General features: G+C 63.1%; 45 protein-coding genes. 17 read left to right on the forward strand and 28 right to left on the reverse strand.

Annotated features, from left to right (window positions below):
- Positions 1 to 86 precede the first annotated feature (86 nt).
- The 6 genes from kdpF to AC07XM_RS23370 all read left to right on the forward strand — a co-directional run bounded on the left by kdpF (position 87) and on the right by AC07XM_RS23370 (position 7,947).
- Positions 87 to 176, forward strand: a complete 90-nt coding sequence (gene kdpF, locus AC07XM_RS23345; protein ID WP_003251485.1) for a K(+)-transporting ATPase subunit F — start codon at positions 87 to 89, stop codon at positions 174 to 176.
- Between the two features lie 9 nt (positions 177 to 185).
- On the forward strand, positions 186 to 1,880 hold the full coding sequence (kdpA, locus tag AC07XM_RS23350) for a potassium-transporting ATPase subunit KdpA (protein WP_016488256.1): 1,695 nt from the start codon (positions 186 to 188) through the stop codon (positions 1,878 to 1,880).
- A gap of 9 nt (positions 1,881 to 1,889) precedes the next feature.
- The gene (gene kdpB, locus AC07XM_RS23355; RefSeq protein ID WP_016488255.1) at positions 1,890 to 3,944 is read left to right on the forward strand and encodes a potassium-transporting ATPase subunit KdpB; all 2,055 of its coding nucleotides are present in this window, start codon (positions 1,890 to 1,892) and stop codon (positions 3,942 to 3,944) included.
- A 10-nt stretch (positions 3,945 to 3,954) separates the two neighbouring features.
- Positions 3,955 to 4,512, forward strand: a complete 558-nt coding sequence (kdpC, locus tag AC07XM_RS23360; protein ID WP_102689790.1) for a potassium-transporting ATPase subunit KdpC — start codon at positions 3,955 to 3,957, stop codon at positions 4,510 to 4,512.
- A gap of 88 nt (positions 4,513 to 4,600) precedes the next feature.
- Positions 4,601 to 7,255, forward strand: a complete 2,655-nt coding sequence (locus AC07XM_RS23365; protein WP_016488253.1) for a DUF4118 domain-containing protein — start codon at positions 4,601 to 4,603, stop codon at positions 7,253 to 7,255.
- On the forward strand, positions 7,252 to 7,947 hold the full coding sequence (locus tag AC07XM_RS23370; RefSeq protein WP_016488252.1) for a response regulator: 696 nt from the start codon (positions 7,252 to 7,254) through the stop codon (positions 7,945 to 7,947). Before AC07XM_RS23365 ends, AC07XM_RS23370 begins: the two co-directional genes overlap by 4 nt.
- A gap of 64 nt (positions 7,948 to 8,011) precedes the next feature.
- On the opposite strand, the gene AC07XM_RS23375 is transcribed toward AC07XM_RS23370, so the two are convergent.
- Positions 8,012 to 8,917 (reverse strand): LysR family transcriptional regulator, encoded by a 906-nt coding sequence (locus AC07XM_RS23375; protein WP_016488251.1) that lies wholly within the window; start codon positions 8,915 to 8,917, stop codon positions 8,012 to 8,014.
- Positions 8,918 to 8,994: 77 nt separating this feature from the next.
- Between AC07XM_RS23375 and AC07XM_RS23380 the strand changes: the two genes are divergently transcribed.
- Positions 8,995 to 10,230 (forward strand): flavin monoamine oxidase family protein, encoded by a 1,236-nt coding sequence (locus AC07XM_RS23380; RefSeq protein ID WP_102689789.1) that lies wholly within the window; start codon positions 8,995 to 8,997, stop codon positions 10,228 to 10,230.
- 3 nt (positions 10,231 to 10,233) lie between these two features.
- Here AC07XM_RS23380 and AC07XM_RS23385 read toward each other — a convergent pair whose 3' ends face one another.
- On the reverse strand, positions 10,234 to 13,164 hold the full coding sequence (locus AC07XM_RS23385) for an aminotransferase (RefSeq protein WP_102689788.1): 2,931 nt from the start codon (positions 13,162 to 13,164) through the stop codon (positions 10,234 to 10,236).
- Between the two features lie 191 nt (positions 13,165 to 13,355).
- Here AC07XM_RS23385 and AC07XM_RS23390 point away from each other — a divergent pair, with 191 nt between their 5' ends.
- Positions 13,356 to 15,545, forward strand: coding sequence for a TonB-dependent receptor (locus AC07XM_RS23390; RefSeq protein ID WP_031311971.1), 2,190 nt, complete (start codon positions 13,356 to 13,358; stop codon positions 15,543 to 15,545).
- A 99-nt stretch (positions 15,546 to 15,644) separates the two neighbouring features.
- Here AC07XM_RS23390 and AC07XM_RS23395 read toward each other — a convergent pair whose 3' ends face one another.
- The 8 genes from AC07XM_RS23395 to gloB all read right to left on the reverse strand — a co-directional run bounded on the left by AC07XM_RS23395 (position 15,645) and on the right by gloB (position 26,036).
- Positions 15,645 to 17,252 carry an ABC transporter ATP-binding protein gene (locus AC07XM_RS23395; RefSeq protein ID WP_102689787.1) on the reverse strand — a complete coding sequence of 536 codons (1,608 nt, stop codon included), beginning with the start codon at positions 17,250 to 17,252 and terminating at the stop codon, positions 15,645 to 15,647.
- Between the two features lies 1 nt (position 17,253).
- Positions 17,254 to 18,273 carry an ABC transporter permease gene (locus AC07XM_RS23400; protein ID WP_016488246.1) on the reverse strand — a complete coding sequence of 340 codons (1,020 nt, stop codon included), beginning with the start codon at positions 18,271 to 18,273 and terminating at the stop codon, positions 17,254 to 17,256.
- Between the two features lies 1 nt (position 18,274).
- Positions 18,275 to 19,348 (reverse strand): microcin C ABC transporter permease YejB, encoded by a 1,074-nt coding sequence (locus AC07XM_RS23405; protein ID WP_016488245.1) that lies wholly within the window; start codon positions 19,346 to 19,348, stop codon positions 18,275 to 18,277.
- Position 19,349: 1 nt separating this feature from the next.
- Positions 19,350 to 21,185, reverse strand: a complete 1,836-nt coding sequence (locus AC07XM_RS23410; protein ID WP_102689786.1) for an extracellular solute-binding protein — start codon at positions 21,183 to 21,185, stop codon at positions 19,350 to 19,352.
- A complete protein-coding gene (locus AC07XM_RS23415) occupies positions 21,182 to 23,011 on the reverse strand; it encodes an extracellular solute-binding protein (protein ID WP_207268618.1) in 1,830 nt (609 codons plus the stop codon). Before AC07XM_RS23415 ends, AC07XM_RS23410 begins: the two co-directional genes overlap by 4 nt.
- Before the next feature lie 98 nt (positions 23,012 to 23,109).
- On the reverse strand, positions 23,110 to 23,619 hold the full coding sequence (locus AC07XM_RS23420; protein WP_016488242.1) for a hypothetical protein: 510 nt from the start codon (positions 23,617 to 23,619) through the stop codon (positions 23,110 to 23,112).
- 106 nt (positions 23,620 to 23,725) lie between these two features.
- Positions 23,726 to 25,156 carry a lytic transglycosylase domain-containing protein gene (locus AC07XM_RS23425; RefSeq protein ID WP_016488241.1) on the reverse strand — a complete coding sequence of 477 codons (1,431 nt, stop codon included), beginning with the start codon at positions 25,154 to 25,156 and terminating at the stop codon, positions 23,726 to 23,728.
- Positions 25,157 to 25,256: 100 nt separating this feature from the next.
- The gene (gene gloB, locus AC07XM_RS23430; protein ID WP_023047866.1) at positions 25,257 to 26,036 is read right to left on the reverse strand and encodes a hydroxyacylglutathione hydrolase; all 780 of its coding nucleotides are present in this window, start codon (positions 26,034 to 26,036) and stop codon (positions 25,257 to 25,259) included.
- Between the two features lie 85 nt (positions 26,037 to 26,121).
- On the opposite strand from gloB, the gene AC07XM_RS23435 reads away from it, so the two are divergent.
- From AC07XM_RS23435 to AC07XM_RS23450, 4 genes are all read left to right on the forward strand, one after another.
- Entirely contained in the window at positions 26,122 to 26,895 is a 774-nt protein-coding gene (locus AC07XM_RS23435) for a class I SAM-dependent methyltransferase (protein WP_016488239.1), read from the forward strand.
- A gap of 15 nt (positions 26,896 to 26,910) precedes the next feature.
- The gene (rnhA, locus tag AC07XM_RS23440) at positions 26,911 to 27,357 is read left to right on the forward strand and encodes a ribonuclease HI (protein WP_016488238.1); all 447 of its coding nucleotides are present in this window, start codon (positions 26,911 to 26,913) and stop codon (positions 27,355 to 27,357) included.
- Positions 27,358 to 27,408: 51 nt separating this feature from the next.
- On the forward strand, positions 27,409 to 28,167 hold the full coding sequence (dnaQ, locus tag AC07XM_RS23445; protein WP_016488237.1) for a DNA polymerase III subunit epsilon: 759 nt from the start codon (positions 27,409 to 27,411) through the stop codon (positions 28,165 to 28,167).
- A 146-nt stretch (positions 28,168 to 28,313) separates the two neighbouring features.
- Positions 28,314 to 30,563 (forward strand): Orn/Lys/Arg family decarboxylase, encoded by a 2,250-nt coding sequence (locus tag AC07XM_RS23450; RefSeq protein WP_023047507.1) that lies wholly within the window; start codon positions 28,314 to 28,316, stop codon positions 30,561 to 30,563.
- On the opposite strand, the gene AC07XM_RS23455 is transcribed toward AC07XM_RS23450, so the two are convergent.
- The gene (locus AC07XM_RS23455) at positions 30,547 to 30,765 is read right to left on the reverse strand and encodes a hypothetical protein (protein ID WP_016488235.1); all 219 of its coding nucleotides are present in this window, start codon (positions 30,763 to 30,765) and stop codon (positions 30,547 to 30,549) included. The genes AC07XM_RS23450 and AC07XM_RS23455 overlap by 17 nt on opposite strands.
- A gap of 157 nt (positions 30,766 to 30,922) precedes the next feature.
- Between AC07XM_RS23455 and chrR the strand changes: the two genes are divergently transcribed.
- Positions 30,923 to 31,483 carry a class I chromate reductase ChrR gene (chrR, locus tag AC07XM_RS23460; RefSeq protein WP_023047506.1) on the forward strand — a complete coding sequence of 187 codons (561 nt, stop codon included), beginning with the start codon at positions 30,923 to 30,925 and terminating at the stop codon, positions 31,481 to 31,483.
- A 77-nt stretch (positions 31,484 to 31,560) separates the two neighbouring features.
- Here the strand turns inward: chrR and AC07XM_RS23465 are convergent, their stop codons facing one another.
- On the reverse strand, positions 31,561 to 33,633 hold the full coding sequence (locus tag AC07XM_RS23465) for a TonB-dependent receptor family protein (RefSeq protein WP_016488233.1): 2,073 nt from the start codon (positions 33,631 to 33,633) through the stop codon (positions 31,561 to 31,563).
- A gap of 220 nt (positions 33,634 to 33,853) precedes the next feature.
- Between AC07XM_RS23465 and AC07XM_RS23470 the strand changes: the two genes are divergently transcribed.
- The 3 genes from AC07XM_RS23470 to AC07XM_RS23480 are packed head-to-tail and all read left to right on the forward strand — an operon-like array spanning position 33,854 to position 34,816.
- On the forward strand, positions 33,854 to 34,102 hold the full coding sequence (locus AC07XM_RS23470) for a helix-turn-helix domain-containing protein (RefSeq protein WP_024717878.1): 249 nt from the start codon (positions 33,854 to 33,856) through the stop codon (positions 34,100 to 34,102).
- 11 nt (positions 34,103 to 34,113) lie between these two features.
- A complete protein-coding gene (locus tag AC07XM_RS23475; protein WP_016488231.1) occupies positions 34,114 to 34,461 on the forward strand; it encodes a head completion/stabilization protein in 348 nt (115 codons plus the stop codon).
- On the forward strand, positions 34,454 to 34,816 hold the full coding sequence (locus AC07XM_RS23480; RefSeq protein ID WP_102689785.1) for a hypothetical protein: 363 nt from the start codon (positions 34,454 to 34,456) through the stop codon (positions 34,814 to 34,816). Before AC07XM_RS23475 ends, AC07XM_RS23480 begins: the two co-directional genes overlap by 8 nt.
- Here AC07XM_RS23480 and AC07XM_RS23485 read toward each other — a convergent pair.
- The gene (locus AC07XM_RS23485) at positions 34,813 to 35,181 is read right to left on the reverse strand and encodes a helix-turn-helix domain-containing protein (protein WP_102689784.1); all 369 of its coding nucleotides are present in this window, start codon (positions 35,179 to 35,181) and stop codon (positions 34,813 to 34,815) included. The genes AC07XM_RS23480 and AC07XM_RS23485 overlap by 4 nt on opposite strands.
- 179 nt (positions 35,182 to 35,360) lie before the next feature.
- On the opposite strand from AC07XM_RS23485, the gene AC07XM_RS23490 reads away from it, so the two are divergent.
- Positions 35,361 to 35,624 (forward strand): Ogr/Delta-like zinc finger protein, encoded by a 264-nt coding sequence (locus AC07XM_RS23490; RefSeq protein ID WP_016488228.1) that lies wholly within the window; start codon positions 35,361 to 35,363, stop codon positions 35,622 to 35,624.
- An 80-nt stretch (positions 35,625 to 35,704) separates the two neighbouring features.
- Here the strand turns inward: AC07XM_RS23490 and nuoN are convergent, their stop codons facing one another.
- The 15 genes from nuoN to AC07XM_RS23565 all read right to left on the reverse strand — a co-directional run.
- Positions 35,705 to 37,174, reverse strand: coding sequence for an NADH-quinone oxidoreductase subunit NuoN (nuoN, locus tag AC07XM_RS23495; protein ID WP_016488227.1), 1,470 nt, complete (start codon positions 37,172 to 37,174; stop codon positions 35,705 to 35,707).
- A gap of 7 nt (positions 37,175 to 37,181) precedes the next feature.
- Entirely contained in the window at positions 37,182 to 38,714 is a 1,533-nt protein-coding gene (gene nuoM, locus AC07XM_RS23500; RefSeq protein WP_016488226.1) for an NADH-quinone oxidoreductase subunit M, read from the reverse strand.
- Positions 38,715 to 38,754: 40 nt separating this feature from the next.
- Complete coding sequence (gene nuoL, locus AC07XM_RS23505) at positions 38,755 to 40,608, reverse strand: NADH-quinone oxidoreductase subunit L (protein ID WP_016488225.1); 1,854 nt, start codon at positions 40,606 to 40,608, stop codon at positions 38,755 to 38,757.
- On the reverse strand, positions 40,605 to 40,913 hold the full coding sequence (nuoK, locus tag AC07XM_RS23510; protein ID WP_003251446.1) for an NADH-quinone oxidoreductase subunit NuoK: 309 nt from the start codon (positions 40,911 to 40,913) through the stop codon (positions 40,605 to 40,607). The genes nuoL and nuoK overlap by 4 nt, the downstream gene beginning before the upstream one ends.
- A 3-nt stretch (positions 40,914 to 40,916) precedes the next feature.
- Entirely contained in the window at positions 40,917 to 41,417 is a 501-nt protein-coding gene (gene nuoJ / locus AC07XM_RS23515) for an NADH-quinone oxidoreductase subunit J (protein WP_016488224.1), read from the reverse strand.
- A 10-nt stretch (positions 41,418 to 41,427) separates the two neighbouring features.
- Positions 41,428 to 41,976 (reverse strand): NADH-quinone oxidoreductase subunit NuoI, encoded by a 549-nt coding sequence (nuoI, locus tag AC07XM_RS23520; protein WP_016488223.1) that lies wholly within the window; start codon positions 41,974 to 41,976, stop codon positions 41,428 to 41,430.
- A gap of 11 nt (positions 41,977 to 41,987) precedes the next feature.
- A complete protein-coding gene (nuoH, locus tag AC07XM_RS23525; RefSeq protein WP_016488222.1) occupies positions 41,988 to 42,995 on the reverse strand; it encodes an NADH-quinone oxidoreductase subunit NuoH in 1,008 nt (335 codons plus the stop codon).
- Positions 42,992 to 45,706, reverse strand: a complete 2,715-nt coding sequence (nuoG, locus tag AC07XM_RS23530) for an NADH-quinone oxidoreductase subunit NuoG (RefSeq protein WP_060516973.1) — start codon at positions 45,704 to 45,706, stop codon at positions 42,992 to 42,994. Before nuoG ends, nuoH begins: the two co-directional genes overlap by 4 nt.
- A gap of 132 nt (positions 45,707 to 45,838) precedes the next feature.
- A complete protein-coding gene (nuoF, locus tag AC07XM_RS23535) occupies positions 45,839 to 47,200 on the reverse strand; it encodes an NADH-quinone oxidoreductase subunit NuoF (protein ID WP_016488220.1) in 1,362 nt (453 codons plus the stop codon).
- Complete coding sequence (gene nuoE, locus AC07XM_RS23540; protein WP_016488219.1) at positions 47,197 to 47,694, reverse strand: NADH-quinone oxidoreductase subunit NuoE; 498 nt, start codon at positions 47,692 to 47,694, stop codon at positions 47,197 to 47,199. Before nuoE ends, nuoF begins: the two co-directional genes overlap by 4 nt.
- A gap of 2 nt (positions 47,695 to 47,696) precedes the next feature.
- Positions 47,697 to 49,478: an NADH-quinone oxidoreductase subunit C/D gene (gene nuoC, locus AC07XM_RS23545; protein WP_016488218.1), complete on the reverse strand. Its 1,782-nt coding sequence runs from the start codon at positions 49,476 to 49,478 to the stop codon at positions 47,697 to 47,699.
- Positions 49,479 to 49,557: 79 nt separating this feature from the next.
- Positions 49,558 to 50,235 carry a NuoB/complex I 20 kDa subunit family protein gene (locus tag AC07XM_RS23550; RefSeq protein WP_012313769.1) on the reverse strand — a complete coding sequence of 226 codons (678 nt, stop codon included), beginning with the start codon at positions 50,233 to 50,235 and terminating at the stop codon, positions 49,558 to 49,560.
- A 10-nt stretch (positions 50,236 to 50,245) separates the two neighbouring features.
- On the reverse strand, positions 50,246 to 50,659 hold the full coding sequence (locus tag AC07XM_RS23555) for an NADH-quinone oxidoreductase subunit A (protein WP_003251427.1): 414 nt from the start codon (positions 50,657 to 50,659) through the stop codon (positions 50,246 to 50,248).
- Positions 50,660 to 51,040: 381 nt separating this feature from the next.
- Positions 51,041 to 51,703, reverse strand: a complete 663-nt coding sequence (locus AC07XM_RS23560) for a lysoplasmalogenase (RefSeq protein WP_172455947.1) — start codon at positions 51,701 to 51,703, stop codon at positions 51,041 to 51,043.
- Between the two features lie 222 nt (positions 51,704 to 51,925).
- The coding region (locus AC07XM_RS23565) for a hypothetical protein (RefSeq protein WP_218277027.1) at positions 51,926 to 52,147 on the reverse strand (222 nt) is incomplete at its 5' end.

Consider the following 52,147-nt stretch of genomic DNA (forward strand, 5'->3'; position numbering starts at 1 on the left):
CCCATCCCCCGATCTCGCCCCTTTACGCCCCTCCCTCGGACAATTTCCCCAAAGCGGCCCAAGCCGTACCACGGGGAGATCCACACATGAACATGCTCGACGGGCTGTCACTGCTGCTGGCAGTGGCCTTGGCGTTTTATCTGCTGGTGGCGCTGCTGCGCGCCGATCGCAGCTAGGGAGCGGCCATGCACAGTTACGATTTCGCCTTGCTCCTGGCGTTCTTTGCCATCGTGCTGCTACCCGCACCCTGGCTTGGGCGGTTCTACTTCAAGGTCATGGAAGGCCAGCGCACCTGGCTGTCGCCGCTACTCGGCCCGGTCGAGCAAGCCTGCTACCGGCTGGCGGGCGTGAACGCCATCCAGGAGCAGAACTGGCGGCAGTACACCCTGGCCCTGCTGGCCTTCAACCTGGTCGGGTTCCTGCTGCTGTTCGCCGTGCTGCTGTTGCAGGGGTACCTGCCGCTCAACCCGCAGCACCTGCCAGGCCAGGAATGGTCGCTGGCGTTCAACACCGCCGTCAGTTTCGTGACCAACACCAACTGGCAGGCCTACAGCGGTGAAGCGTCGGTCAGCTACCTGAGCCAGATGCTCGGGCTGACCGTGCAGAACTTTGTCAGTGCTGCCACCGGCCTGGCCGTGCTGGTGGCGCTGTGCCGTGGCATTGCCCGGCGCAGCGCGTCGACGCTGGGCAACTTCTGGGTCGACATGACCCGTGCCACCCTCTACGGCTTGCTGCCGCTGTGCGTGCTGCTGGCGCTGTTGCTGGTCTGGCAGGGCGTACCGCAGACCTTTGCCGACTATGCCCATGCGCTGACTTTGCAAGGTACTGACCAGACCATTCCACTGGGCCCGGCCGCCAGTCAGATCGCTATCAAGCAATTGGGTACCAATGGCGGCGGCTTCTTCGGCGTCAACTCGGCGCATCCGTTCGAAAACCCTACGGCCTGGAGCAACCTGTTCGAGGTGGCTTCGATCATTCTCATTCCGGTGGCCCTGGTGTTCACCTTCGGCCACTACGTGAAGGACTTGCGCCAGAGCCGCGCTATCCTGGCTTGCATGCTTGCCCTGTTCCTGATCGGTGGCAGCACGGCGTTGTGGTCCGAGCATCAACCCAACCCGGCGTTGCAGAGCCCACAGGTGCAACAGACTGCCCCCCTGGAGGGCAAGGAAAGCCGCTTCGGCACCACCGGTTCGGTGCTGTGGACGGTCACTACCACCGCGGCCTCCAACGGTTCGGTCAATGCCATGCACGACAGCCTGAACCCGCTGACCGGCATGGTGGCGATGGTCAACATGATGGTCGGCGAGGTGATATTCGGCGGCGTCGGCGCGGGTCTCTACGGGATGCTGCTGTTCGTCCTGATCGCTGTATTCCTGGCCGGGCTGATGATTGGCCGCACCCCGGAGTACCTGGGTAAAAAGCTGCAGGCCCGTGAGGTGCAGTTGCTGGTGGCGACCCTGCTGGTGATGCCGGTCGGCGTCCTGATACTCGGCGCCATTGCCGCCAGCCTGCCAGGCCCGGCGGGGGCGGTCAGCAACCCGGGGGCGCACGGTTTCAGCCAACTGCTGTACGCCTACACCTCGGGCACTGCCAACAATGGCTCGGCCTTCGCCGGTTTCGGTGCCAACACGGTGTACCACAACCTGATGATCGGCCTGGCCATGCTCATTGGCCGCTTCGGCTACATCCTGCCAATCCTGGCCCTGGCCGGCAGCCTGGCGGCCAAGAAGAGTGCGCCACAGGGGCAAAACAGCTTCCCCACCCACGGCCCGCTGTTCACCGGCCTGCTGCTGGTGACCATCTTGCTGGTCGGCGGCCTGACCTTCCTGCCGACCCTGGCCCTTGGGCCAATCGCCGAACACCTGAGCCTGGGTTTTTGAGGACCGATCATGAACATGCCCATTCCTGAAGTGAATACCCGGCACACTGCCAAGGACCAGACGCGCTTTGCCGCGCTGTGGCGCCCGGCGCTGGTGCAGGCGTTTGTCAAACTCGACCCGCGCCAGCTCAAGCGCTCGCCGGTGATGCTGGTGGTGGCCCTGACCGCAGTGCTCACCACCGTACTGTGCTTCGCCCCTGGCAATGGCGTGAGCACGGGTGTTGCCGTGCAGATCGCACTGTGGCTGTGGTTTACCGTGCTGTTCGCCAACTTCGCCGAGGCCCTGGCCGAAGGCCGTGGCAAGGCCCGCGCCGACAGCCTCAAGGCCGGTAGCCAAGGCCTGACTGCCCAGCGTCGCCAGCGGGATGGCAGTTACGAGACGGTTGCTGCCAGCGCGCTGCGCAAGGACGACGTTGTGCGCGTGGTCGCCGGCGAGATGATCCCCGGTGACGGCGAGGTGCTTGAAGGCATCGCGGCCGTCAACGAGGCCGCCATTACCGGCGAGTCCGCCCCCGTGATCCGCGAGTCCGGCGGCGACCGCTCGGCGGTGACCGGCAATACGCGGCTGGTCTCCGACTGGCTGCTGATCCGCATTACCAGCAACCCGGGCGAGTCGACCCTGGACCGCATGATTGCCCTGGTCGAAGGTGCCAAGCGGCAAAAGACCCCCAACGAGATCGCCCTCGACATCCTGCTGATCGGCCTGACGCTGATCTTCCTGATCGTGGTGGTGACTTTGCAGCCGTTCGCCCACTTTGCGGGTGGCAGCCTGCCGTTGATCTTCCTGGCCGCGCTGCTGGTGACGCTGATTCCCACCACCATCGGCGGCCTGCTGTCGGCCATCGGCATTGCCGGTATGGACCGGCTGGTGCGGCTGAACGTCATCGCCCGCTCGGGTCGCGCGGTCGAGGCCGCCGGTGACGTGCATACACTGATGCTCGACAAGACCGGCACCATCACCTTCGGCAACCGCCGCTGCAGCGCGCTGCATGCTGCGCCAGGTATCACCGCTCGCGAATTGGGTGAGGGCGCCTTGCTGGCCTCTCTGGCCGACGACACCGCCGAAGGCAAGTCGATTGTCGAATACCTGCGCCAGCTCCATGAGTTTGTCGAACCGGCGGCCGGGCAGTTCGACGCTGTGGCCTTCAGTGCCGAGACACGCCTGTCAGGCATCGACTACCAGCAGCACCGCTACCGCAAGGGTGCCGTCGATGCCGTGCTGGCATTTGTCGGCATGCAACGCCTGGAAATGCCCCCGGCGTTGGCCCGCGAAGTGGAGCGGATTGCCCAGAGCGGTGGTACGCCGCTGCTGGTGTGTATCGACAAGCGCCTGCTTGGCGTGATCCACCTCAAGGATGTGGTAAAGCCCGGCATCCGCGAGCGCTTCGCCGAGCTGCGCAAGCTGGGCATCCGCACGGTGATGGTGACCGGCGACAACCCGTTGACTGCCGCCGCCATCGCCGCAGAAGCGGGCGTGGATGACGTATTGGCAGAGGCCACCCCCGAGAAGAAGCTGGCGCGTATCCGCCAGGAGCAGAACGACGGCCGCCTGGTGGCCATGTGCGGCGACGGCGCCAACGACGCCCCGGCACTGGCCCAGGCCGATGTGGGTATGGCCATGAACGACGGCACCCAGGCCGCGCGCGAGGCGGCCAACATGGTCGACCTGGACAGCGACCCGACCAAACTGCTGGATGTGGTGCAGGTGGGCAAGGAATTGCTGGTGACCCGTGGTGCGCTGACCACGTTCTCCATTGCCAACGACGTGGCCAAGTACTTCGCCATCCTGCCAGCGCTGTTCGCCGCCATCTACCCACAGTTGGGCGTGCTCAACCTGATGCAGCTGGCCAGTCCGCAGAGCGCGATCCTGTCGGCCATCGTGTTCAATGCACTGATCATCATCGTGCTGATCCCGCTGGCGTTGCGTGGCGTACGCGTGCAGGCGGCCAGTGCCGCGCACCTGTTGCGGCGCAACCTGCTGATCTACGGGCTGGGCGGCATTGTGGTGCCGTTTGCCGGGATCAAGCTGATCGACCTGCTGCTCAATGCCCTGAACCTGGTCTGAGGAGGCCGCCATGAATGCTTATGTACGCCCGGCTTTAAGCCTGGTCCTGTTGATGACGCTGGTGACCGGCGCACTGTATCCGCTGGCAGTAACCGGCATCGCCCAGGTTGTTTTTCCGGAACAGGCCAATGGCAGCCTGGTGCGGGATGACCAGGGCCAGGTGCGCGGTTCGGCGTTGATCGCGCAGGATTTCAAGGGGGATGGCTGGTTCCATGCGCGGCCTTCGGCAGGCGCTTTTGCCACGGTGGCCAGCAGTGCCAGCAACCTTTCGCCTAGCAACCCGGCGCTGGCCGAGCGGGTCAAAGGGGAGGCGGCTAGCCTGTACCAGGCGCAGCAGGGGCCGGTGCCGCAGGCGTTGTTGACCACCTCGGGCAGCGGCCTCGACCCGCACCTGCCACCGGAGGCCGTGGCCTATCAGATCCCACGGGTGGCGGCGGCGCGTCAACTGCCGGTGGAACGCTTGCAAGCCTTGCAGGAAGAGGCCACCCTCCACCCATTGATCGGCCCACCGGTGGTCAATGTGCTGGCGTTGAACCAGGCCTTGGAAAAGCTCGCAATTACCAAATGAATTGAAGCGGTAGCAGGGACCCTGTGGGAGCGGGTGAACCCGCTCCCACAGGTACGGTGCTTGCCCCTGAAATAGCAAAGGATGAAACATGAGTGATTCCGCCCGCGCAGATGCGCTGTTGGCTAACCTCCCGCGCACCGGCCGGGGCCGGCTGAAGGTGTTTCTTGGCGCCGCGCCCGGCGTGGGCAAGACCTTCGCCATGCTCCAGGCCGCCCACGCCCAGCAACGCCAGGGCGTGCAGGTACTGGCAGGCGTTGTCGAAACCCACGGCCGCGCGGAAACCGAAGCGCTGCTTGCAGGTCTCCAGCAGCAACCTCTGCTGCGCAGCCAGTACCGCGACGTCACCCTTGAAGAAATGGACCTCGACGGCCTGCTCAAGGCCGCGCCAAAACTGGCCCTGGTGGACGAACTGGCCCACACCAATGCCCCCGGCAGCCGCCACGCCAAGCGCTGGCAGGACGTACAGGAACTGCTGGCCGCTGGCATCGACGTGTACACCACGGTCAACGTCCAGCATCTGGAAAGCCTCAACGACAAGGTGCGTGACATCACTGGCGTACAGGTGCGTGAAACCCTGCCGGACTGGGTGCTGCAGGAAGCCTTCGAACTGGTGCTGATCGACCTGCCACCCCGCGAACTGCTCGAACGCCTGCGTGAAGGCAAGGTTTACGTGCCCGAGCAAGCGCGGGCGGCCATCGATGCGTACTTCTCGCAAACCAACCTCACCGCCTTGCGCGAACTGGCCATGCAAACTGCCGCCGCACAGGTCGATGCCGACCTCGCCGACGGCTATCGCCAGCGTGGCCAAGAGGCCCCGGCCTTGCGCGGGCGGCTTCTGGTAGGCGTGGACGGCGACGACCAGGCCGAACGCCTGGTGCGCCATGCCAGCCGCGTGGCGCAACGCCGTCACCTGCCCTGGAGCCTGGTGCATGTGGACAACGGCCGCTTGCGCGACGAAACCGCGCGTCACCGCTTGCAGGCCGCGCAGCAGCTTGCCGAGCGCCTGGGCGGCGAGGTGGTGCTGCTAAGGGCTGGCGAAGTGGCGCGCACGTTGATCCAGCATGCCGCCGAACGGCGGGCCAGCCTGGTGCTGGTGGGGCAGTCCCGTGACCGCCTGCGTCGTCGCCTGTTCGGTGCCGGTGTGGCTGCGCGGCTGCTGCGCGAAAGCCATGGGCTGGAAATCAACGTGCTGGACCGCGACGTGCAGCCGCAAGCACCGCGGTCGGCGGTGCGGCGGGTGTGGGTGTGGCGCCACTACCTGCTGGCGCTGCTGGCCACGGTCATGGCGGCGGGGCTGGCCTGGGCGGTGTCGAGTGTGTTGGCGCTGCCCAACATCTCGCTGGTGTTTCTGGCTGCGGTGTTGCTGGTGGCGGTGCGCAGCAGCCTGGGGCCTGCGCTGGCGTGCGCCGCGCTATCGTTCCTGACATACGATTTTTTGTTCATTCCACCCAATTTCTCGTTCAGCATCCAGCGCGAAGAAGACGTGCTGACCCTGGTGTTCTTCCTGCTGATGGCCGCGCTTACCGGCAATCTGGCTGCACGCCAGCGCCGCCAGTTGCAGGCGCTACGCGAAACCCAGGCGCAGACCAGCCAGCTGCTCGACTTGTCGCGCCGACTGACCGTGGCCACCGACCGCCAGGCCGTGTTCAGCGCTGCGGGCCAGCACCTGGACGGCTGGCAGGACATGCAGGTGTGCCTGCTGGAGCGCAACCCCGAAGGCCAGCTGCAGGTGGCCAGCGGCGAAGCCCACGCCTTCAGCGACACCGAACGGGCTGCCGCCGATTGGGCCTGGCAGCACGGCCAGGCCGCTGGCCATGGCAGCGACACCTTGCCCAATGGCCGCTGGTGGTGGTGGCCGCTGGCGGTGGACGAACAGCCTTTGGCACTGCTGGGGGTGCGCCCGCGCAACGGGCAGCCGCTCAACGACCCACGCCGGCGCCTGCTGACGGCCCTTGGCCAGCCACTGGCTCAGGCCCTGGCCCGCGCCCGCCTGGCCGAGCAGTTGGAGGCTGCGCGCCTGCATGGCGAAACCGAGCAGCTGCGCAGCGCCTTGCTGGCGTCTGTCTCCCACGACCTGCGCACGCCGTTGACCGCCATGCGCGGCAGTATCGACAGCCTGCTGGCCTTGGGCGAAGCGATCCCGCCTGAAGACCGCCGCGAGCTGTTGGAGGGCACACGCAACGAGGCCGAACGCCTCGACCGCTATATCCAGAACCTGCTGGACATGACCCGCCTGGGCCATGGTGGCCTCAAGCTTGCACGCGACTGGGTAGCCCCGGCCGACATCGTTGGCAGTGCGCTCAACCGCTTGCGCGTTGTGCTGGCGCCGCTGCGGGTGCACACCGACGTGCCGGCCGAGCTGCCCTTGCTGTTCGTGCATGCGGCGCTGATCGAACAGGCGCTGGTCAACGTGCTGGAAAACGCCGCACGCTTCTCCCCGGGCAATGGTCGGCTTGAGCTGCAAGTGGCCGTGCATGAAGACCAGTTGCGCTTTACCGTCAGCGACCAGGGCCCTGGCATTCCGGTCGCCGACCGCGAGAAGATCTTCGACATGTTCTATACCGCTGCCCGTGGTGACCGCGGCGGGCAGGGCACAGGCCTGGGCCTGGCAATCTGCCAGGGCATGATCGGCGCCCATGGCGGGCAGATTCTGGTGGGCGAAGGCATCGATGGCCAGGGCACCGGCATCACTTTATGCTTGCCGCTACCCCCTCAACCTGAAGCCGAAAGCGAAACCCCATGAGCCAGTCCGCCACGCTGTTGGTCATCGACGATGAACCGCAGATCCGCAAGTTCCTGCGCATCAGCCTGGCCTCGCAGGGCTACAAGGTGCTCGAAGCTGCTACCGGCCAGGAAGGGCTGGCCCAGGCTGCTCTGGGCAAGCCGGACCTGGTGGTGCTCGACCTGGGCCTGCCGGACATGGACGGCCAGCAGGTGCTGCGAGAGCTGCGCGAATGGAGCGCGGTGCCGGTGATGGTGCTGTCGGTGCGCGCCAGTGAGGTGCAGAAGGTGGATGCGCTGGACGGCGGGGCCAACGATTACGTGACCAAGCCGTTTGGCATCCAGGAATTTTTGGCGCGGGTGCGGGCCTTGCTACGCCAGGTGCCACAGGCCGGGGGCTCGGAAGTGGCAGCCAGCTTTGGGCCGTTGACCGTGGATTTTGCCTTTCGCCGGGTAACCCTCGACGGTGTGGAGGTGGCGTTGACGCGCAAGGAGTATGCCTTGCTGGCGCTATTGGCCGGGCACCCAGGGCGGGTGATTACCCAGCAGCAACTGCTCAAGGATGTCTGGGGGCCTACCCATGTGGAGAATACCCACTACCTTCGGATCGTGGTCGGGCATCTGCGGCAGAAGCTGGGCGATGACCCCACGGCGCCACGGTTTATCATCACCGAGGCAGGGGTGGGGTACAGGTTGGTGGCGCCGCCCATCTAACTCCCCCTTGCGGCAGCATACTGGCTGTGCCGTTGATCGCGGGCAGTTACGTCCGCAAGGGGCGTCAGGCTCTGGGTGGCTCCTTCTCGAAGAGCTGGCGCGTGACCTCCAGGTAACGCCTGGCACCGAGGCCCAGCGGCCGTGACTTGATCCAGATGATGTCCACCCATAAGCGCAGGCGGCTGGCCATGTTGTCGAACCTCACTTCTGCCAGTGCACCCGAAGCAATCAGCGGTTCAACCAACGGCTGCGGCAGGTAGGCCCAGCCCAGCCCGGACTGCACCAGGTCCAGCGTGGCCAGGTAGCTGTCGGTCAGCCAGATGCGCCGCGACAGCACCATGCGTGGGTCCGAGCCGGTGGCCTTGCCTGAGGCTACGATGATCTGCCGTTGTTCGGCAAAGGCCTCCTCAGGCAATGGCGTGCCGCTGTTCTGCCCGGCTGGATGGCGTGGTGAAGCGACGGCCACCAGCAGTTGGCTTCCGGCTTCGAGGAACGACTCACGTTCGTCGATGCCGGGCCGCTCGAACACCAGTGCCAGTTGCACACTGCCGTCATGCAAAAGGCGAATGGCTTCGGTCTGGGTGGCCGAACGTACCTCGATTTCCAGGCTGGGAAACGCTTGGGCGAGGGTCTCCAGTGGCTGGCTCCAGCGGCCGGTCTGCAGCTCGGGCGCCATGGCGATGGTCAGGCGCTTTTCCAGGCCTTGGTGCAATTGCAGGGCTTGGGCATCCAGCAGGTTGAGCTGGCAGATCACCTGCCTGGCCTGGGGCTCCAGCGCCAGGGCGGCGCTGGTGGGCAAGGCTTTGCGTGTGGCCCGGTCGAACAGCGGCAGGTCCAGCTCGGCTTCCAGTTGGGCGATTGCCATGCTCACGGCCGAAGGCACACGGCCCAGCTTGCGCGCTGCGGCGGAGAACGAGCCGGCATCCAGCACCGCGAGGAAAGTTGCCAGGGAGTCGCTGGTAAAGGCCATTGTCAGTAAACCTGATGATGATCAGCTTTTGTTGCAGAAAATTATGAACATTAATGCGCGTACAGGACAGCCCCTCAATGGAGATGAGCATGCAGAGACCAACCGCGTGGCATGTCACTCACTGGCGTACAGACCCGTTCAGCCTCGGTGCCTACAGCGCGCTGCTGGCAGGAGGGACGCCGCAGCATCGAAGTGCCCTGGGCCACGTACTGCAAGAGCGCCTGGTCATTGCCGGAGAAGCCTGTAACACCCGCGCGCCAGCCATGGCGCATGGTGCCTGGAATGATGGCCTGCGTGCCGCCGAGGCAGCCTTGAGTGCTGGCGCGCGCAAGGTGATCGTGATCGGGGCGGGATGTGCAGGCCTGGCTGCCGCACAACGCCTGCGGGCGCAGGCCATCGATTGCACTGTGCTGGAGGCACGGGGGCGAACAGGTGGGCGTACGCATTCTGTCGATCTGGGTGGTGTGAAGGCGGATGAAGGTGCTGCATGGCTTCAGCATTTCGCTGAAAACCCGTTGGCCGCTTTTGCGCAGCAACATGGGTTGGCTTGTGTCGAGACCGACTTCAGCCGCCCGCTTGCAGCCGCACGAGGCGGGCTACTGCCCGATGTCGACGCTGCCTGGATTGCCTTGACCCAAAGTATTGATCGGCGGCGGCCCTTGTCTGAAGCGATCACCGGCTACATGGCCACACTCGACCCTGCGCGCACGCGCGCCACGCAGTTCGCCATCGACGCCAACCTTGTACTGGAGGCGTGTTTGCCAGTGGAGCAGCTGTCGGTCAGTGCGCTGGACGAAGAGGGGGTCGGGCATGGCGATCGCATGCTGCCAGGTGGTTACAGCGAGCTTGTCGACTTGCTGGCAAAAAATCTGGATATCCGCCTGAACACGCCGGTAACCCACATCGACTGGTCGAGCGCGCGCGTCAAAGTGAATGGAGAGGTGTGCGACTTCTGCATTTGCACAGTCCCTGTGGGGGTGTTGAAAGCATTGCACTTCACCCCTGCATTACCTGAAACACAGCAGCAAGCCCTGGTACATCTGGGCATGGGCAAGCTGGAGAAGGTGATTCTGCAGTTCGATGAGCGTTGGTGGCCTTGTTCACCCTCTGGCTACCTGCGCTGGTATGACGTACCTGCCAGTTGGGGGGAGTGGCTGGACCTGACCGATGCCGTAGGCAAGCCCACCATTGCCGGGCTGATCGCCGCCGACGCGATCGAGCGGCAGTTCAGCGGGCGCACGGACGAACAGATCGCCATGGCAGCCACTGAGGCATTGCAGGCGTGGGCCGCAGCCATCGGGCCCACGCCGTGATAGTTACAGGCCTTCGCCCAGCACCCGGTCAATGCTGTCGACAAAGTAGTCCACGCTCGCCCGGGTGGTGCACATTGGTGGCTTGATCTTGAGGATGTTCAGGTAGTCGCCGGTCGGCTGCATGAAGATGCCCAGGTCACGCAGGCGATTGCACAGCGTCATGGTTTCTGCGGTGGCCGGCTCCAGGGTTGTGCGATCGCGCACCAGCTCCAGCCCCAGGTAGAAGCCCGAGCCATGTGCCGCGCCAGCCAGCGGGTGCTTGTCGACCAGCGCCTGCAGGCGGGCCTTGAAGTAGCGGCCGGTGTCGCGGGCGTTGTCCCACAGGCCTTCTTCCTGCATCACATCCAGCACCGCCATGCCAATGCGGCAGCTGACGGGGCTGCCACCGGCCGAGGAGAAGAAGTAGCCCTCGGCTTCCAGCGCCTCGGCGATTTCACGGCGGGTGATGACCACGCCCAGTGGCTGGCCGTTGCCCATGCCCTTGGCCATGGTGATGATGTCGGGCACCACACCCTGTTCCTCGAAACCCCAGAAGTATTCGCCCAGGCGACCATAACCCACCTGTACTTCGTCGGCGATGCATACCCCGCCACGGGCGCGGACCTTGGCGTAGGCATCGCGCAAGTAGCCGGCCGGTAACGAGATGCCCCCGGCATTGCCGTACACCGGCTCGCAGATGATACCCGCCAGCTGGCGGTTACGGGCATCGAGGTCAGCCAGTTTGGCGTCGACGTCCTGCAGGTAGTCGGCGGCGCTGTCGGGCCCGCGGAAGCGGCCGCGGAAGGTGTTCGGCGCTTCGACCGGGTGTACCCAGTCCGGGCGGGTTTCCAGGGCTTGCGGGTTGTCGGCGATCGACGTGGAGATGGCATCGGTGGCCACCGACCAGCCGTGGTAGGCCTCCAGCACACTGAGCAGGTCACGCCCGCCGCTGTAGGCCCAGGCCAGGCGGATTGCCAGGTCGTTGGCTTCGGTACCGCTGTTGACCATGAACACCCGGTCGAAACCTTCGGGGGCCAAGTCCAGCAGCCGTTCGGAGAACTCGGTGATGGCTGCGTAGTGAAACCGCGAGTTGGTGTTCAGCAGTGACCACTGTCGTGCCGACTCGGCGACCATGCGGGGGTGGCCATGGCCCAGTACCGCGACGTTGTTCAGCATGTCGAGGTAAGAGCGGCCCTGCATGTCGATGAGGTAGTTGCGCCAGCCGCGTTCGATGTGGGGTGGCTGCGCGTAGTAGTGCTTCTGCGAACGGGCGAAGCTGGCATCGCGGCGTGCCAGCAGGGCCTGCGGATCAGGCAGCGGATCGGCATCGCAATCGAAGCCCAGCAGTGCGGCTGGTGACGGGCACAGCGCCAGCCAGGCGGCAGCCTGGGACGGGGTGGCGAAGAATGGCGGCTGAATGCTGTTGTCCAGGCACAGCTGCACGCTGAGGAAACCGCAGCTGATGCCCAGCGACTGGCCTTGTTCAACGGCCAGGCCATTTGCCGGGGCATTTTCCAGACCCTGCAGCCACAAGGCCCAGTGCGCGGTGCGCAGGCAGCCACGGCCATCCCCATGGCGATGCCAGGTGCCCGCTGCCGGCGCTTGCACCGCGCTGCCGTTGGGTACATGCAGCTCTACGCCAAGGGCGCAGGTGGCTGGCTCCTCGGGGCGGTCGATATGGGTTTGCGACAGGCGATACTGCCCGTGCAGGCTGCAGGCCGGGGCAGGGTGCAGGGTTAGCAGGCGTTGGTCGAAGCCGGGTTGCTCCCAGTTGCCCGCTTCACAATGCTTGCTGAGCACACCGAGGTCAATGCGCGTCACAGGGTGCCCCGCCAGTTCGGGCAGCAGGGGCGTGCAGCCGTTCAGGTCTGGCGTGGCGGGTTGCACGCCGGCAGCCTGCAGGATGGCCGCTTGCATGAGTGCGAAAGGCACGGCGGTAGCGGTGTCGAAAATTTCCCACTCATGGGCCACGTTGTCGCGGGTGTACTGGTTACCCGGGTCCACGGCCAGTTGCTGCGCGCTACTCAGCACCAACACTGCCGCGCGGTTTAGTACCAGAGGCCACAGGGCACGCAGCTCGGCGTCGGTCAGCGGGTTGAGCGCCTGGTAGGCGCTGACCGCCGGCAGGACCCGCAGCGGGTCGCCTTCGGCGTGGTGCAGCAGTGCTGCACAGGTCACTGACAGGTCGGCGATGCGCCAGGTGCGCAGCAGGTCGCCGAAGTCGATCACCCCTTGCAACTGCCACTGGCGCTCGCCGTCAAGGGCCCACACGGTGTTGTCGTCGGTGATGTCCAGATGCACGGCCTGGCTTGGCAGTTGCTCGGCAAGCGGGGCGAGGTGTTGGGCGGCGACGCCGGTGGCGTGTTCGATGCGGGCGCGTTGCTCGCTGTTGTCCAGTACGGGCAGCAGGTGCTGGATCAACGCCTGGGCGTGTTGCGGGTCCCATTGCAGGGTGCGCGCAAGGCCGGGGTGGTCGAAGTCGGCCAGGGTGCTGTCGAGCCGCGCACACAGCCTGCCCATTTCGGCCATCAGCTGCGCCGGCATGTGCTTGAGGCGCGTCAACGGTTGACCTTCGATGTAGTCGAGCAGGCGCACGCGCAGTGGTTGGCCATCAATCTCCACGGCCAGCAAGTTTTCGCCGCTGTGCGCCGCACGTACGGCAGGCACCGACAGGCCGTGCTCACGCAAATAGGCGAGGGCGGCATGCTGCGCCTCCAGCTCCAGCTTTGCGTAGCTGCCATGGCAGGCCTTGAGTACGAACTGCCCTTGGGCCGTATCGACCCGGAAGTTCAGGTCCTGCTGGCTGCCCAGTGCCGACAACCCACCGGCAACGCCGTAGTGCATCTGCAACAAGGCATGTGCCTGGGTTTCGCTGAGCGTGGGGCCGGGCAGGCTGGCGCGCTGGATCATCTGCTCAAGGGCAGGGGAGACGTTCTTTTGTGGATGACTGGGCATGGGCTCTACCGTTGAAGCAGGAGTGACAGCAGCGACTGTATGCCCGATCTGACTGATGATGAAAGACGATCGTGATCAGAAATCCTGATAAGTGGCGGCCCTTTGCCACAACCGCAGGTTGATGTTTGTGTTTGGTAAGCATTACCATTTGCGTTCTGTTTCACATCCTCCGCGCTGTCAGGAATTATCCCATGCCTTCCCGTGTCCCCTCGCGTCCCGCATTACTGGCGATCTGCTGTTCCGTAACCCTGATGGCGCAGGCTGCCGAACCGATCCAGCTGGAGGCGACCGATGTCAGCGCCGATGCCCTGAAGGCGCGCCCCGACGCATTGCCCGACGAGTTTGCCGGCGGCCAGGTGGCCCGTGGCGGGCGAATGGGCGTGCTGGGTAACCAGGACTACATGGATGTGCCCTTTACCATGACCAGCTATACCGCCAAGGTGATCGAAGACCAGCAGGCGGAAGACATCGGTGACGTCCTGGCCAACGACCCCTCGGTGCGTGAATCATTCGGCTTCGGTAACCAGTCCAAGGTCTTCGTGATCCGGGGGTTGCCGCTGGCCGGCGATGATATTTCCTTCAATGGCCTGTACGGCATCTTGCCGCGGCAGATCATGTCCACCGACGGCGTCGAGCGGGTCGAAGTGTTCAAGGGGCCCAATGCCTTCCTCAATGGCGTGAGCCCGACCGGCACGGGCCTGGGCGGCAACGTCAACCTGCAGCCCAAGCGCGCCGGTGATGAGCCGACCCGCCGCTACACCCAGGACATCAGCGCCGATGGCCGTATTGGCGAGCACCTGGATATCGGCCAACGCTTCGGTGAGGACAACCGTTTCGGCGCGCGCCTGAACCTCAGCCAACGCGAAGGTGAAACTGCCGTGGATGACCAGGACCAGCGCACCAAGCTGTTCACCGCTGGCCTGGACTACCGTGGCGACAACTTCCGCGTGGCGACTGACATCGGCTACCAGAAACAGCGCATCAACCATTTGCGCAATTCCGTGCGCCTGGGCAGTACCACGACCAAGGCCCCGACCGCGCCGGACGCCAGCCACAACTATGGCCAGAGCTGGAGCTACAGCGAGTCGGAAGATACCTTCGGCATGGTCCGTGGCGAATGGGACCTGAGCGACAACTGGACCGCCTACCTCGCCGGCGGCGCCCGGCACACGCGCGAGCAGGGCACCTACGGTACCCCGGTACTGGTCGGCAACAGCGGTGCAGCGACGATGACCCCTTCGGACATCGTGCACGGTGAAGACAACACCAGCTTCAGTACTGGCCTGAATGGGCGCCTGCAGACCGGGCCGATCAGCCACCAGATCGCCTTGGGGGCCAATACCATGTGGACCCAGGCGGAAAACGCCTACACCTTCTATTCGCCGGTCAGCACCAACATCTACGACGGCGTGCAAAAGGCCAAGCCGGGCACTGTCACCAGCACGGGTGGCGAAATGGGTGACCCCGGTGTTACCGGCAAGACCCGCGCGCGGAGCATCGCCATTTCCGACACCATTGGCGTCTTCGATGATCGCCTGTTGCTGACTTACGGCTTGCGACGGCAGCAGCTGCGGGTGGAAAGCTATACTTACGATGGCACGACCTCTCAAGGGCAGGCCAACCTGGCGAATGACGGCAGCCGCAAAGGCGACCCGTATGAGGAGTCGATCACCACACCGGTGTATGGCATCGTGTTCAAGGCCACCGACAGCATTTCCTTGTATGCCAACCGCATCGAAGGCCTGGCTCAGGGGCCAACGGCGCCAGCGAATGTGTCGAATGCCAACGAGATGTTCCCGCCAGGCCGCACCAAGCAGCTTGAGGCTGGTATCAAGTTCGACCGACAGACCTTTGGTGCGAACCTGGGCGTATTCCGTATCGAGAAGCCTTCAGACGGCTATACGTTGAACAATGTCTTCATTCGCGACGGTGAACAGGTCAACAAAGGCCTGGAGTTGAGCCTGTTCGGCGAGCCGGTCCAGGGTCTGCGCCTGATGGCTGGCGGCACGCGCATGACCTCGGAGCAGAAAAAAACTGCCAACGGCAGCAACGATGGCAACCATGCCATTGGCGTGCCGACGTTCCAACTCAATGCCAGCGTCGACTGGGACGTGCCTGGTGTACCTGGGCTGGCGCTGAATGCGAGGATGCTGCGCACCGGTGGCCAGTTCGTCGATGCGGCGAACAACGTCAGTTTGCCGACCTGGAACCGTTTCGATGCCGGTGCCCGTTACAAGTTGAAGGTAGCGGAGAAAGACCTGACCCTGCGGGTGAATGTGGAAAACCTGACAGACAAGAACTACTGGGCCTCGGCTAACGGTGGTTACCTGACCCAGGGCGATCCGCGACTGCTGAAGTTCTCCGGCACCATTGACTTCTGATAATCCGGGCGGTGGTGGTGCGGTGTCGCGTAAATCGAGCGCCGCCCGCGCGGCGCTGGATCTGCAACGTGCAACAAGGAGCGAGGCAAACACGCACCCCTACGAAACTTCAACCTCTAAAAACGCCGCCTCCAACAACTGTCGCGTGTACGGGTGCTGCGGCGCATGGAAGATCGCCTGCGCATCCCCTTGTTCAACCACCTGCCCATGCTTGATCACCATCAACTGGTGGCTCAGCGCCTTGACCACCGCCAGGTCATGGCTGATGAACAGGTAGGTCAGGTTGTACTTCTGCTGCAGACTGCGCAGCAACTCGACCACCTGCCGCTGCACGGTACGGTCCAGCGCTGACGTGGGTTCATCCAGCAGAATCAGTGCTGGTTTCAACACCAGCGCCCGGGCAATGGCGATGCGCTGGCGCTGGCCGCCGGAAAACTCATGGGGGTAGCGGTGGCGTGTGCGGGGGTCCAGGCCTACCTCCTCCAGGGCCGCGATAATCGCTGCTTCCTGTTCCTGCGCGGTGCCAATGCCGTGAATGCGCAGCCCTTCGCCCACAATGTCCGCCACGCACATACGCGGGCTCAGGCTGCCAAACGGATCCTGGAACACCACCTGCATTTCCCGCCGCAGCGGCCGCACGGCCTTCTGGTTCAGCCCTTGCAAGTCCTGCCCATGGAAACGGATGCCTCCCTGGCTGGAAATCAGCCGCAGGATCGCCAGACCGAGCGTTGACTTGCCCGACCCGGACTCCCCGACAATCCCCAGCGTTTGCCCTTGGGGCAAGCTGAAGTTGACCCCGTCCACGGCCTTTACATGGTCAACCGTGCGCCGCAGCAGCCCCTTCTTGATCGGGAACCACACCTTGAGATCATCCACCTCCAGCAGTGGCGCGCCGACCGGGTTGTGGGCCGGCAGCCCGCTGGGCTCAGCATTGATCAGCATCTGTGTGTAGTGGTGCTGTGGCGCGCTGAACAGCGTGGCACATTCGGCTTGCTCGACAATTTTCCCGCGCTGCATCACGCACACGCGGTGGGCGATGCGACGCACCAGGTTCAGGTCATGGCTGATCAGCAGCAGCGCCATGCCCAGGCGCGCCTGCAGTTCCTTGAGCAGGTCGAGAATTTTCAACTGCACGGTCACGTCGAGCGCCGTGGTCGGCTCATCTGCAATCAGCAGTTCAGGCTCGTTGGCCAGTGCCATGGCGATCATCACCCGTTGGCGTTGCCCGCCCGACAGCTCATGGGGCAGGGCCTTCAAGCGCTTGTGCGGCTCGGGAATGCCGACCAGATCCAGTAGCTCCAGGGTGCGAGCGGTCGCTTCCTTGCCGCTCAGGCCCTTGTGCAGCAAAAGGATTTCGTTGATCTGCTTCTCGATGCAGTGCAGCGGGTTGAGCGAGGTCATCGGCTCCTGGAAGATCATCGCGATGCGGTTGCCTCGGATTCGCTGCAAGGTCTTCTCGTTCTGCTGCAGCAGGTCCTTGTCCTGGTAACGGATGCTGCCGCTGGGGTGGCGGGCCAAGGGGTAGGGCAGCAGGCGCAGGATCGAGTGCGCGGTGACCGATTTGCCCGAGCCGCTTTCGCCCACCAGCGCCAGTGTCTCGCCTTTGCGGATATCGAAGCTGATGCCGTCTACCACCCGGTTGATCTGGTCCCCGGTCACGAACTCCACTGCCAGGTCCCGCACTTCGATCAGGTTCTGTTCACTCATGTCACTTCCTCGGGTCGAAGGCATCGCGGGCGGATTCGCCGATGAACACCAGCAGGCTCAGCATCAGCGCCAGCACCGCAAAGGCGCTGATGCCCAGCCATGGCGCTTGCAGGTTGGACTTGCCCTGGGCTACCAGTTCGCCCAGCGATGGCGAACCGGCGGGCAGGCCGAAGCCGAGGAAGTCCAGGGCAGTGAGGGTGCCGATAGCGCCGGTGAGAATGAACGGCATGAAGGTCATGGTCGAGATCATGGCGTTGGGCAGGATATGGCGGTACATGATTGCGCCGTTGCGCATGCCCAGGGCACGGGCGGCGCGCACATATTCCAGGTTGCGCCCGCGCAGGAACTCGGCGCGGACCACATCCACCAGGCTCATCCACGAGAACAGCAGCATGATACCCAGCAGCCACCAGAAGTTAGGCTGCACGAAGCTGGCCAGGATGATCAGCAGGTACAGCACCGGCAGGCCCGACCAGATTTCCAGGAAGCGCTGCCCGGCCAGGTCGACCCAGCCGCCATAGAAGCCCTGCAAGGCGCCGGCGATGACGCCGACGATGGAGCTGGCCACCGTCAAGGTGAGGGCGAACAGTACCGAAATGCGAAAGCCGTAGATTACCCGCGCCAGCACGTCTCGGCCCTGGTCGTCGGTACCCAGCCAGTTATCGGTCGAGGGCGGAGCGGGGGCGGGCACGCGCAGGTCGTAGTTGATGCTTTGATAGCTGAACGGGATTGGCGCCCACAGCACGAAGCTGTCTTTCTTCGCCAGCAGTTCGCGGATGTACGGGCTTTTGTAGTTGGCCTCCAGCGGGAATTCGCCGCCGAAGGTGGTTTCCGGGTAGCGCTTGAACGCCGGGAAGTACCATTCACCGTCGTAACGCACGGCAACGGGCTTGTCATTGGCGATCAGCTCAGCGCCCAGGCTCAGGCCGAACAGGATCAGGAACAGCCACAGCGACCACCAGCCACGGCGGTTTGCCTTGAAACGCTCGAAGCGCCGGCGGTTGAGGGGGGACAAGGCCATGTCAGTGCTCCCGGCTGGCGAAGTCGATGCGTGGATCGACCAGGGTGTAGGTCAGGTCGCCGATCAGTTTCACCACCAGCCCTAACAGGGTGAAGATGAACAGGGTGCCGAAGACCACCGGGTAGTCGCGGTTGATGGCCGCTTCGAAACTCATCAGGCCCAGGCCGTCGAGGCTGAAGATGACCTCGATCAGCAACGACCCGGTGAAGAAGATGCCGATGAACGCCGACGGGAACCCGGCAATCACCAGCAGCATGGCGTTACGGAATACGTGGCCGTACAGCACCCTTGGCCGGCTGAGGCCCTTGGCCTTGGCGGTGACCACATATTGCTTGTTGATCTCGTCGAGGAAGCTGTTTTTGGTCAGCAGGGTCATGGTGGCGAAGTTGCCGATGACCAGTGCGGTGATCGGCAGCACCAGGTGCCAGAAGTAGTCCAGCACCTTGCCGGTGGTGCTCAGTTCGTCGAAGTTGTTGGAGGTGAGGCCACGCAGCGGGAACCAGTCGAAGTAGCTGCCACCGGCGAACAGCACGATCAGCAGGATGGCGAACAGGAACGCCGGGATGGCATAGCCGACGATGATCGCCGAGCTGGTCCACACGTCGAAGTGGCTGCCGTGGCGCACGGCTTTGGCGATGCCCAGCGGGATTGACACCAGGTACATGATCAGCGTGCTCCACAGCCCCAGCGAGATCGACACCGGCATCTTCTCCACGATCAGGTCGATTACCTTGGCATCGCGGAAGAAACTGTCGCCGAAGTCCAGCCGGGCGTAGTTCTTGATCATGATCCACAGGCGCTCGGGCGGCGACTTGTCGAAGCCGTACATGCGCTCGATTTCGGCGATCAGCGCCGGGTCCAGGCCCTGGGCGCCACGGTAGTTGGAGCCGGCCACGGAAACCTCGGCGCCACCACCGGCAATGCGGCTGGTGGCGCCTTCGAAGCCTTCGAGCTTGGCGATCATCTGCTCGACCGGGCCACCGGGGGCGGCCTGGACGATGATGAAGTTGATGATGAGGATACCGAACAGGGTCGGGATGATCAGCAGCAGGCGGCGCAGGATGTAGGCCAGCATCTTAGTTGGCCTCGTCCGCAGGGGCTTCGCTGACCGCCGGGGTTACCCCGGGCTTGATCCACCAGGTGTCGATGCCGATGTCGTATTTGGGCGACACTTTCGGGTGGCCGATGTGGTTCCAGTAGGCCACGCGCCAGGTCTTGATGTGCCAGTTGGGGATCACGTAGTAGCCCCATAGCAACACGCGGTCGAGGGCACGGCAGTGGTCGATCAGGCTCTGGCGGGAGTCGGCGTTGATCAGTTGTTCCACCAACTGGTCGATGGCCGGATCGCGCAGGCCGATGAAGTTGCGGCTGCCGGGGTTGTCGGCGGCGGCACTGGACCAGAACTCGCGCTGTTCGTTACCCGGCGAGTTGGACTGCGGGTAGCCGCCGACGATCATGTCGTAGTCACGTGAACGCAGGCGGGTGATGTACTGGGAAACGTCGACCCGGCGGATGCTCAGGTCAATGCCGAGGTCGGCGAGGTTCCGCTTGAACGGCAGCAGAATGCGTTCGAACTCGGTCTGCGCCAGCAAGAACTCGATGGTTACCGGCTTGCCTTGGGCGTCGACCATCTTGTCATCGACGATTTTCCAGCCGGCGTCCTGCAGCAGCTTGTAGGCCTGGCGCTGCTGCTCGCGGATCATGCCGCTGCCGTCGCTGACCGGGTTCTTGTAAGCCTCGGTGAATACCTGATCGGGGATTTTGCCCCGCAGCGGCTCGAGGATGTTCAGCTCGTTGGGGCCAGGCAAGCCATGGGCGGCCATTTCCGAATTCTCGAAGTAGCTGCCGGTGCGGGTGTAGGCGCCGTTGAACAGCTGCTTGTTGGTCCACTCGTAGTCCAGCAGAAGGCTCAGTGCCTTTCGCACGCGAATGTCCTGGAACACCGGGCGGCGGATGTTGAAGACGAAACCTTGCATGCCGGTGGGGTTGCCATTGGGCAGCTCTTCCTTGATCAGGCGGCCTTCGCGCACGGCGGGCACGTTGTAGGCGGTGGCCCAGTTCTTCGCGCTGACTTCCAGTGCATAGTCGAACGCCCCGGCCTTGAGCGCTTCCAGGGCGACGGTGGTGTCGCGGTAGGAATCGAAGGTCATGATGTCGAAGTTGTAGAAGCCACGGTTGATCGGCAGGTCCTTCGCCCAGTAGTCCTTGACCCGCTCGTAGCGCACCGAGCGGCCGGCCTTGACCTCGGCGACCTTGTACGGGCCGCTGCCCAGGGGGATTTCCAGGTTGCCACGGTTGAAGTCGCGGTTTTCATACCAGTGCTTGGGCAGCACGGGCAGTTGGCCGAGAATCAGCGGCAGCTCGCGGTTGCCCTTGTGCTTGAACCTGAACAGCACCTTCAGCGGGTCTTCGGCGACCACCTCAGCGACGTCGGCGTAGTACTGGCGGTACAGCGGTGCACCGTCCTTGATCAGGGCGTTGAAAGTGAACACCACGTCCTCGGCGCGCATCGGGTGGCCGTCGTGGAAGCGGGCTTCGGGGCGCAGGTAGAAGCGCACCCAGCTGTTGTCCGGGGCTTTCTCGATTTTGCCGGCCACCAAGCCGTATTCGGTGAACGGCTCGTCCTGGCTCTGGCGCATCAGCGTGTCGTAGATGCTGGCGATGTTCTCGGCCGATACGCCTTTGTTGATGAAAGGGTTGAGGCTGTCGAAGCCGCCGAAGCTGGACTGGCGGAAGGTGCCGCCCTTGGGCGCGTCGGGGTTGACGTAGTCGAAGTGCTTGAAGTCGGCAGGGTACTTGGGTGGCTCGTCGTACAGGGTGAGCGCGTGCTGCGGTGCGGCCAGGGTGGGAAGGCTCAGGCAGGCGAGCAACAGGCTGCATGCCAGCCGGCGCAGGCGGTGCGTTGGCGTCATTGGGCTTTCTCCGAAGTCTTGATCCACCAGCTGTTCAGCCCGAGGGTATAGGGCGGCGTGGTGACGAAGGCGAACCGGTTGCGGTAGGCCAGGCGATGGTTGTCGAGGTACCAGTTGGGGATCATGTAGTACTGCCATGAGAGCACGCGGTCCAGGGCGCGGGCGGCGGCGACCTGATCGTCGCGGGTGCGTGCGGCCAGCAGGGTGTCGAGCAGGTGATCGACCACCGGGTCCTTGACCCCAGCATAGTTCTTGCTGCCCTTGGTCGCGGCCTGGCTGGAATGGAAGTACAGCCACTGCTCCAGGCCGGGGCTCAGGGTCTGGTTCAAGGTCATCAGAATCATGTCGAAATCGAACTGGTCCAGACGTTGTTTGTACTGGGCACGGTCCACGGTGCGCAAGCGTGCATCGATGCCGATGCTGGCCAGGTTTTCGACATAAGGTTGCAGGATGCGTTCAAGGTTGGGGTTAACCAGCAGCAGTTCCATGCGCAGTTGCTGGCCCTTGCTGTCGAGCAGGCGCTGGCCGTTCAGCTTCCAGCCAGCCTCGGCAAGCAGGCCCAAGGCCTGGCGCAGGGTCTGGCGGTTGATGCCGCGGCCATCGGTCTGGCTGACCTTGTAGGGTTCGCTGAACAGCTTGGCCGGCAACTGGTCGCGGAACGGCGCCAGCAACAGCCATTCCTTACCGGTAGGCACGCCGCTGGCGGCGAACTCGCTGTTGGGGTAGTAACTGGTCGAGCGGCGGTAGGCGCTGCTGAACAGGGCGCGGTTGGTCCACTCGAAGTCCAGCATCAGGCCCAGCGCCTGGCGTACCCGTGGGTCGCTGAAGGTGGCCCGACGGCTGTTCATGAACAGGCCCTGGGTTTGCGTGGGGATGCGGTGCGGGATCTGCGCCTTGATCACCTCGCCGCGGCGCACGGCCGGGAAGTTGTAGCCGTTGGCCCAGTTCTTCGCCTGGTGCTCGATGTAGATGTCGAATTCGCCAGCCTTGAACGCTTCGAACGCGACCGTGGCGTCGCGGTAGAACTCGTATTCCACGCGCTTGAAGTTGTACTTGCCACGGTTGACCGCGAGGTCCTTGCCCCAATAGTTCTTCACCCGTTCGAACACCAGCCGGCGCCCGGGTTGTACCTGGGTGATGCGGTAGGGGCCGCTGCCCAAGGGTGGCTCGAAGGTAGTGGCTTTGAAGTCGCGCTTTTGCCAGTAGTGCTTGGGCAGCACCGGCATTTCGCCCAGGCGCAGGATCAGCAGCGGGTTGCCGGCGCGCTTGAACACGAAACGGATGCGCAGCGGGCCGAGGATGTCTACCCGCTGCACTTCCTGCAGGTTGGTGCGGTAGATCGGGTGGCCGTCCTTGAGCAACGTGCGGTAGGAAAAGGCCACGTCTGCCGAAGTGATCGGCTGGCCGTCATGCCAGCGGGCTTCCGGGCGCAGGTTGAACACCACCCAGCTGCGGTCCTCGCTGTATTCGACCGAACGGGCGATCAGGCCGTAGCTGGAGGTCGGCTCGTCACCCGACGGGTCGTACTGGCCGGTGCCGACCATCAGCGGCTCGTTCAGCTCGCTGATGCCGTACTGCTGGAAATTGGGCGTGGTGATCGGGCTCGACCCCTTGAAGGTGTAGGGGTTGAGGGTATCGAAGGTGCCAAAAGCCATGGCGCGCAAGGTACCGCCCTTGGGCGCTTGCGGGTTGACCCAGTCGAAATGGGTGAATGTGGCTGGGTACTTGAGCGTGCCGAACTGCGCGTATCCGTGGCTTTCGCTCACCATCGCGGCTACGGGAAAGCTCAAGGCCAGGCTGAGTGACAGCAGGAGGGGACGTATCAAGTCGGCATCCGATCCAGAGGCGTTGGGCTTTGATCGGGTACAGTAACAGCTTGGTGAGATTGGAAAAAGAGCGTCCGAATGGACGCTCCATCTTGATCTCAACCTGGATAACGGGCGATGCCGATCAAGTTGGCGTTATCTTCTGAAGTGAATTGGATTTTGTATTCGGTGCCGTGCTGGTCGGTCAGAACCCAGTACGTGTTCGCAACCCAATTGTCCGGCACATCCCGCTCTTGGCGAAAGCGCAGCGCGTTCATCTGCCCAGGTACCTGATTGACGGTTATGTCGGTGTTGAGCACTTTGTGCGTCAGCTGCTTTCCAGCAGGATATACAAAATGAAGATACGAAATGTGAGAGGAGAAAGTACCCCTCATGAAATGGTCTGAATAGGCTACCAGGATAGGCGCCACGGCCGGCTTCAAGCGCCTATGGTCGCCCCTGTCATGTTGCGCAGATTTGGTGATCTGGTACTGGGGATCGATAAAACGCAAGGTATAGAGGTCGAAGTCGCCATCATCGTTGATCAGGTACTCCGCCCGGGTAAAGCTGAAGACATCATGAATGTTGGCTTCGAAGCGTTGGAGCTGGCTGTTTTGAGACGGTGCCATGGGTGCAGCCTCTTTGATGGAGTGGAGGCTGCAGCTTCAGCTGTTGGAGGTTGCGCGAGGTATTAGCCGATTACCACACCATGGCAGGTGTACCCGGAGCTTCAGATCAATGCGACAAGTAAACGGTCAGTGTCTGCCCGGGCTTCAATGCATGCCCGCTGCGCGGGTTCCAGCGCTTGAGGTGCTGCATCTCAACGTTGAAACGCTTGGCCACCAGGTACAGCGAGTCGCCCTTGCGTACTTTGTACTGGGTAGAGCGCTTGCCGGAAGCAGCAACCCGATTGCCGGCGGCGCTCGGCCCATTGCCACCGCGCAGGGCCAGCACCTGGCCGGCACGCAGGCTGTTGCCGGACAGGCGGTTCCAGCGCTTGATGTCACTGACCGAAACGCGGTTGGCCTTGGCGATGGCGCCCAGGTTGTCGCCACGCTTGACCCGGTAGCTGCGTGCCGCTACCGGCGCCTTGGCTTCGGCCACAGCGCGGGCGAACACGGCCTTGTTTGGTTGCAGGCTGACCAGTTGCTCGGGCTTGAGGTTGGACAGGCTGTCGCTCAGCAACTGCGCTTTGGCGGTTGGTACCAACAGCTGCTGCGGGCCGTCCACGGTCATGCGCTTCTTGAAGGCCGGATTGAGCTGGATCAGCTCGTCTTCGTCGATATTGGCAAAGGCCGCCACCCGCGACAGGTCCAGGCGATCATTGATGGCTACCGCTTCGAAGTAGGGCTCGTTGGCGATCGGGTTCAGGTTGACGCCATAGGCTTCAGGCGTGAGTACCACCTGCGACAAGGCCAGCAGCTTGGGCACATAGTCGCGGGTTTCCTGCGGCAGCGGCAGGTTCCAGTAGTCGGTTGGCAGGCCGAGCCTTTCGTTGCGTTCCATGGCGCGGCTGACCGTGCCTTCGCCGGCGTTGTAAGCGGCCAGGGCCAGCAGCCAGTCGCCGTTGAACATGTCGTGCAGGCGGGTCAGGTAATCCAGTGCTGCGTTGGTCGACGCGGTGATATCGCGGCGGCCATCGTAGAAGTTGGTCTGGCGCAGGTTGAAGTGGCGACCTGTCGCTGGCATGAACTGCCACATGCCGGCAGCGCTGGCACGTGAATAGGCCATCGGGTTGTAGGCGCTCTCGATGGCGGGCAGCAGCGCCAGCTCCAGCGGCATGTCGCGCTCTTCAAGACGCTCGACAATGTAGTGCAGGTAGAGGCTGCCGCGCTCACCGGCGCTTTCGATGAAGGTGGGGTTGCTGGCGAACCACAGGCGCTGCTGCTCGATGCGCGGGTTGACGTCGATGCTGTCCTGCAGGGCGAAGCCCTGGCGCATGCGCTCCCAAACGTCCTGCGGCGTTTTCTCAACCGGCTTGACCAGCAGCGGTGCAGGCTTGTGCTTGATCCGCGCCTGGTAATTGTGCGCGCGAACGCTTTCGGAGTCGTCAAGCTGACGGGTGCTCTGGCAGCCCACCAGGGTGGCGGCCAGCGCCAGCGCACTGATTTGGGCCAGGCGCGTCAAGGCGACTGAATGAGCGGTTCTGCGGCTACGGGAAGACATCGGCTGGGACAGGTATCCGGGCAAAAAATTTCGGCGATTCTAGAAACCGCTCCCGGCCGGGTCAACCGTTGTCAGCGCTTTGCGATATATCTTGAGGTTATCAGAAGGTGTCCTTCCAAGACCTCAAGGCAGCAAAAACAGTGACCTGCGAGTCGTTTGAATGTCCCTTCCATTCGTCTGCTTTTTGTTTAACTAATGTTTCAGAGGTGCGCAGGAAGGGGTTGGTGAGGCGTTCCAGGCCAATCGTTGATGGCAAGGTGATGCGATTGTCGGCGCGCAAACGGGTAACGTCCTCGAACCGCTCAAGAACGTGCAGGTTGGTGGGTTCCACCGCCTTGGCAAAGCGCAGGTTGCTGAGGGTGTATTCGTGGGCGCAGTACACTTCAGTTTGTGGCGGCAGCGCCGCCAGGCGGGCGAGGGCCGGTTGCATCTGTTCGGGTGTACCCTCGAACATTCGCCCGCACCCGGCGGCGAACAGGGTGTCGCCACTGAACAATACTGGCGTCGGCGGCTGATCGCTGAAGAACGCGATATGCCCCAAGGTGTGGCCAGGCACCGCCAGGACCTGAAACGTCACGCCAAGCACCGTCACTGGGTCGCCGTCGTCCAGCGCCAGGTCGCGGCAGGGAATGTGCTCGTTGGCCGGGCCGCAGACCCGTGCGTCGGTCAGTTGCTTGAGCCGTTGCACGCCGCCGACATGGTCGTTGTGGTGGTGGGTAATCAGGATGTCGCTGAGCACCCAGTCTGGGTTGGCCGACAGCCAGCGTTCCACTGGGCCGGCATCTCCGGGGTCGACCACCGCGCAGCGGCGTTTGGCAGTATCCTGTAACAACCAGATGTAGTTGTCGGAGAAAGCGGGGAGAGCATCGATCTGTATCATGGTGCGGATCCGATTCGCCAAGCGTGGCACATGAAGGCATCTTAGCCGCGATGGCGCGGTGGGAGAACCTTCGAGGGAGAGCGCAATGACCGACCAAGCCTTTGCCCAGGCCGACCCGGACTGGGTCAAGCTGATCAGCCTGGCCCGTGAGTGGTTCAATGGCCCGCTCGGCCAGCTGATGCTCAAGGAAGAGGAAAAACTGCTGGAAGAAGAGCTCGGGCGCTTCTTCGGGGGTTACCTCGTGCACTACGGCCCCTGCGCGGAGCCGCCGCCCAGCGCCCCCCAGGTGCAGCGCAACGTGCGCCTTGGGGCGCCGCTACCAGGGGTGGAGATTGCCTGTGAAGAACAGGCCTGGCCATTGAGCGAGCACGCCGCCGATGTGGTGGTGCTGCAACATGGCCTGGATTTCAGCCTGTCGCCTCACGGTTTGCTGCGCGAGGCCGCCAGCGCCGTACGCCCGGGCGGGCACCTGCTGATCGTCGGGATCAACCCGTGGAGCAGTTGGGGCATGCGCCACTTCTTCAGCCATGATGCCCTGCGCAAGGCCCGCTGTATCTCGCCGTCGCGGGTAGGCGACTGGCTCAACCTGCTGGGCTTCGCGCTGGAGAAACGCCGCTTCGGGTGCTATCGTCCGCCGCTTGCCTCACCGGCCTGGCAGCAGCGCCTGGCGGGCTGGGAACGGGTGGCTGGCGGCTGGCAGACCTCTGGTGGCGGGGTGTACCTGCTGGTGGCGCGCAAGATGGTGGTGGGCCTGCGGCCGTTGCGCCCGGAGCGCCGCGAGCCGATGGGCAAGTTGCTGCCGCTGCCGCTGGCCAAGGTGAACCGCACGGCGGCCAACCCTGAAACTGACAAGCACTGAATTCAAGAGTGGTACATGAGCGATAGCGTCGAAATGTTTACCGATGGTGCCTGCAAAGGCAATCCTGGCCCGGGTGGCTGGGGCGTCCTGATGATCTACAAGGGCGTCGAGAAGGAACTGTGGGGCGGCGAACGTGAAACCACCAACAACCGCATGGAACTGATGGCGGCCATCCAGGGGCTGATGTCGCTCAAGCGTGAGTGCGACGTGGTGCTGACCACTGACTCGCAGTACGTGATGAAAGGCATCAACGAGTGGATGGTCAACTGGAAGAAGCGCGGCTGGAAAACCGCAGCCAAAGAGCCGGTGAAAAATGCCGACCTGTGGCAGCAGCTCGATGAACAGGTCAACCGCCACAAGGTGAGCTGGAAGTGGGTGCGCGGCCACATTGGTCACCCCGGGAACGAGCGCGCTGACCAACTGGCCAACCGTGGGGTCGATGAGGTGCGCGCCCAGCGTTGAGCTGGGGTACAATTGCGGCCTTTGTAACTGATGCAAGTTGGAGCGCCCCGCGTGGAGCAGCAGCAAGATAAACGCTTCGTCATTCTCGATACCGAAACCACGGGTATGCCGGTCAGCGAAGGCCACCGCATCATCGAGATTGGCTGTGTCGAGGTCATCGGCCGGCGCCTCACCGGGCGGCACTTCCACGTCTACCTGCAGCCGGACCGCGAGAGTGACGAGGGCGCTATCAACGTCCACGGCATCACCGATACTTTCCTGGTCGGCAAGCCACGCTTTGGCGATGTAGCCGAGGAATTCTTCGAATTCATCCAGGGCGCCACGCTGGTCATCCATAACGCGGCGTTTGACGTTGGCTTCATCAACAACGAATTCGCCTTGCTGGGCCAGCAGCATCGCGCTGACATTTCGCAACATTGCACCATCCTCGACACCCTGTTGCTGGCGCGCTCGCGCCACCCGGGGCAGCGCAACAGCCTCGATGCGCTCTGTAAACGCTACGACATCGACAACTCGGGCCGTGAGTTGCACGGCGCATTGCTCGACTCGGAACTGCTGGCTGACGTCTACCTGGCGATGACCGGTGGCCAGACCAGCCTGTCGCTGGCTGGCCATGGGGCGGATGCCGAAGATGACGGGCAGGGCGCTGGCGGCAGCGAGATCCGCCGCATTGTCGGGCGTACGCCGGGGCGGGTGATCATGGCCAGTACCGAGGAACTGGAGGCGCATGCCGAGCGGCTGGCCGCCGTTGCCAAGTCGGCGGGTGGGCCCTCCATGTGGCAGGTCCTTACCGAGACGCCAACAGGGTAATTTTTTCTGCTTGCCGTGGGTTGTGTGGCGCCTTTGAGATCGAGCGCCGCGCGGGCGGCGCTCGATCTACGCGTCACCTCAACGCTCAAGACCGGCCCGTCAACTACCCTGAAGTGGACGCCATGTCCTTCGGAGGTAGCCACCTGATGTACAAGGACCTCAAGTTCCCGATCCTCATCGTCCACCGCGCCATCAAGGCCGACAGTGTCGCTGGCGAGCGCGTGCGGGGTATCGCCGAGGAACTGCGCCAGGATGGCTTCGCCATTCTCGCCGCCGCTGACCACGCCGAAGCCCGTCTGGTCGCCGCCACTCACCACGGCCTGGCCTGCATGCTGATCGCTGCCGAAGGCGTTGGGGAGAATACCCACCTGCTGCAGAACATGGCCGAACTGATCCGCCTGGCCCGCCTGCGCGCACCCGATCTGCCGATTTTCGCCCTGGGTGAGCAGGTAACCCTGGAAAACGCCCCCGCCGAAGCCATGAGCGAGCTTAACCAGCTGCGTGGCATTCTTTACCTGTTCGAAGACACCGTGCCGTTCCTCGCCCGCCAGGTGGCGCGTGCCGCACATACCTACCTTGACGGCTTGCTGCCGCCGTTTTTCAAAGCCTTGGTGCAGCATACCGCGCAGTCCAACTATTCTTGGCACACCCCGGGCCACGGCGGTGGCGTGGCCTACCACAAAAGCCCGGTGGGCCAGGCGTTTCATCAGTTCTTCGGGGAAAACACCCTGCGCTCGGACCTCTCCGTATCCGTGCCGGAACTCGGCTCGCTGCTCGACCACACCGGCCCCTTGGCCGAGGCTGAAGCCAGGGCGGCGCGTAACTTCGGTGCTGACCACACCTTCTTCGTCATCAATGGTACTTCCACGGCCAACAAGATCGTCTGGCACGCCATGGTCGGCCGTGACGACCTGGTGCTGGTGGACCGCAACTGCCACAAGTCGGTGGTTCACGCAATTATCATGACTGGCGCCGTTCCGCTGTACCTGTGCCCGGAGCGCAACGAGCTGGGTATCATCGGCCCGATCCCGCTCAGCGAATTCAGCCCCGAGGCTATCGAGGCGAAGATCCAGGCCAACCCCCTTGCCCGTGATCGCGGGCGGCGCATCAAGCTGGCGGTGGTGACCAACTCCACCTACGACGGGCTGTGTTACCACGCCGGGATGATAAAGCAGTGCTTGGGTGCGAGTGTAGAGGTGCTGCACTTCGACGAAGCCTGGTTTGCCTATGCGGCGTTTCATGATTTCTTCACCGGGCGCTATGCCATGGGCACGGCCTGCACGGCGGGCAGCCCGCTGGTGTTCAGTACCCATTCCACCCACAAATTGCTGGCCGCGTTCAGCCAGGCCTCGATGATCCATGTGCAGGACGGGGCCAGGCGGCAACTGGACCGAGACCGCTTCAACGAAGCGTTCATGATGCATATCTCGACCTCGCCGCAGTACAGCATCCTTGCCTCGCTGGATGTAGCCTCAAGCATGATGGAAGGGCCGGCGGGGCATTCACTGCTGCAAGAGATGTTCGACGAAGCGTTGAGTTTTCGTCGTGCCCTGGCCAACTTGCGCGAGCACATTGCTGCGGATGACTGGTGGTTCAGTATCTGGCAGCCGCCGGGCACCGAAGGTATCCAGCGCCTGGCCGCGCAGGACTGGTTGCTGCAACCGGGTGCCGAGTGGCATGGCTTTGGCGAAGTGGTGGACGACTACGTGCTGCTCGACCCGCTCAAGGTCACATTGGTAATGCCGGGCCTGAGTGCGGGTGGTGTGCTGGGCGAGCATGGCATCCCGGCGGCGGTGGTCAGCAAATTTCTCTGGGAGCGGGGGCTGGTGGTGGAGAAAACCGGCCTGTACAGCTTCCTGGTGCTGTTTTCCATGGGCATTACCAAAGGCAAGTGGAGCACTTTGCTGACGGAGTTGCTGGAATTCAAACGCCACTATGATGGCAACACAGCCCTGAGCAGTTGTCTGCCGAGCGTGGTGGCAGCTGATGCTTCACGCTACCAGAGGATGGGGTTGCGCGACCTGTGTGACCAGTTGCATGACTGCTACCGCGCCAATGCCACGGCCAAGCAACTGAAGCGGCTGTTCACGCGTTTGCCGGAGGTGGCCGTGAGCCCGGCCCGTGCCTATGACCAGATGGTGCGTGGGGACGTGGAGGCGGTGCCGATCGAGGCGCTGCTGGGGCGTGTGGCAGCGGTGATGCTGGTGCCGTATCCGCCCGGTATTCCATTGATCATGCCGGGCGAGCGGTTCACCGAGGCGACCCGCTCGATACTCGACTACCTGGCCTTCGCCCGGGCATTCAACCAGGGCTTCCCCGGTTTTGTCGCCGACGTGCATGGCCTGCAGAACGAGAGCGGCCGTTACACCGTGGACTGCATCACGGAATGCGAATGATCTCGACGCCGCTGCGCGCCAGTTCGAAGCGGTTTTCACCGAGGTGGTTGACCTTGTCGCCGATGGCCAGGCGGTAAGTGGTGATGGGGGCGCCCAGCGTGCTGCCGTCAAGTTGCAAGGTGGACTCCTGGAACTCGTGCACGGGGTAGATACGGCCTTCGGCGTCACGGGCGTGGAATTGGCCGACCATTACTGCTGCCATTTGGGTGGAAACCTCTGAATTACGTAGAAAATGTCTGAAGGCATAGACCGTGCAACAGCCTCGGAAGTTTTCACCCTGAGGAAAAAAAACCAAAGCGCCGAGCAACGGTCATCTATAACTACAACGTCCCTTTACCCAGCAAAGGTTGGAAATTGCCATGAGCCAGGTGTATTCGGTAGCGGTTGTCGTGGGTAGCTTGCGCAAGGAGTCGTACAACCGCAAGGTCGCCCGCGCACTTTCGGAGCTGGCGCCGTCCAGCCTTGCCCTGAAGATCGTCGAAATTGGCGATTTGCCGTTGTACAACGAGGACGTCGAGGCCGAAGCGCCGCCAGAGGCGTGGAAGCGTTTTCGCGAGGAGATCCGCCGCAGTGATGCGGTGCTGTTCGTTACCCCGGAATACAACCGCTCGGTGCCTGGTTGCCTGAAAAATGCCATCGACGTGGGTTCGCGGCCCTACGGGCAAAGTGCCTGGGGTGGCAAGCCGACGGCGGTGGTGAGTGTATCGCCCGGGGCCATTGGAGGCTTTGGCGCCAACCATGCCGTGCGCCAGTCGCTGGTGTTTCTGGACATGCCATGCATGCAAATGCCCGAGGCCTACATTGGCGGGGCAGCAAGCCTGTTCGAGGACTCGGGCAAGCTCAACGACAAGACCCGGCCATTCTTGCAGGCGTTTGTCGACAAGTTTGCTTCGTGGGTGAAGTTGAACAGGGCGGTTTGATCCGCAATCATCGGGTGAGCGCGGCCTTTGTAGGAGCAGCACAAGGCTGCTCCTGCAGAAACACTGCGCTGCATGTTCTAGCGGAAGCTGTAGGAAACACCGGCGTAAACGCCAAACCCTTCGCCCGGCGTCGAACGGGCGTTGTCCTGGCCGGCATCGTTGTAGGTGGGTGTCACTGTCGCCGCATAGCGCTTGTTGGTCAGGTTGCGCAGGTCCAGCCACGTCTGCCAGTCCTGTTTGGGTGAATTCCAGCCCAGGCGCGCGCCTAGCAAGGCATATGCATCGGCGTGATAGCTGTTGGCATAGTCCACCTGCACTTTCGACGCCATTTGCGTGTTGACCCCGGCGTAGAAGCCGCTCGGCCAGTCATAGCGCAGTTCGGCCTGGTAGTAGTGCATGGGGATGCCGGGCAGGCGGTTGTCGCCAAACTTGTCGTCATCACGGTAGTGGAAGTCGCTGAAGGTGTAGGCTTGGCGTACGCTCAGCTTGCCGGTACCGGCGCGTTCCCACAGGGTGCTGTCGAGGCCGGCTTCCACGCCTTGATGCACGGTGGCGCTGGCGTTGAACTCCGAGGTGAAGTTCGGCACCACTTCCACGGCCAGCAGTTCGTGGCGCACTTGCGAGTAGTACCAGGCAAGGTCCCAGTGGCCAAACGCCGAGTCGCCACGCGCCCCCAGCTCAAGGGTAGTGGCGGTCTGGTTCTGCATCTCGATCGGCTGGATCTGCTTGCCGCCTGTGCTGGGGGCGCTCCAGATCAGCGACCACGGGTGTGGCGGCTCTACCGAGCGGCTGAGATTGCCATACACCTGCAGGTCCGGGCGGATGTCGTAGCGCAACCCCAGGCGCGGTGCAAAGTCCCAGTCATGCATGCTCACCTTGCCGCCTTCGGCCGGGTAGGTCACGTCACTTTCGCGGCGCGTGTAGATCATGGCCAGGCCGGTGGTCAGCCAGAGGTTGGGCACCAGCTCCAGGTCATTACCTGCATGCACAACGGTGTCCGACCCCTGGTAAGTGAAATCGCGGGTACGTGCGCCGAACACATCGCCATTGCGCGCGAACTGCGAGGCTCCGCTGTTGGGCAGGTGCTTGGTGGTGCGCCAGCCGATGGTGGTCTTGCTCTCATGACCGAACAGGGTGTCGCGGCGGAAATAGTTCAGCGTACCGCTGACATCGGTGTAGGCCACTTTCAGGCGCATCGGGCCTTCGCGCAGGTCCATCGGGTAGTCGTGGTAGACCAGGCCGGCTTCCAGGCGCGTATCGTCGTCGAGGTAGAAGGTGGTCTTGTTGCCCACCCAGGTGCTGCCTGGCTGCGGGCGGCTGTCGTCGCGCGCCAGATAGGCGGGGTTGGCCGCGCGGGGGTGGTGCTTGATCTGGTCTTTGGTCAGGCGCCCGGCCAGTTCGTTTTCGGTCTCCCGGTAACGCAGGTAGAAGCGGGTTTCAAGGTTCGGGTTGAAGCGGTAGCCGACATTGGCGGCAATGCCCTTGGCGCTGCCGCTGCTGTGAGCCTGATAACCGTCATATTCCGAATCGGTCAGGGCCACGTAGTAGTCGAGATTGCCCAGCACTTGACCTGAGCTGATGTGCCGGTGCTGGTAACCGCGGCTGCCGACTTCGTAGCGCACCTGTAGCGGGGCGGCGTCGTAGCCGGTGTGGGTGACATAGTTGATCGCACCGCCCAGCGCAAGGGCTCCCTGGTCGAAACCGTTGGCGCCGCGCAGCACTTCGGCACGGCTCAGCCACAGCGGCTCGAACAGCTCGTAGGGGGTACCGCCCGGGCCCGTCAGGGGCAGGCCGTCGAACATCGTGTAAACCCCGGAGCCGTGGGCCCCCGGAGCGCGGTTGATGCCCGAGCCGCGGATCGACAGTTTGATGCCATCGTTGCCCGCCGATTGGGCAAAAACGCCGGGCTGGTAGGCCAGCACATCCTGGTTGCTGGCAACCCGGCCTTGCCCTGCGCGTTGCATGTCTACCAGATTACTGGCGCCTGGCACCTCGCGCAGGCGTTCGCTGGCAGCTGACAGGTCGTTCTGCTCCTCATCGGTGATCAGCACCTGGCCTAATTCGACCGAGGTTGCTGCCAGGGCCGGCTGGGTGGCAGCAAAGGCAGCCAGCAGGCCAAGGCAGTGCGATGGGGGGAAAACGGAACGCATTGTACGACTCCAGGCGAAAAACGGATGGATAACGGCGTTGAGACGAGCGAAATGCCGCTTGGAGCACGCAGGAACTCAGCAAATTTCGTGAAGCCTTCATCAGATGGTTTTGTACGAAAGTTCTTTACAAGCCGCATCGGTGGAGAGGGGTGGCGTGCGCTTCGTAAGGTGGCTGCAAATTGGCAGCGATGCCTCGCTCAACCAGCTGCGGAGTTCAAACATGACTGACAATGCCCGACATTTGCTGCAACACCCCGCTGACGCTCCGGTTCGCTTGACGCCACGTGAACAGCAGGTGCTGTTGTGGTGTGCCTATGGCAAAAGTTCCTGGGAGATAGGCCAGATCCTGGCGTGCAAGGAGTCGACCGTGAACTTTCATGTGTCCAACATCCTGCGCAAGTTCGATGTGCCTACACGGGTGGCGGCAGTGATCAAAGCGATCCGCTACGGCATGCTGGCCGGGCAGTGAGGGGGTGATGCATGGATAACGATCCTCGGCTGCCGCGCTTTGCCGATAGCCACGACCCGTTCTGGCCGCGGGTGGACCTGGGCAGGCTGCGTGAGCGCCTGCAACTGCAAGCGCCTGTCAGTGAGGTTGCACTTGAAGTAGCTGCCCGCTGTGCGGCCATCGACGCGGCACGCGAATTCGCTCGCTGGCGGGCAGTATTGCGAGAGCGCGGCTACAAGCGCCTCGAAGATGTCGCCGGGCATGACCATGGGCGTGCCTTGCGGGTGTGCTACATCCGGTTCGTCGAAGCGGCGGTCATGTACAGCCTGCGTTCGACGGCCTGCCTTTCTGTGCCGCGACGAGGGCAGTCCCATGCCTGAGCAATCTGTGCTGGATAACCTGGCATCGGCCTTCTTGGCGCTGCTCGGTGTGGATGGCAATGTACTGTTCGCTGCGCTGCTGGGGGCATTGCTGGTCAGTGCGGCGCGCGATCGGTTGATTACCAATACAGCCAGGCGCCTGACGCTGAGCAAGAAATTGCTGTTGATATTCATCACCGTGGGTGTGGGCCATTTATTCGAACCACTGGTTTCGTCACTGGTGCCACTGTTGACCCGTGGCATGGCGGCATTCGTGGCTGCCGTGGTGGTGATCCCCATCAGCCTCAAGGTCATGGTGCTGGTGGACACGCTTGACCCGCGTGAGCTGATCCAGCGCTGGCGCCGGCGGGGTTAGCCACCAAGCTCACTCAACTGCCGCTCCAGTTGCTGGATACGCTGCTTGTCCTTGATGAACAGCAGGATGGCCTGGCGATCACTGGGCGATAGCGTACGCAGGCGCTCAAGCATGTCGCATTCCCAGCCTGCTTCATGAGGGCCTGCGGGGTGCTGATCGGCCTGGCCCAGCAACAGCCAGTCCAGTGAGCAGTCATACTGCCTGGCGATATCTATGCAAAGTGAGTATGGAATGCTGTCGCGCGTCTTCCAGCTGCTCAGCGTTTGTGGGCTCACCGAAAGTGCCCGGGACAGCTCGGCATCGGACTCTGAGCCGGTCAGCAGTTTAAGGCGCGTGAGCACAGCAGCAAGTACGTGAGTACTCATAACAAATATCCATGACTGGTTTAATGATATTCCATGGGCTTAAACTACTCGTTATGAATACAGCCCTGCGTTTTAAGGAGCACTTCTGCAATGAGAACCACCCAATTGAAGAATACACCCACAGTTGCAGCCAATACTTACACACAGGCTGGCTTGGGCAATGCTAGCAGGTACTTGCCGTGAGTACTTACAAGCTGGTTTGCCCGCATTGCCACAGCCGGATGCGCATACGTACTAGCGAGGGGCGCCATATTTTCCTGCGTATCGCTTATTTGCAATGCACCACCGAGGCGTGTGGCTGGTCAGTACGTGCCGAATTCGAAATGACCCATGAACTGTCCCCTAGCGGGATGCCCAATCCGGAAGTGTACCTGCCTTCGGCCAATGGTGATTTGCGCCAGGCCGCCCTGCCTGGAGCAGGCCAGCCCAGCCGGGTTGAGTGAGGCGTCACTGGGGGCAGGCCAAAAATACGCCGATAAAAAAACACCCCGCATAGGCGGGGTGTTTTGTGTTGCCGGGGCAATCAGCCTATCAGTTGCAGGCCGGCTTGCTGGACCAGCTCCAGCAGCGGTTGCGGGTAGACGCCGAGTACGAAGGCAAGAATGGCGATGGCCAGCAGCATGACGCCACCGGTGCGCTGTTCCCACTTCAGCGGGGCGTCATGGCGACGCAGGTTCGGCTCGACCAGGTACAGGGTGACCATGACGCGCAGGTAGTAGTAAACGCCGATGGCGCTACCGATCACCAGGGCACCGACCAGCCACCACAGGTGCGACTCTACGCCAGTGGCGATGATGTAGAACTTGCCGATGAAGCCAGCGGTCAGCGGGATGCCCGCCAGCGACAGCATCATCACGGTCAGTACGGCCGTCAGGTACGGACGGCGCCAGAACAGGCCGCGGTACTCATACAGTGCATCGGCGTCACGGCCGCCGTAAGGCGAGGACATCAGGGTGATGACACCGAAGGCACCCAGGCTGGTGATCACGTAGGTGACCAGATAAACGCCCATGGCTTCCAGGGCCAGGCCCTTGCTGGCAACCAGGGCAATGACCAGGTAGCCGAAGTGGGCGATGGACGAGTAACCCAGCAGGCGCTTGAGGTTGCTCTGGGTCAGCGCCAGCAGGTTGCCAATAAGGATCGAGGCCACGGCAATCACCGCCAGTACGGTGCTCAGCGCGCCGCTGCTGGCAGCAGGGGAGAGCATGAACAGGCGCACGACCACAGCGAACACCGCGACCTTGCTGGCGGTGGCCAGGAACGCGGCGACCGGCGCCGGGGCGCCTTCGTACACGTCCGGGGTCCACAGGTGGAACGGTACCAGCGACAGCTTGAAGGCCAGGCCGACCAGCATCATGCCCAGGCCCAGTTGGGCCACCAGGCTTGGCATGCTGGTGGTCGCCAGGGCTTTGCCGATCTGGTCAAAGCTCAGGCTACCTGCATCCGCGTACAGCAGGGCCATGCCGAACAGCAGGAAAGCCGAGCCTGCAGCCGACAGCACCATGTACTTGATGCCGGCTTCCAGTGAACGCTTGTTGAAGAACGCATACGCCACCAGGCCGTAGACCGGTACCGACAGCAGCTCCAGGCCAATGAACAGGCCGGCCAGGTGGTTGGCGCTGACCAGTACCAGGCCACCGAGTGCCGACATCAGCAGCAGCAGGTACAGTTCTTCACGGTTGCCCGGGAAGCCCTTGGAGCCTTCGCCAAGGTAGGCGTGGGCCAAGGTGACGCACGCCAGCGTCGCCACCAGGATGATCGCCATGTACAGGCAGGCGAACTTGTCGATGGTGATCAGCGCGGTGACGGCCAGCGGCGCTACCTTCAGCGCCGGCAGGATCGACAGCAGGGCCAGGTTCAGGCCCACGGTGGACAGCAGGAAGGTCTGCGAGTGGTTGCGCTTCCAGGCGATCGCCAGCATCACCACCACCGTGGTGATGGTGGTGATCAGCATCGGCGCCAATGCGATGAAGTGTTGAGTGGTGAATTCCATAGCGCTCTTACCGGGCCGAAGCGAGTTGAGTGAAAGCGGAACCGAGCCACTGCTGCACACCACTCATGGTGGCGGCAGAGGTGTCGAGGAACGGCTGCGGATACACGCCCAGCAGAATCAGCAGTCCCGCCAGGCCCAGCACCATGATCAGCTCGCGACCATCCATGCCAGCCAGCACGGTGTCGGCCTTGGCCGGGCCGAAGTAGGCGCGGTGGATCATGATCAGCGAGTAGACCGAACCGAATACCAGGCCGGTGGTGGCGATCACGGTGATCCATGGTACATGCGCGAAGCTGCCGATCAGGATCAGGAACTCGCCGACGAAGTTGCCGGTACCTGGCAGGCCCAGGGAGGCAGCGGCGAAGAACAGGCTGATCGCCGGGAGGTAGGCGATGCGGTGCCACAGGCCACCCATCTGACGCATGTCACGGGTGTGCAGGCGCTCGTACAGCTGGCCGGACAGGATGAACAGCGCCGCAGCCGACAGGCCGTGGGCCAGCATCTGGATCACCGCGCCTTGCAGGGCCTGCTGGCTGCCGGAGTAGATGCCGATCAGCACGAAGCCCATGTGCGAGACGCTGGAGAAGGCGATCAGGCGCTTGATGTCGGTTTGCGCAAAGGCCAGGAAGGCACCGTAGAAGATACCGATCAGGCCCAGGGTCATGGCGATGGGCGCGAACTCGGCCGAGGCGTTCGGGAACAGCGGCAGGGCGAAGCGCAGCAGGCCGTAGGCCGCGGTCTTCAGCAAGATACCCGCCAGGTCCACGGAACCTGCGGTCGGTGCCTGGGCGTGGGCATCAGGCAGCCAGGAGTGGAACGGTACCACTGGCAGCTTCACCGCGAAGGCGATGAAGAAGCCCAGCATCAGCAGGTACTCGACACCGGCTGGCAGCTCGGCTTTGAGCAGGTCGCTGTAGTTGAAGGTGAGCACGCCGGTGGTGTTGTAGTTGACCAGCACCAGGCCCAGGATCGCCACCAGCATGATCAGGCCGCTGGCCTGGGTGAAGATGAAGAACTTGGTCGCCGCGTAGATCCGGGTCTTCTTGCCGTCTGCCGAGCTATGACCCCAGAGCGCGATGAGGAAGTACATCGGCACCAGCATCATTTCCCAGAAGAAGAAGAACAGGAACAGGTCCAGGGCCAGGAACACACCGACCACGCCGCCGAGAATCCACATCAGGTTGAGGTGGAAGAAGCCGACGTGGCGCTGGATCTCTTTCCAGGAGCACAGTACCGACAGCACACCGAGCAGGCCGGTGAGCAGGATCATCAGCAGCGACAGGCCGTCGAGGGCCAGGTGGATGCTGATGCCGAAGCGCTGGATCCACTGGAGTTTGTATTCCAGGGCCCAGGCAGGTTCGGCGCCCGGAGCGGGGGCGAGGGTGTAGTCGCCGGTCGCCCACAGCCACAGGCCGATGCCGAGCAGCAGGGACATGGTCAGCAGCGCGATCCAGCGCGGCAAGGTGGCGCCGAAGCGCTCACCCAGCCAGCACAGGAAGCCGCCGATGAAGGGGATCAGGATCAGCCAAGGCAAAATCATGACGGGTTGGTTTCCTTTGGCAAAGTCGCAAGATTCATTGTCATACCGCAGCCACTAACACGGCACCGAGCACCAGCACGGCACCCACGGCGATAGAGGCGGTGTACCAGCGCAGTTGGCCAGTCTCGGTCTTGCTCATGGCGACATGACCGCCACGCGCCATCCGAGGAATCAGGCCGATGCTGCGGTCTACCGGGTCCTTGCGCAGGATGTGGCAGATCAACAGGTACGGTTTGACGAAAAGCTTGTCGTAGATCCAGTCGAAGCCCCAAGCGGCGAACCACCAGGCCGACAGGACGCGGCCGATGCCGCTGTTGGCGACTGCGCTGACGAAGCTGCGCTTGCCCAGGAACAGCAGGGCCGACAGCAGGATACCAGCGATGGCGATGGCACCCGAGGTGATCTCCAGCGCATGCTTGGCTTCACCACCGGCGTGGCCGGCGCTCTCAGGCAGCACGCCTGCCAGCGGCGGGGTGATCCAGGCACCCACGAAGGTCGACAGCACGATCAGCACACCCAGCGGCAGCCAGTGGCTGATGCCGTGACCCGCGTGAGCTTCGGTCTTGGCTTCGCCGTGGAAGGCGATGAAGATCAGGCGGAAGGTGTACAGCGAGGTCATGAACGCACCGACCAGGCCGGCGTACAGCAGGCCGGTGTTACCGCTGGCAAACGCTTCCCAGAGGATTTCGTCCTTGGAGTAGAAGCCCACGGTCACGATCGGCAGGGCGGCCAGGGCAGCACCACCGACCACGAAGCTGGCGTAGGCCAGGGGCAGTTTCTTCCACAGGCCGCCCATCTTGAAGATGTTCTGCTCGTGGTGGCAGGCAACGATCACCGCACCGGAGGCAAGGAACAGCAGGGCCTTGAAGAAGGCGTGGGTCATCAGGTGGAAGATCGCCGCATCCCAGGCGCCAACGCCCAAGGCCAGGAACATGTAGCCGATCTGGCTCATGGTCGAGTAGGCGAGGATACGCTTGATGTCGGTCTGTACCAGCGCGGCGAAGCCGGCCAGTACCAGGGTCACGCCACCGACAACACCTACCAGGTGCAGGATGTCCGGTGCCAGCAGGAACAGGCCATTGGTCCGGGCGATCAGGTACACGCCCGCAGTCACCATGGTTGCCGCGTGGATCAGTGCCGAAACCGGGGTTGGGCCCGCCATTGCGTCGGCCAGCCAGGTCTGCAGTGGCAGCTGGGCCGATTTACCGACCGCACCGCCCAGCAGCATCAGCGTTGCCAGCACCATCCAGGTGTCGCCCGCCTGGAACTTCTGCGGTGCCAGCACCAGCAGTTCCTGCACGTTCAGGGTGCCCAGCTGGGCGAACAGGATGAACAGGCCGATGGCCAGGAACACGTCGCCGATACGGGTAACGATGAATGCCTTGAGCGCCGCGTTACCGTTATTGCGGTTGCTGTAGTAGAAACCGATCAGCAGGTACGAGCACAGGCCTACACCTTCCCAGCCGAAGTAGATGAACAGCAGGTTATCGCCGAGGATCAGGAACAGCATGCTGGCGATGAACAGGTTGGTGTACGAGAAGAAACGCGAGTAGCCGGCTTCGCCACGCATGTACCAGGACGCGAACAGGTGGATCAGGAAGCCGACACCGGTGACCACGCCGAGCATGGTGACCGACAGGCCGTCCAGATACAGGGTGAAGTTCGGCGCAAAGCCGTCCACCGACATCCACTGCCACAGCAGTTGGCTGTACGCGCCACCTTCAGGTGGTGCGACATTGAACTGCCAGATGACATAGGCGGCGGTGGCGGCCGAAAGGCCCACCGAGCCGACGCCGATCAGGGCGGACAGGTTCTCCGAGAACCGCCCGCGCGAGAACGACAGCAGCAGGAAGCCGACGAGGGGGAAGACGAAAGTCAGGAAGAGAAGGTTCATCCGCGCATCTCACTGGCAGCATCGATGTCGAGAGTGTGGAAGCGGCGATACAGCTGCAGCAGGATGGCCAGGCCAATACTGGCCTCGGCGGCTGCCAGGCTGATCACCAGAATGAACATCACCTGGCCGTCGGGCTGGACCCAACGGGCCCCGGCGACGACGAACGCCAGGGCAGAGGCGTTCATCATGACTTCCAGGCTCATGAGCACGAAGAGGATGTTGCGGCGGACCATCAGGCCAACCAGACCTAAGCAGAACAGGATACCGGCGACCGCCAGGCCATGCTCGAGAGGGATAGCACCCATGATTTACTCCTTCGCCTCGTTGCGGCCCAGGTGGAAGGCGGTGACGGCTGCAGCCAGCAGCAGCATCGAGGCCAGTTCGACCACCAGCAGGTACGGCCCGAACAGGCTGATGCCCACTTCTTTCGGGCCCACGGTGGTGCCGCTGATGCCAGCGCCGCTCGGGGCGACGAACAGCACGTACAGCAGTTCCAGCAGCAGCAGGGTGCCGAGAATCACCGGCCCTGCCCAGATGCCGGGCTTGAGCCAGCCCCGTTCCTGGGCGACCGAAGCCGGCCCCAGGTTGAGCATCATCACCACGAACACGAACAGCACCATGATGGCGCCGGCGTAGGCGATCACTTCCAGGGCGCCGGCGAACGGCGCACCCAGTGAGAAGAAGATCATGGCCACGGAGATCAGTGAAATGATCAGGTAAAGCAAGGCGTGCACGGGGTTTGTGCCGGTCACCACCCGAAGGGTGGAGACCACGGCGATCCCGGATGCGAAGTAGAAAGCGAATTCCATCTTTCTGTCCTTATGGGAGCAAGCTCTTCACGTTGATCGGCTCGGCTTCGTTCTGCGCAGCGCCTTTCGGCTTGCCAGCGATCGCCATACCCGCAACACGGTAGAAGTTGTAGTCAGGGTTTTTGCCGGGGCCGGAGATCAGCAGATCTTCTTTCTCGTACACCAGGTCCTGACGCTTGAACTCGGCCATTTCGAAATCCGGGGTCAGCTGGATTGCGGTGGTCGGGCACGCTTCTTCACACAGGCCGCAGAAAATGCAACGCGAGAAGTTGATGCGGAAGAACTCCGGGTACCAGCGACCATCCTCGGTCTCGGCCTTCTGCAACGAGATGCAGCCAACCGGGCAGGCCACCGCGCAGAGGTTGCACGCTACGCAGCGCTCCTCGCCATCGGGGTCGCGGGTGAGGACGATGCGGCCGCGGTAGCGCGGCGGCAGGTACACGGGTTCTTCGGGGTATTGCAGGGTGTCGCGCTTGCGGAACCCGTGGGAGAACACCATGGCCAGGCTGCGCAGCTGTGTGCCGGTGCCCTTAACGATGTCGCCGATATACTTGAACATGGGTCAAATCCTCACTGGGCCGCGACGGCTGGCGTGTTGTAGAGCACGATCGCAGCGGTCACCAGCAAATTGATCAGGGTCAGCGGCAGGCAGAACTTCCAGCTGAAGTCCATCACCTGGTCATAACGTGGGCGCGGAATCGAGGCGCGCAGCAGAATGAACAGCATGATGAAGAACGCGGTCTTCAGGGCGAACCACAGGAACGGCAGTTGCGGCAGGATGCCGAACGGGCCGTGCCAGCCACCGAAGAACAGGGTTACCAGCAGCGCCGAGATGAGGATGATGCCGATGTACTCACCGACAAAGAACATGCCCCATTTCATGCCGGCATACTCGATGTGGTAGCCGTCGGCCAGTTCCTGTTCTGCTTCTGGCTGGTCGAACGGGTGACGGTGAGTCACGGCGACGCCAGCGATGAAGAAGGTGCAGAAGCCGAAGAACTGCGGAATGATGAACCACAGGTTCTGCGCCTGGTACTCAACGATGTCGCGCATGTTGAACGAGCCCACCTGCACCACAACGCCCATCAGCGCCAAGCCCAGGAACACTTCGTACGACACCGTCTGTGCCGAAGCACGCAAGCTGCCCAGCAGGGCGTACTTGTTGTTCGACGACCAGCCGGCGAACAGCACCGCGTAGACTGACAGGCCAGCCATGGCGAAGAAGAACAGCAGACCGATGTTCAGGTCGGCAACGCCCCAGCCCGGTGTGATCGGGATGATCGAGAAGCCGATCAGCAGGGCGCTCATGGCCACGACCGGCGCCAGGGTGAAGATCATCTTGTCGACGAAGGGTGGGTTCCAGTCTTCCTTGAAGAACATCTTCAGCATGTCGGCGGCGATCTGGAACATGCCGAACGGGCCGACACGGTTAGGACCGTAGCGGTCCTGCCACCAGCCCAGCAGGCGGCGCTCGACGAAGCTGAGCAGGGCGCCGCAGACCACTACGGCCAGCAGCACCACGATAGCCTTGACGACCTGGATGATCACATCGATCACTTCGGGGGTGAACCAGCTCATTGTGCTGCCTCCTGCAGACCTTCGACGGATGCACCGAAGATGGCAGGCGGGATGCCGGCCAGGCCTTTCGGCAGCGCGACCAGGCCAGCGCCCAGCTCTTCATTGATGCGCAGCGGCAGGCGCAGGGCCACACCGGCCACGTTCAGGCTCAGCAGGGCGCCCTCGTTGACACCCAGGCGGTCGGCTTCGGACTTGGCCAGGGCCACGTAGGCAGCCGGGATACGTTCTTGTACCGGCGCGGCCCGCGAGGAGCTTTCTTCGCTGCCGAAGAGGTGGAAGAACGGTACCGCGGTCCAGGTGCCACGGGCCGGGTTGAAGGCGCCCGGAATGGCGTTGAACCAGTTCAGGCGATCGCCTTGCGACTCGATCAGGCGTACGCCAGGGTCACCGGCACGCAGGTGGCCACCGACCTCGTCCTGGAACTTGTTCCAGGCTTGCGGCGAGTTCCAGCCCGGCGACCAGGCGAACGGCACCTGCTGGCGCGGTTCGGCGGAGCCCGAGTAACCTTCCATGGAGAAGGCGAACGCGGTGTCCTTGTCTTGCGGGGTGCGCGGTTCGTGCACGCTGATGTTGGCGCGCATGGCAGTACGGCCAGAGTAGCGCAGCGGCTCACGGGCCAGCTTCATGCCCTTGATGCGGAAGGCGGCGCTTGGTGCAGCGTTGACGATGCCGGCCAGTTGCGGGGCGGCTTCGGCGCAGGCGCTGGTAACGTGGTCCAGCTGGGTCCAGTCGACCGGCTTGTTCAGCAGGGTGGCACGCAGGGCGTGCATCCAGCGCCAGCCTTCGTGGATCTGGATGCTGCTGTCCAGGTACTGCGGGTCGAACACCTGGAAGAAGCGCTGGGCGCGGCCTTCCTGGCTGACGAGGGTTCCGTCGCCTTCGGCGAACGAGGCGGCCGGCAGTACCAGGTGGGCGCGGTCGACCGTCGGCGTTTTCGAGTGGTCGGCAACGATCACCACCTTGGCCGCAGCCAGGGCGGCGTCGACCTTGGCGGCCGGCACGCGGGCGTACAGGTCGTTTTCCAGCACGACGATGGCGTCGGCCTTGCCGCTGATGACCGCGTCCAGCGCGGCATCCACGGACTCGCCGCCGAGCATGGCCAGGCCGATGCTGTTGGCCTCAGGTACCACCAGGCTCAGCGAACCGTCCTTCTCGCGCAGCTTCAGGGCCTTGGCGATGTTGGCGGCGGCTTCGATCAGTGCCGGGTCGGCCAGCGAAGTACCGGCGACAACCAGTGGGCGCTTGGCGGCAACCAGCGCGTCGGCGATGCGTTGGGCCAGGGCCTTGGCTTCGTCGTCCAGGCCGGCGACGGCTGGTGCGCTCGGGTCGATGGCGTGAGCCACTGCGAAACCGATGCGGGCCAGGTCGGCAGGCGCGGCGTGCACGCATTCTTCGGCAACGTCGTCCAGCTTGGTTTCAGCCAGCGAGGCAATGAACAGCGGGTACAGCGCGTGCTGGCCGATGTTCTTCACGGCGGCGTCGAGCCATGGCTGCACTTTCATCGCTTCGGCCATGGCCTCGGCCTTGCCCTTGGTGGCCTGGCGCACGGCGAGGGCCACGCGGGCAGCGGTCTGGGTCAGGTCTTCACCGAGCACGAACACGGCGTCGTGGTCTTCGATGTCGCGCAGGGTCGGCACCGGCAGCGGGCTGTTGTTCAGCACGTTCAGGGCCAGGCGCACGCGGGCCAGTTCGCCCGCTTCCATGCCGGAGTAGAAGTACTCGGCACCGACCAGCTCACGCAGGCCGTAGTTGCTTTCAAGGCTGGCGCGTGGCGAGCCGATACCGACGATGGTACGGCCGCGCAGCAGGTCGGCAGCCTTGTCCAGGGCGGCGTCCAGGCCCAGCTTGGTGCCATCGGCCAGGTGTGGCTGGCGTGGGCGATCCTTGCGGTTGACGTAGCCGTAACCGAAGCGGCCGCGGTCGCACAGGAAGTACTGGTTGACCGAGCCGTTGAAGCGGTTTTCGATCCGGCGCAGTTCACCGTAGCGCTCGCCCGGGCTGATGTTGCAGCCGCTGGAGCAGCCATGGCAGATGCTTGGGGCAAACTGCATGTCCCACTTGCGGTTGTAGCGCTCGGAGTGGGTCTTGTCGGTGAACACACCGGTCGGGCAGACCTCGGTCAGGTTGCCGGAGAACTCGCTTTCCAGCACGCCGTCTTCGACACGGCCGAAGTACACGTTATCGTGGGCGCCGTAGACGCCCAGGTCGGTACCACCGGCGTAGTCCTTGTAGTAGCGCACGCAGCGATAGCAGGCGATGCAGCGGTTCATCTCATGGGCAATGAACGGGCCGAGGTCCTGGTTCTGGTGGGTACGCTTGGTGAAACGGTAGCGGCGCTCGTTGTGGCCGGTCATCACCGTCATGTCTTGCAGGTGGCAGTGACCGCCTTCCTCGCACACCGGGCAGTCGTGCGGGTGGTTGGTCATCAGCCATTCGACGACGCTGGCGCGAAACGCCTTGGACTCGTCATCTTCGATGGAAATCCAGGTGCCGTCGGAGGCTGGGGTCATGCAGGACATGACGATACGACCACGGGTGTCGTTCTCGTCGGTGTACTGCTTGACCGCGCACTGCCGGCAGGCACCGACGCTACCAAGCGCCGGGTGCCAGCAGAAATAAGGGATGTCGAGGCCTAGCGACAGACACGCCTGTAACAGGTTATCTGCACCGTTGACTTCGAGCGCTTTGCCGTCTACGTGGATAGTGGCCATTGTTCAAAGTTCTTCGTTGGCCCGCGTGAGCGGGCGTGGCTAATGGAAATCTGTATGCCTGCGGCACGCCACACTTCATGCGGGCCGGCCGACAGGCTGGCGGGTGGCACGGACCACCCGCGTTCTATCTTGTTATGCGCCTACCACAATGGGCTTCGCCAGGTTCGGGCGCAGGGTGCCAGCGCTTTCCGGTGCTACACCGGCCTCGAACTCCGAGCGGAAGTATTTGATGGCACTGCCCAACGGCTCCACCGCCCCCGGTGCGTGAGCACAGAAGGTACGGCCGGGGCCGAGGAAGTTGACCAGGCCCAGCAGCGTCTCGATGTCTTCGGCGCGGCCCTGGCCGTTTTCCAGTGCGCGCAGCATCTTCACGCTCCACGGCAGGCCGTCACGGCATGGGGTGCACCAGCCGCAAGACTCGCGGGCGAAGAACTCTTCCATGTTGCGCAGCAGCGACACCATGTTGATGCTGTCGTCCACCGCCATGGCCAGGCCAGTACCCATACGGGTGCCGACCTTGGCGATGCCACCGGCGTACATCTGCGCGTCGAGGTGCTCGGGCAGCAGGAAGCCGGTACCGGCGCCGCCTGGCTGCCAGCACTTGAGCTTGAAGCCATCACGCATGCCACCGGCATAGTCTTCGAACAGCTCGCGGGCGGTGACGCCAAACGGCAGCTCCCACAGGCCTGGGTTCTTCACCTTGCCGGAGAAGCCCATCAGCTTGGTGCCGTGGTCTTCGCTGCCTTCGCGGGCCAGCGACTTGTACCAGTCGTTGCCGTTGGCAACGATGGCTGGCACGTTGCACAGGGTTTCGACGTTGTTCACGCACGTCGGCTTGCCCCACACGCCGACGGCGGCAGGGAAGGGCGGCTTGGAGCGCGGGTTGGCGCGGCGGCCTTCCAGCGAGTTGATCAGTGCAGTTTCTTCACCGCAGATGTAACGGCCGGCACCGGTGTGCACGAACAGCTCGAAATCGAAACCGGAGCCCAGGATGTTCTTGCCCAGCAGGCCGGCGGCCTTGGCTTCATCAATGGCGCGGTTGAGGTTTTTCGCCGCCGTGGTGTATTCGCCACGCAGGAAGATGTAGCCACGGTAGGCCTTCAGGGCGCGGGCGCTGATCAGCATGCCCTCGACCAGCAGATGGGGCTGTTGCTCCATCAGCATGCGGTCCTTCCAGGTGTTGGGCTCCATTTCGTCCGCGTTGCACAGCAGGTAGCGGATGTTCATGGATTCGTCTTTGGGCATCAGGCCCCACTTCACGCCAGTGGGGAAGCCTGCGCCACCACGGCCCTTGAGGCCGGAGTCCTTGACGCTCTGCACGATATCGTCTTGCGACATCTCGCCCAGCGCCTTGCGGGCAGCAGCGTAGCCGTTCTTGGCCTGGTATTCGGCCAGCCAAACAGGCTCGCCGTCGTCACGCAGGCGCCAGGTCAGCGGGTGGGTTTCGGCCGAGCGCGCAATGCGGTTGGCCGGGCCGAAGGAAGTAATGGTCATACGTAACCCTCCAGCAATTGGGTGACGCCAGCGGGCTGCACGTCGCCAAAGGTGTCGTCGTCGATCATCAGCGCCGGGGCCTTGTCGCAGTTGCCCAGGCAGCACACCGGCAGCAGGGTGAAGCGGCCGTCGGCGGTGGTCTGGCCGAGGCCGATGCCCAGCTCGCTCTGGATCTGGCTGACGACCGATTCATGGCCGCCGATGTAGCAGACCATGCTGTCGCACACGCGGATGATGTGGCGGCCAACGGGCTGGCGGAAGATCTGGCTGTAGAAGGTGGCTACACCCTCCACGTCGCTGGCCGGGATGCCCAGCACCTCGCCGATGGCGTGGATGGCGCCGTCCGGCACCCAGCCACGTTCCTTCTGGACGATCTTCAGGGCTTCGATGGACGCCGCGCGCGGGTCTTCGTAGTGATGCATTTCGTGCTCGATGGCCGAGCGCTCTGTTTCGCTCAGGGCGAAACGGTCTGTCTGGATAAGCGTGCTGTTCATGCTTAGCGGTCCACGTCAGCCATAACGAAGTCGATACTGCCCAGGTACGCAATGAGGTCGGCGACCATGCTGCCTTTGATCACCGAAGGGATCTGCTGCAGGTGCGGGTAGCTCGGGGTACGGATCCGGGTGCGGTAGCTCATGGTGCCGCCATCGCTCGTCAGGTAGTAACTGTTGATGCCCTTGGTCGCCTCGATCATCTGGAACGACTCGTTGGCCGGCATGACCGGGCCCCACGAGACTTGCAGGAAGTGCGTGATCAGGGTCTCGATGTGCTGCAGGGTGCGCTCTTTCGGTGGCGGCGTGGTCAGCGGGTGATCCGCCTTGTACGGGCCTTCCGGCATGTTGCGCAGGCACTGGTCGATGATGCGGATACTCTGGCGCATCTCCTCGACACGGACCATGCAGCGATCGTAGGCATCGCCGTTGTGGGCCAGCGGTACTTCGAACTCGAAGTTCTCGTAGCCGGAGTAGGGGCGGGCTTTGCGCAGGTCGAAATCGCAACCGGTGGAGCGCAGGCCGGCACCGGTGGTGCCCCATTCCAGGGCTTCCTTGGTGTTGTATGCAGCAACGCCAATGGTACGGCCCTTGAGGATGCTGTTCTGCAGGGCAGCCTTGGTGTACTCGTCGAGGCGCTTGGGCAGCCATTCAACGAAGTCCTTGACCAGTTTCTCCCAGCCGCGCGGCAGGTCGTGGGCGACGCCGCCGATGCGGTACCAGGCCGGGTGCAGGCGGAAACCGGTGATCGCTTCGATCACGGTGTAGGCGCGCTGGCGGTCGGTGAAGGTGAAGAATACCGGGGTCATGGCGCCAACGTCCTGGATGTAGGTACCCAGGAACAGCAGGTGGCTGGTGATGCGGAAGAACTCGGCCAGCATCACGCGGATAACGTCGACCTTCTGCGGCACCTTGATGCCCGCCAGCTTTTCCACCGCCAGTACGTACGGCAGGTTGTTCATCACCCCACCGAGGTAGTCGATACGGTCGGTGTAGGGGATGAAGCTGTGCCAGGACTGGCGCTCGGCCATTTTTTCGGCACCACGGTGGTGGTAGCCGATGTCCGGTACGCAGTCGACGATCTCTTCACCGTCCAGCTGCAGAACGATACGGAACGCACCGTGCGCCGAAGGGTGGTTAGGGCCGAGGTTGAGGAACATGTAGTCCTCGTTGGCGCCCTGACGCTTCATGCCCCAGGCTTCCGGGTTGAAGCGCGCCGACTCTTCTTCAAGCTGTTGCTTGGCCAGGGTCAGGCTGTAGGGGTCGAACTCGGTGGCACGGGCCGGGTAGTCCTTGCGCAGCGGGTGACCTTCCCAGGTGGGCGGCATCATGATGCGGCTGAGGTGCGGGTGGCCGGCAAAGTCGATGCCGAACATGTCCCACACTTCGCGCTCGTACCAGTTGGCGTTTGGCCAGATACCGGTCACGGTCGGCAGGTTCAGGTCGCCTTCGCTCAGCGACACCTTGATCATCACGTCACTGTTACGCTCGATCGACAGCAGGTGGTAGAACACACTGAAGTCGGCGGCCGGCAGGCCACGGCGCTGGGTGCGCAGGCGTTCGTCCACGCCGTGCAGGTCGTACAGCATGCTGTAAGGCTTGGCGACACCGCGCAGGAAGCTGAGCACCTCTTTGAGCTGGGCGCGCTTGACCCACAGCACGGGCATGCCGGTGCGGGTTTCCTGGGCGACGAATGCTTCGGCGCCAAAACGGTTGTTCAGTTCGACGACCACATCCTGGTCGTCAGCCTTGTAGGGCGGAATATAAATAGCGTTGTCCGCTGTCATGGTCTCGGTCGCTTTGGGTCAACGTTAAGAATGAAGCCAGGCCGCCGGCTCCAGGGGGAGCGGGCGGCAGGTCGCTGGATCAGACTTCGTCGGGGCTGCGCAGGTTGGTTACTGCAATGCGCTGCTCACGACGCAGGTCTTTCTGGGCTGGCATCTCGGCACGGTAAATACCTTGATCACCAACAACCCAGGAAAGCGGGCGTCGTTCTTGGCCGATCGACTCCTGCAACAGCATCAAGCCTTGCAGGAAAGCCTCAGGGCGTGGCGGGCAGCCAGGCACATAGACGTCCACAGGGAGGAACTTGTCGACCCCCTGAACGACCGAGTAGATGTCGTACATGCCACCGGAGTTGGCGCACGAACCCATGGAAATGACCCATTTCGGTTCGAGCATCTGCTCATACAGGCGCTGGATGATCGGCGCCATCTTGATGAAGCAGGTGCCGGCGATGACCATGAAGTCGGCCTGACGCGGCGAGGCCCGGATGACTTCGGCGCCGAAGCGGGCGATGTCGTGGGGTGCCGTGAATGCCGTGGTCATTTCCACGTAGCAGCAGGACAGGCCGAAGTTGTACGGCCAGAGGGAGTTCTTGCGACCCCAGTTGACCGCGCCACGCAGCACATCTTCGAGTTTCCCCATGTAGATGTTCTTGTGGACCTGGTCCTCCAGCAGTTGGTCGGTGACGGTTTCCCGTTCACCTACCGGGTACTGCTCGTTAGGCGCATCCGGATCGATTCTGGTGAGATTGTATTGCATTGCCAAAGCCTCATTGTTTCAGCTTCGCTTGCCGCTTGCGGCGACCTTCGGGAGCCCAATCAAGAGCACCGACGCGCCATAGGTAGACAAGACCTGCCAACAGAATTGCTATGAAAACGAGTGCTTCGACGAACCCGGTCCAGCCGCTTTCGCGGACGGACACAGACCATGCAAAGAGAAAGAGGGCTTCGATATCGAAGATCACGAACAGCATCGCGACCAGATAGAATTTGGCGGACAGGCGCAGGCGGGCGCTGCCGACGGGCAGCATGCCGGATTCGAAGGGTTCGTTCTTGGCGCGGCCCCAGGCCTTGCTACCGAGCAGGCTGGACAGGCCGAGCATGAAGGCACACAGGCCGACGACACCCAGGAGGAAGATGGCAAAGCCCCAGTTGTGGGCGATGAGTCCTGCCGAATCGGACATGCTAGAGATCCTTATACAGAGACCCAGCTCTGCAGTCTGAAATAAGTAGAGCGGCGACGTGGTGTCGCAGGTGCAGTGACCAAATGTCGCAGCTGAATCAATCGCGCTGATTTTATGGGTAAACCCGGTGCAAGTAAAATTTCTGTCGCAAATTTATTCGTAGGATTAAGAACAAAAGGCAGTCGTAAATGGCTGAAAGCCTTGATATTCGGGCATTGCGTGCGGTTTTGTTAATTATGTTTCTTGCGACTGGTAACGAATTACAACTTTCGTAATGATAATTAATATCATTTGACCTGATGCTATGTAATTTGGCTGTTCTGTGCCTTGTAAAGTTCATCTGGCGACTCCCCCTACTTGCAAATGCGAAAGACTCCTGTTCTAACAGCTTCCGACGCTGCGCGCACCGCTCTGGGTCAATACTTTATCGGTTGAGCGTTGACTCGCTGATGCCGCAATCGCCCACTGGCCGAGCCAGTAGGTGAGGATGATCAGGTACGGCGCGGCGGCGAACGGGCTGACAAAGCGGTCGATGCCGATCATGCTGTCGGAGAGCACGAACAGGCCGGCGCCGATTGCGACCAGCCCGCCACAGGCCAGGGCGCGCCAGAGCATGGCGCTGATGGCCAGGGCGTACAACGCGACAGGGATCAGCAACGGGCCGAGGCCGTGGCTGGCCAGTACGCCGAGCAGCGCGATGCCGGTGATGGCGCTGAAGATCAGTGCGGGCAGGGCGGGGCGCAGGGTAATGCCGCAATAGCCGCGCAGGTAAGCCAGGTGGGCACATAGGAAGGCGGCCAGGCCGAATACGAACAGGTCGGCGGGGATGGCCAGCATTATGTCGCCGAGTACCGAGAAGCCCAGGCCGATCGAGATCCACTTGCGATAAGGTGTGGCCGGGACGCCGCGCAGCCAGGCGACAAGCGCCAGGACGGGAACGGGTTTGGCCAGCAGGGCGAGCAGGGTATTGTCGCTGGCCAGTGCATATATATAGAGGGCGGCGGCGGCCAGGGCCAGAATCATCAGGTGGCTTGGACGAGGCATGGGCGGTCCTTGCTGCTGTGCTGCCTCAAGCATAGACGTGATTGTGGGGTTTGCTGGTGACGCCATTGGATTGTGTTAGGGCTGGCATGGGCCTGGCGAAAGGAATGCGACGCCTGTGAGATCGAGCGCCGCCCGCCTTGTCTGTCCCCTTCGATATTGAAGGTTGCATCACTGCTCTTAATTATTCTCCAGCCATGCACCCAGGGTGCGCGCGCCTATGGCTCAGGAATAATTGGCCCGAAACAAATGTGGGAGCGGCCTTGTGCCGCGAAGCGCCGCGCGGGCGGCGCTCGATTTGAGGAGCGCCGCAACAATCAAGCCGGGCGCTTCGCCGCCCTGACGCAATCGGGCGCAGAACACCTGACAGGCAGCGGGCGGATGGCAGCCAAACAGGAAAGAAAGGAGCGAGTCATGCTGAAAGTTGTCCCCGACCCACCCCACAAC

The organism is Pseudomonas sp. GW460-LB5, from assembly GCF_059423245.1.

Coding starts and splice junctions, on each gene's coding strand:
- nuoF (WP_016488220.1), bottom strand. CDS start 47,200: ATGACCATTACTTCCTTCGGCCCGGCCAACCGCATTGCGCGCTCGGCC.
- AC07XM_RS23395 (WP_102689787.1), bottom strand. CDS start 17,252: ATGAGTGAACAGAACCTGATCGAAGTGCGGGACCTGGCAGTGGAGTTC.
- AC07XM_RS23560 (WP_172455947.1), bottom strand. CDS start 51,703: ATGCCTCGTCCAAGCCACCTGATGATTCTGGCCCTGGCCGCCGCCGCC.
- kdpA (WP_016488256.1), top strand. CDS start 186: ATGCACAGTTACGATTTCGCCTTGCTCCTGGCGTTCTTTGCCATCGTG.
- kdpB (WP_016488255.1), top strand. CDS start 1,890: ATGAACATGCCCATTCCTGAAGTGAATACCCGGCACACTGCCAAGGAC.
- nuoC (WP_016488218.1), bottom strand. CDS start 49,478: ATGACAGCGGACAACGCTATTTATATTCCGCCCTACAAGGCTGACGAC.
- nuoK (WP_003251446.1), bottom strand. CDS start 40,913: ATGGGTGCTATCCCTCTCGAGCATGGCCTGGCGGTCGCCGGTATCCTG.
- AC07XM_RS23555 (WP_003251427.1), bottom strand. CDS start 50,659: ATGTCCGATTCGGCAGGACTCATCGCCCACAACTGGGGCTTTGCCATC.
- nuoJ (WP_016488224.1), bottom strand. CDS start 41,417: ATGGAATTCGCTTTCTACTTCGCATCCGGGATCGCCGTGGTCTCCACC.
- AC07XM_RS23450 (WP_023047507.1), top strand. CDS start 28,314: ATGTACAAGGACCTCAAGTTCCCGATCCTCATCGTCCACCGCGCCATC.
- AC07XM_RS23470 (WP_024717878.1), top strand. CDS start 33,854: ATGACTGACAATGCCCGACATTTGCTGCAACACCCCGCTGACGCTCCG.
- nuoG (WP_060516973.1), bottom strand. CDS start 45,706: ATGGCCACTATCCACGTAGACGGCAAAGCGCTCGAAGTCAACGGTGCA.
- AC07XM_RS23550 (WP_012313769.1), bottom strand. CDS start 50,235: ATGCAATACAATCTCACCAGAATCGATCCGGATGCGCCTAACGAGCAG.
- AC07XM_RS23485 (WP_102689784.1), bottom strand. CDS start 35,181: ATGAGTACTCACGTACTTGCTGCTGTGCTCACGCGCCTTAAACTGCTG.
- AC07XM_RS23390 (WP_031311971.1), top strand. CDS start 13,356: ATGCCTTCCCGTGTCCCCTCGCGTCCCGCATTACTGGCGATCTGCTGT.
- nuoN (WP_016488227.1), bottom strand. CDS start 37,174: ATGGAATTCACCACTCAACACTTCATCGCATTGGCGCCGATGCTGATC.
- AC07XM_RS23425 (WP_016488241.1), bottom strand. CDS start 25,156: ATGTCTTCCCGTAGCCGCAGAACCGCTCATTCAGTCGCCTTGACGCGC.
- nuoL (WP_016488225.1), bottom strand. CDS start 40,608: ATGAACCTTCTCTTCCTGACTTTCGTCTTCCCCCTCGTCGGCTTCCTG.
- AC07XM_RS23480 (WP_102689785.1), top strand. CDS start 34,454: ATGCCTGAGCAATCTGTGCTGGATAACCTGGCATCGGCCTTCTTGGCG.
- nuoH (WP_016488222.1), bottom strand. CDS start 42,995: ATGAGCTGGTTCACCCCCGAAGTGATCGATGTGATCATCCAGGTCGTC.
- kdpC (WP_102689790.1), top strand. CDS start 3,955: ATGAATGCTTATGTACGCCCGGCTTTAAGCCTGGTCCTGTTGATGACG.
- AC07XM_RS23380 (WP_102689789.1), top strand. CDS start 8,995: ATGGAGATGAGCATGCAGAGACCAACCGCGTGGCATGTCACTCACTGG.
- AC07XM_RS23405 (WP_016488245.1), bottom strand. CDS start 19,348: ATGCTGGCCTACATCCTGCGCCGCCTGCTGCTGATCATCCCGACCCTG.
- chrR (WP_023047506.1), top strand. CDS start 30,923: ATGAGCCAGGTGTATTCGGTAGCGGTTGTCGTGGGTAGCTTGCGCAAG.
- nuoI (WP_016488223.1), bottom strand. CDS start 41,976: ATGTTCAAGTATATCGGCGACATCGTTAAGGGCACCGGCACACAGCTG.
- rnhA (WP_016488238.1), top strand. CDS start 26,911: ATGAGCGATAGCGTCGAAATGTTTACCGATGGTGCCTGCAAAGGCAAT.
- AC07XM_RS23400 (WP_016488246.1), bottom strand. CDS start 18,273: ATGGCCTTGTCCCCCCTCAACCGCCGGCGCTTCGAGCGTTTCAAGGCA.
- AC07XM_RS23475 (WP_016488231.1), top strand. CDS start 34,114: ATGGATAACGATCCTCGGCTGCCGCGCTTTGCCGATAGCCACGACCCG.
- AC07XM_RS23385 (WP_102689788.1), bottom strand. CDS start 13,164: ATGCCCAGTCATCCACAAAAGAACGTCTCCCCTGCCCTTGAGCAGATG.
- nuoM (WP_016488226.1), bottom strand. CDS start 38,714: ATGATTTTGCCTTGGCTGATCCTGATCCCCTTCATCGGCGGCTTCCTG.
- nuoE (WP_016488219.1), bottom strand. CDS start 47,694: ATGAACAGCACGCTTATCCAGACAGACCGTTTCGCCCTGAGCGAAACA.
- AC07XM_RS23420 (WP_016488242.1), bottom strand. CDS start 23,619: ATGGCACCGTCTCAAAACAGCCAGCTCCAACGCTTCGAAGCCAACATT.
- kdpF (WP_003251485.1), top strand. CDS start 87: ATGAACATGCTCGACGGGCTGTCACTGCTGCTGGCAGTGGCCTTGGCG.
- gloB (WP_023047866.1), bottom strand. CDS start 26,036: ATGATACAGATCGATGCTCTCCCCGCTTTCTCCGACAACTACATCTGG.
- AC07XM_RS23465 (WP_016488233.1), bottom strand. CDS start 33,633: ATGCGTTCCGTTTTCCCCCCATCGCACTGCCTTGGCCTGCTGGCTGCC.
- AC07XM_RS23365 (WP_016488253.1), top strand. CDS start 4,601: ATGAGTGATTCCGCCCGCGCAGATGCGCTGTTGGCTAACCTCCCGCGC.
- AC07XM_RS23435 (WP_016488239.1), top strand. CDS start 26,122: ATGACCGACCAAGCCTTTGCCCAGGCCGACCCGGACTGGGTCAAGCTG.
- AC07XM_RS23370 (WP_016488252.1), top strand. CDS start 7,252: ATGAGCCAGTCCGCCACGCTGTTGGTCATCGACGATGAACCGCAGATC.
- AC07XM_RS23375 (WP_016488251.1), bottom strand. CDS start 8,917: ATGGCCTTTACCAGCGACTCCCTGGCAACTTTCCTCGCGGTGCTGGAT.
- AC07XM_RS23455 (WP_016488235.1), bottom strand. CDS start 30,765: ATGGCAGCAGTAATGGTCGGCCAATTCCACGCCCGTGACGCCGAAGGC.
- AC07XM_RS23410 (WP_102689786.1), bottom strand. CDS start 21,185: ATGACGCCAACGCACCGCCTGCGCCGGCTGGCATGCAGCCTGTTGCTC.